Below are 56234 nucleotides of genomic sequence, written 5' to 3' on the forward strand. Positions count from 1 at the left end.
ACTACGCAGACCGTAATCGCGTGATCGGCGCGCTGGTACTGGCGCCGGGTCTGGAAGACCAGTTGCGCGCATCCCTGCGCCGCCAGGAGGCCCAGCGCGAATTGATCCCCGAAGACGTCAGCCGTGCCTTGCTCGCCCAGCTGCGCCAGGCCTGCGAGAACACGCGTGAGGTCAACAGTGCGGTGTTGCTGGTGCACCCGGAGCTGCGCCGCAGCCTGCGTCGGCTGGTGCTGCGCGGCGAATTGGAGCTGGCGGTGCTGTCGTTCCGCGAGCTGGCCACCGAATACAACCTGCAAGCGTTGGTGACCATCAGCCTTACTGATATTTCGAACCGCCGTGCGCCTGCCACGGCCTCCGTCACTTCCCTGGCGTCTGCCTCATGATGCGTTTTTGTGTGTTGTTGCTCGCTTTGATCTCGTGTGCCAGCCAGGCCCAGGAGATTGCCAATGGGGCCGGGGGCTCGATCAACCTGGCGTCCGGTGAGGGACGGATTTTGCATTTTGCCGCGCCGGTGGATTCGGTATTGGTGGCCGAGCCGAATGTGGCCGATCTGCAGGTGGTGTCGCCCGGTACGCTCTATATCTTCGGCAAGGCGCCGGGCAATACCAGCCTGATCGCCCTCGGCAACGACGGCAAACAATTGGCCAGCCTGACCTTGTCCGTCAGCAGCGGCACCCAGGCGGTGACCACGCCGATGCAGGAACTGCACCCCGGTAACGGCGCGCAGATTACGGGTGCCGGCAACCGCCTGATCGCCAAAGGCACCGTCGGTTCGGTGGCCGAAGCGACTGACCTTAACGCGCTGCTTAACCCTCAGGGCCAAGGCTTTCAGAGCGCGATCAACACCACCGAATACGCCGGCGCAGCCCAGGTGAACTTACGGGTGCGCTTTGCCGAAGTGTCCCGTTCCGAGCTGCTGCACTACGGCGTGAACTGGAACGCGATGTTCAATAACGGCACGTTTTCCTTTGGCCTGATCACCGGGGGGCCGTTGGCGGCGGCGACGGCAGGTGGTTTGGCGACCGCAGGCACCGGCTCGGGCAATGTGAATATCGACGGCATGCTCGACGCGCTGCAGGCCAACGGCATTTTGCAGATCCTCGCCGAACCGAACATCACCGCCATGACCGGCCAGACCGCCAGCTTCCTCGCCGGTGGCGAAGTGGCGATTCCGGTGCCGGTCAACCGGGACCTGGTGGGCATCGAGTACAAGTCATTCGGCGTGTCGCTGCTGTTCAACCCGACCTTGCTGCCCAACGGCCGCATCGCCCTGCAAGTGCGCCCGGAAGTCAGCAGTGTGGTCAGCGGCGGCACCGTGGATTTCGGCAACTTCCATGTGCCGTCCTTCAGCGTGCGCCGTGCCGATACGCGCGTGGAAGTCGGCAGCGGGCAGACCTTTGCCATTGCTGGGCTGTTCCAGCGTCAAAGCAGCCAGGACATCGAGAAACTGCCGCTGTTGGGTGACTTGCCGATCCTCGGCAACCTGTTCCGCTCCAAGCGCTTTCAGCGCAATGAAACCGAGTTGGTGATCCTGATTACCCCGTACCTGGTGGAGCCGGTGCGCAGCCGCACGCTCGCCACGCCCCTGGACGCACAATCGGCTACCGCAGCGGCCACCGGACCGCGCAGCGGCGGGGCGTTCGGTTTCTACATGAATTGATAAGGGGCCTGCCATGACTGCTTTGCGTATGTTTATGCTGTTGCCCCTGGCTCTGATGGGTTGCCAGACCCACTTGGCGCCGGTGTATTACTCACCGGAATACCGGGCGGATGGTTTGCCGAGTCAGTGCCAGCAACCGGCGGCCAAGGATGCGATCGGGCTGGATGAGGATTTCAAGCCGACCTTGCCGTTGGGCTGTGCGAACAATTTGAATTTGATGCAGATGGTCGAGCGCAAGCAGGACCTGAACCAGGGCCGCGCCACGGGACCTGCCATGGCCGCGCCTGTGGGGCGTGCGGCGCAGGTGTATATCGAAGGGTTTGATCGTGAGCAGTTGCAGCGGCGCAAGGATCAGCAGGAAGCCAAGGCCGGCGCTACCGGAGGTCAGCAATGATCGCGCGTACGCCGATGTCCTGTGGGAGCAGGCTTGCTCCCGAAAGCGGCCTCATCGCCGATCACTCTCCAACTGATGCACCGCGCTCCAACTGTGGGAGCTGGCTTGCCTGCGATAGCGGCCTCATCGCCGATCACTCTCCAACTGATGCACCGCGCTCCAACTGTGGGAGCTGGCTTGCCTGCGATAGCGGCCCCATCGCCGATCACTCTCCAACTGATGCACCGCGATCCAACTGTGGGAGCGGGCTTGCTCGCGAAAGCGATGTGTCGGGCGCCGGGGATCTTTGGTCGGCGTACATATCCATTGCTGCGGTAACGGCCGCCTGCGGCTCCGTCCTTACAGCGGGTCACTTTTGGAAAGCCCGGAAGCCGGCCCAGCCAAAAGTAACCAAAAGGTCTTCGCCCTACCACTCGGCACCTCGCCAGGGCTCGGTGTGCCCTCACGCAGGCTTGAATCCGTGGGCCGCCGCACTGGGCCATCCTTGGCACAGTGCGGCTAACCCGGCGTCCCGCCGGGCTAATCCTGCATCAACGCGGATCAACCAGCCCCAGTTCCTTGGCCTGCGCCATCGGATCACTGATTGCCTTGATGCGCTTGGCTTCGATCACCAATCGCGCGCGCTCGGCGGCGGGAATATCGTCCAACGGCAATCCGGCAACCTTTTGCTCATAGCCCGCCAGCACCATCACCAGCAGCTCATTACGCTGATGCCGGGGCAGGGCGCGGGGCGACTGAGTGACGGGGGCAATGGTGTCCAGCGCCTGTTGCGACTGCCCGCCGAGGGCATAGGCCAGGGCCAGGTTGCAGCGGCTGTCGAGGTCGTCGGGTTGCAGGCTGAGGCTTTTGGCGAAGGCGGTTTGTGCCGCAGTGGCCTGGCCGTTCAGGACTTGGGCGATGCCCAGGCGGGTGTAGGCGACGGGCAGGTGGCTGATGTCGGCAGCCTGGCCCAAGGCAGTCACGGCGCGTTGGGTTTTGCCCAACTGCAACTGCGCAGTGCCGAGACCGAGCAGGGCGTCGGCGTTGTGGGCGTCCAGGCCCAGCGCTTGCTGGTAGGCGCGCTCGGCGCCCAGCGCGTCCTTGGCATCGAGCCTGGCCTGGCCGAGCTTGAGCCACAACTCGATGCCGGCCCCCGGTTGCTGGGTGGCGCGCTCGTACAACGCAGCCGCGCTGGCGTAGTCGCCGCGCTTGCTCAGGTCGTCGGCCAGTTGCAGGGACTTGTCGGAATCGGTCGCAGGTTTGCTGGAACAGGCAGCCAGCAGCAGGGTACTGGCAAGCAGGAAATTCTTGGTCATCGTCACAACTCGTCGGGCGAAGGCGCAGGCCATGTAAGCATATTTTTGCTGGCGCTCCTATGTCTGTTCAGCGCTGGTTTTGCCCACGCTGGCGAAGAGCCCGAATGGTTTTCCAAACCCTACGCCTACGTGCTGGTCGATCAGGATGTGCGCAGTGCGCTGGAAGAATTCGGCCATAACCTCGACGTGCCCCTGGTGCTCTCGGAGAAGGTGCGCGGCAAGGCCCGCAGCACTATTCGCGCCGCCACCGCCGGTGAGTTTCTGCAAACCCTGTGCAGCACCAACGGCCTCACCTGGTACTTCGACGGCAACCTTCTGTACCTCAACAGCAGCGACGAGATCAGCACCAAATTGTTCAAGGCCAGTGCGCTGAACCTCGACCAGTTGCAGGGCTATCTCAATACCCTCGATGTATTCGGCCAGCAACTGTCGATGCGCAGCGGCCCCGAGGGCGATGAAGTATTCGTGACCGGCCCGCCGCCGTACCTGGCGCTGGTGCAACAGCATGTGGATCACCTGCAACCCACGGCCGTGGCCGCCCCGGTGGCGCGCGAGCGCGGTGTGCGAGTGTTCCGCGGCGCGCAAGTCAGTACCGAAACCCCAACCCAGTAAAGGAGCAGCACCATGTCCGTAACGGCCGTAGACACTAACCTCGCCCCCGGTGGCGTCAGCCCTGAAGCCAAGTTCAACGCCGCAGTGGATAACGCCAAGTCGGCGGATAAACCGGCAGATACCACGGACGCGGACGACGCCAAGTTCAACGATGCGTTGATCACCCAGGCCGTCACCATCGGCGGCCAGTTCATCATCATGCCGAAGATGCAGGAACTGCTGAACGACGCCATGTCCGATGACGACGAAGAGTAGGAAGCCCCTATGACTATCAGTCTCGCCGCTGGCGCCACGGCCTTGCCGCCGTCCGCCGGTGCGGGGCCCGCCGGGGCCTCGCAGAACCTGTTCGAGCACATGGCCAACACCGCCAAGGGCATGCCCGAGGGCGCGAGCCCGCACCAGATCGGCTCGGGCCTGATGGAACGCATGAACAGTTTCATCGACCGTACGCGGGCCTTTTCCGAGCGTGCCGACCTGCTCACCAACAACTCGTCGGCACCGCCGCCGGCCTCGGCTGAGATCCGCACCGCGAGTGCTTCACCGTCTGCTGAGCCTGGGAAAAAGGTCGGCGAGCAACAGGTCGATCAGATCGTCCATTCCCTGGGCAAGATGTTCGACTACTCCATCGAAACCCAGATGGTGGTGCGCGGTGCGACGCAGATTTCCGGTTCCGCCAACACGTTGCTCAAGGGTCAATAACACCATGCCAAGCCCAAACCGCGCACTGCGTCTGTTGCTGATCGGCCTGCTCGCCAGCCTGCTGCAAGCGTGCAACACCGACCTCTATACCAACCTCAGCGAACGCGATGCCAACGCCATGGTCGCGGTGCTGCTGCGCGGTGGGATCCCGGCGGAGCGCAAGACCCAGGACAACGGCCAGCTCAAAGTGGTGGTCGACGAGGAGCGCTTCGCCGAAGCCATGACGCTGCTCGACAACGCCGGTCTGCCGCAACAGAGCTTTTCCAATATGGGCGAGGTGTTCAAGGGCAATGGCCTGGTGTCCTCGCCGGTGCAGGAGCGGGCCCAGATGATTTACGCCCTGAGCGAAGAACTGTCGCACTCGGTGTCGCAGATCGACGGCATCGTCGCCGCCCGTGTGCACGTGGTGCTGCCGGACAACGACTTGCTCAAGCGCGTGATTTCACCGTCTTCGGCCTCGGTGCTGGTGCGCTACGACCCGGGCACCGACATCAACACGCTGATCCCGCAGATCAAGACGCTGGTCGCCAACGGTATTTCCGGCCTGAGCTACGAAGGCGTCTCGGTGACCGCGATCAAAGCCGCCGTCGCCATCAGTCAGAACCCGGCGCAACCACGGCTGGCCCGCTTTATGGGCTTGTGGCTGCTGGAAGACAACCTGCCCCAGGCCCGCTTTATGTTTGGCAGCCTGCTGCTGGTCGCCCTTGGCGCTCTCGGGGTACTCGCCCGCCAGCACTGGGCGCGGCGCCAGTCCCAGGCGTTGTATGTGCTCAAGGAGGGTGAATGAGCGTGGTGGAGCGCTGGCAAGGATTGATCGCCGAGCCTTTGCAGTTTGTGCGTGGCCCCAGCCTGGGCGCGTGCTTCGCGGCTGATTTGCCGGATGACGTGCTGCACGCCCTGCAGGGCCAGCCGCGTTTTCGTCAACGCCTGGAGCAGTTGCTGGTCAGCCATTACCAATTGGCGCCCCTCGCGCAGTTGGTCACCCCACAGGTGGCTGATCTGCCGGTATTGCTGCTGTCACCTGCGCAATTTGCTCGCTTGCCGAGGTTGTGCGGCGCCATCTGGCACGGCGCGACGTTGAGCCGGGAGATCCGACGCGACGTGGTCCAGGCGTTGCGTGAAGGCCTGGGCGCGGAGGTCTTCGTTCAGGCCCTGGCCTTGCGCCAACTCGGCGGTGCGGCGGATTTGCTGCGTGAGCCTGCCGAACTGATCGAGGCGATCGACCGTGACGGCCACGGCTGTGTTGCCGCGTGGCTGCACGCCCAGCACGCCGATTGGCGGGGTTGGCTGCGTTTGCGTTTCGACTTCCCCAAGGGCTACAGCGCGCGGTTGCCGCGTGACCTGGAGATCGTACAGGCCGCCGCCGCGTGCCTGCTGGCCGAGGACATCACCCCATGAGTGAATTACCGAGCCGCCCCACGGCGCGCATTTTGCGCGCTGAAGACGCCGCGCTGTGGAGCGATGGTTTTGCCTTTCTGCAGGCAGCCAAAGCGCAGGCCGAGCAAATCAAGGCCGACAGTGACCAGTGGCTGCAAGCCGCCCGCGCCGAAGGCTTTGAAAGCGCGCGGCAAGAGGGCGCCGAACACGTCGCGCAATTGCTGGTGCACACCCAGTCTCAAGTGCAGCAGTACTTGAGCAGCCTGGAGGCGTCGCTGGCCGACCTGGCGTTGGGCATCGTGCGCGAAGTGCTGGGCGACCTGGACAGCGCCGATCGTGTGGCGCGGTGTACGCGTCAGGCCTTGAGCGCGTTCCGCCAGGACCAGGCCTTGACCCTCTGGGTGCCGCCGGCCGAGGTCGATGCCCTGCGCCAACGCTTGACGCTTGAAGGCCTGGCGATTGCCGTGGCCGCGGATGAACAACTGGATGCCGGCCAGGCCCGCCTCAGCAGCCCGGCCGGCTCGGTTGAACTGGGCGTGGAAGCCCAATTGCAAACCCTGCGCCGCAGCCTGCTGCCCTTTGCCGAAGAAGGTGTGACATGAACCTGGAGCAGTTGCTGCCACGCCTGACTGAGCGCCTCACCCAGACACGCCTGCGGCCGATGCACGGCACTGTGTTGAGCATTCGTGGTGTGCTGTTGCGCGCCAGTGTCGCCGGGGCGAGCATCGGTGAATTGTGCCAATTGCGCGACCCGGTCAGTGGCCGCAGCTTGAGTGCCGAGGTGATCGGCTTTGAGGGTGACGAGGCGATTCTTTCGCCCATCGGTTCCATGGAGGGCCTGTCCACCCGCACACAAATCACCGCCACCGGCGAGACCCTGGGTGTGGCCGTCGGCGACGCGCAGCTCGGTCGAGTGATCAGCCCCATGGGCGACTTCCTCGACGGTGACGGCCTAACGCCGACCCTGGCCTTGCAACATTACCCGTTGCACGCTGAACCACCGGCACCGTTTTCCCGGCAATTGATCGTGCGCTCCATGGCCCTGGGCATTCGTTCTATCGACGGCTTGCTGACCCTGGCCCAGGGCCAGCGCATGGGCATCTTCGGCGAGCCAGGCGTGGGCAAGTCGTCGTTGCTCGCCAGCATCATCCGCAACAGCGAAGCCGATGTGATCGTGATTGGCTTGATCGGCGAAAGGGGCAGGGAAGTGCGCGAACTGCTCGACGTGCAACTGGATGCCCCGGCACGTGCGCGCACGGTAGCGGTGGTTGCCACCTCTGATCGCCCGGCGGCCGAGCGCGTGCGGGCTGCGTTTGTCGCTACCGCCCTGGCTGAATATCACCGCGACCAGGGCCGCAACGTGTTGCTGTTGATGGACAGCCTGACGCGTTTTGCCCGCGCCCAGCGCGAAATTGGTTTGGCCGTGGGCGAACCACCGACCCGTCGCGGGTACCCGCCGTCGTTTTTCTCGATCTTGCCGCGTCTGCTGGAACGCGCCGGCCCCGGCCCCACCGGCAGCATCACCGCGTTGTACACCGTGCTCACCGAAGGTGACGCCGCGAGTGATCCGGTGGCCGAGGAAGCCCGCTCGATCCTCGACGGGCACATCGCCCTCAGTGCCGAACTGGCCCAGCGTAACTACTTCCCGGCAGTCGACGTATTGCGCAGCCGTAGTCGCCTGATGGAGCAAGTCGCCGGTGAGGAACACAAGCGCCTGGCCCTGCGCATTCGTGAGCTGATGGCGCGCTACGGCGAGATCGAAATGTTGATTCGCGTGGGCGAGTACGCCGCCGGCAGCGACCCGTTGGCCGACGAAGCCATCGCTCGCCACGCCGCTATCGAAGCCTTCTTGCGCCAGAACGCGGATGAACCCAGCAACCTGGAACACACCTTGATCCGCATGCGCCAGGTATTGGCATGACACAGGAGCGAACCCCATGAAAACCGACCAACTGCGCACCCTGCAAACCTTGCGGGTACTGCGTGAACAACGGGCCGCCAGCCAGTTGGCTGCCCAGCAGCAGCGCTGCGAGCACACCCATGGCGTATTGACCGACGCCAAGGAGCAATTGCGCCGGCACCGTGAAGCCATCGCCGAGGAAGCCCGCCAGGTGTATGCGTCCCTCACCGAAGGCTTGTCGGTAGCCAGTTGGCAGGCGGCCCAGGAGCGTTTGCGCGGTCTGTCGGATGACCAGCAGCAGCTGGAAAACGACGTGACCCACGTGTCCACTACCTTGCAAAGCCAGGAGCGCGAGCGTGACCTGTTTCGCCAGGAACGCCTGAGCCGCCAGCGCCGATCCGACGCCTGGCAAAGCCTGCTCGACGGCCGTGAAAGCGATGAACGCCGTATCGGCGAGCTGCGTGACGAAGGCGTTGGCACATGATTGCAGCCCTTGCCGTTCCATTGACGCCGTGGCTGACGCACTACGACCCGGCCTTGCTCGCACTGCATAACCAACTGCACCGGCGCCGTCGGGCCTGGCAGGGCCGATGCGCCGGGCAAGACCTGCGGGTGAGCTGGGCCGCAGCCGCAGCCACTTTCAATAGCCCGTGCGAGGTGCCGCTCTTGCTCGGCCGCGCCCCGGTGCGCCTGCGCCTCTCGGCCGCTGCATTGGAGCAGGTGCTGGTGCCGCTGGCGCTGCAGTTCGATGTGCAGTTGCTGCCCTCGTTGCCGCGTGCGTTGTTGCTGGAATTGGCGGTGCTCGACTTGATCGAGCGCCTCGAGCCGCTGCTGGGTCATTCGGTGCAGCTGCTGGAGGCCACCGACGTGCCGCGAGATTACGCCGTGCACCTTTCGCTTGAGCTGACCTTTGGCAATCAGCCGGCCATGAGCGCGCACCTCGATCTGAGCGAAGGCGCCGCCGTGCTCATCGCACAGTTGCTCGACCAATATGGCCAGCTTGAACCGGACCCGTTGCCCGCCCTGCGCCAGACCCTGGCGCTGGTCGCCGGGCGGCAGTCGCTGACCCTGGGTGAACTGCGCAGTTTGCGCCCCGGCGATGTGCTGATGCTTGAACAAGGCTCGGGCTTGTTGCTCGACCTGGACGGGCGCCTGCAGGCCCGCTGCCAATACCAGGGTGAGGTCTTGCGTGTGCAGGAAGAATTGAAAACGCCCCTTTTGGACATGGAGAACACGATGACTGAGGTTGATGCTGCTGTGGCCCTGGATGACCTTCCGCTCAAGCTGGTGTGCCAGGTCGGCAGCCTGGAACTGACCCTGGCGCAATTGCGTGAGCTGGGGGCGGGCAGCCTGTTGCAGCTCAATACGCCCGACGTCGACAGCGTCGACCTGATGGTTAACGGGCGCCGCGTCGGCCAGGGGCAACTGGTGAAAATCGGTGACGGCCTGGGTGTGCGGCTGCTGAGTTTTGCCACTCCATGACCGGTTATCAGCCGAATCTGATCGAGATTATCCTGGTCGTTGCGACGATCGGGTTGATCCCGTTGGCGGTGGTGACGCTCACCGGTTTCATGAAGATCTCGGTGGTGTTGTTCCTGATCCGCAACGCCCTCGGGGTACAGCAGACCCCACCAAACCTGGTGTTGTACGGCATTGCGCTGATTCTGTCGGTGTACGTGACCACGCCCTTGATCGGCGATATGTACCGGCAGGTGGAGGGGCGCGATCTCAACATCGAACATGTGGAGCAACTCAAGGACTTGGGCGATGCGCTGCGCCCGCCGTTGCAGGCGCACCTGAAGCGCTTCGCGAATGAGTCCGAGCGTGGCTTTTTTGTGCAGGCCACGGAAACCATCTGGTCGCCCGAGGCCCGTGCCGACCTGCGCGATGACGACCTGGTGGTGCTGATCCCGGCGTTTGTCAGTTCGGAACTCACGCGCGCCTTCGAGATCGGTTTTTTGCTGTACATCCCGTTTTTGGTGGTGGACTTGCTGGTGTCCAACGTGCTGATGGCCATGGGCATGTCGATGGTCTCGCCGAATTTGATTTCGATCCCGTTGAAGATTTTTTTATTCGTGTCGCTGAGTGGCTGGTCGCGCTTGATGCACGGTTTGATTTTGAGCTACGGCTGAGGCACGACCCATGGGCCAGGATGTTTTCCTGTCATTGATGAAACAGGCGCTGATGACCGTGCTGATGCTCTCGGCACCGGCGCTGGGGGTGGCGATTATCGTGGGGTTGAGCGTGGGACTGTTCCAGGCGCTGACGCAGATCCAGGACCAGACCCTGCCGCAGGTGGTGAAGCTGGTGGCGGTCCTTTTGACCATCGTGTTCCTCGGCCCGGTCCTGGCCGGGCAAGTGGCGGAGTTGGGGAGCCAGGTGCTTGACAACTTCCCGCTGTGGACGCGCTGACTGCCTATGGATGCCAGCCTTACCGCGCAGTTCCTGGAAGTCGCCTACCCGGTGATCAGCGCCGCTTCGCTCGCCGCCTGCCGGGCCATGGGCGTGGTGGTGATCACCCCGGCCTTCAACCGTCTGGGCCTCACGGGGATGATTCGTGGTTGTGTGGCCGTGGCCATTTCCATCCCGATGTTCTTCCCAGTGTTCGAAGCACTGACCGCCATGCCCGAGCATGGCAGCGTGTTCATCGCCGGGTTGCTGATCAAGGAGTTTTTGATCGGCATTCTGATCGGCCTGTTGTTCGGCATTCCGTTCTGGGCGGCAGAGGTGGCGGGGGAGTTGATCGACCTGCAGCGCGGCTCGACCATGGCGCAGTTGGTGGACCCGCTTTCAACCGGGGAATCGAGTGTGATGTCGACCTTGTTGACGGTGATGCTGATCACGCTGTTTTTCATGTCCGGCGGTTTTATCCTGATGGTCGACGGTTATTACCACAGCTACCAGTTGTGGCCGGTGACGGCGTTTACCCCGGTATTTGCCAGCTCGGCGCTGCTGGCGGTGCTGTCGATCCTCGACCAGATCATGCGCGTTGGCGTGCTGATGGTTTCCCCGTTGCTGATCTCGCTGCTGATTACCGACTTGATGCTCGCCTACCTGTCGCGGATGGCGCCGAACCTGCACATTTTCGATTTGTCGTTGCCGGTGAAGAACCTGTTTTTCTCGATCCTGATGGTGATCTATATCGGCTTCCTGATCCCCTTGATGCTCGACCAGTTGGCGGAGTTTCGCGGCACCGTTGAACTGCTCAAAACCCTGGCAGGCATGGAGTAGCCCATGGCCGATACCAGCGAAGAGAAATCCCAGCCGGCCACGGACAAAAAGCTCAACGACGCCCGCAAGAAAGGCCAGGTCGCCAAGAGCCAGGACCTGGTGTCGGGCATGGTCATTCTGTTCTGTACCTTGTGCATCTCCATCCTTGCGCCCCGGGCCATGGCGCAGGTCACGGCGCTGATTGACCTGACCGCGCAAATCTATATCGAACCGTTCGCCACCGTGTGGCCCCGGGTGCTCGACCATGCCGAACAATTGATCATCGGGATCACGCTGCCGGTGATGGCGGTGACCACCGGTGTAGTGATCCTGACCAACCTCATCACCATGCGCGGCTTTGTGTTCTCGGTGGACCCGATCAAGCCCGAGTTCAAGCGCGTCAACCCGGCGGAGGGCATGAAGAAGATCTTCGCCCTGCGCAACCTGGTGGAGTTCATCAAGGGGCTGGTCAAGGTGCATGTATTGGCGATCGCGTTTTACGTGGTCGGCAAGCACGCGTTGCAGGCGCTGATGGAGTCGTCACGCTGTGGTGCCGAGTGCATGGAATCGACGTTTTTCCTGGTGCTCAAACCGCTGGTGTTCACGGTGCTGTGCGCGTTTCTCACGGTGGGCGCCGTGGATGTGCTGATGCAGCGCTGGTTGTTCGGGCGCGACATGAAGATGACCCGCAGCGAAACCAAGCGCGAGCGCAAAGACATCGACGGCGACCCGCTGATCAAGAGCGAACGGCGCCGCCAGCGCAATGAGATGCAGGCGCTGGCCACCAAGCTGGGCCTGGGCCGGGCGTCGATGATGATTGGCACCACCGATGGTTGGGTGATTGGCGTGCGCTATGTGCGCGGGGAAACGCCGGTGCCGGTGATTGTGTGTCGCGCATCACCGGAAGAGGCCTTGTTGATGTTGCAGGAAGCCTACGATCTGGGGATTCCCCATGCGCCGGACAAATCCCTGGCGGCGGCTATCGCCAAAAAAACCGTGCCCGGCGACCCCGTGCCGGATGCGTCGTTCCAGGCCGTGGCCGATTGGCTTGTCGCTGCGCGCCTGATCTGACCCAACCTAAATCAATCTGTGGAAGGGCTGTTGTGGTGAGCGGGCTTGCCCCGCTCATTCCAGCCAGTCCAAGTTCAGATACCTAGCGGTGCTGGAAGCGGGGCAGCGAGGCCACGCGCAATTTGGGCTCCTGCAGGCGTGCCAGGTCGGTTGCAATCTGCGCGCGCCAGAAGTGCGCACCCGCCAACTGTGCATCCACCCAGGCCTGGCGCAGCATGACCTTGGCCTTGTCCTCTGAACCGTAGTCGCCCTGGCGCAGGATCAGTTGCGCCTTGATCCGCAGCATCTGCGGCACAAACCAACGCTCATGGCGGCCGACAGCCAATTGCAGGGTGTCTTCCAGCACTTCCAGGGCGAGTTTCTCCAGGCCCAGCCGCGCCAGGCCCAGGGCGTATTCACAACGCAGCAGGCTGTAGAGCTGGGTGTCGCCCTGGCCTTGCAAATGGTGCAGTGCCTCGCCCAGTTGCGGCACGCCTTCTTCCGGCGAGCCTTGGCGGATCAGCAGGATGCTTTCGAAGCACCGTCGAAATTGCCGCCAGATATGCAGGTCCTGGCGGGTGGTGCTGTCTTGCAGCAGGCCAAGGTAGTAGTGCATTTTTGGCAGGTTGGAGGTGAGCAGTGCCAGTGGAATTGCGCCCAGGCACAGGGTGTACCAAAGGGTTGCCGGGTGGTCGAGTGAGACCGCTTCGTCGACGCAGGCGCCGATCAGGCGCAGTGCCGGGTCGACATCGCCTTCCAGCAATTGCACCTTGGCCTTGAGGCAACGGGCGGCGATGCGCTGGTCAAAATGCACGTCGATGATGTGCGAGCGCGGCGCCGACGGTGAGCCGAGCGCTTCGTCGATATTCTGTCGCGCGCCCTGCAGATCGCCCATATGAAACAGCGCCACGGCGCGCATGCGTTTGCCGAGCAATTGCTGGTTGCCGCTGCTGTTCAAGGCAATATAACGCTCGGCCAGTTCCAGGGCTTCGGCATATTGGTTGCAACCACAGCGGTCGGTCCACAGGCCCCACAAGGCGCGCATTTTGTGTTCGGCATCGCCGAGGTCGCGGGCGTCTTCACAAACTTGGCGCCAGGCTTCGCGCATCTCCCCACCGGTGCCGTAAGTCAGCATCAGCACACTGGCCAGGGCAGTGTGCAGCAGCATGCGCTGGCGCAGCGGCAAGGGGGAGATGGCGTTGCTCGCCAGGCCTTTGGCGACCCAGGTGCGGCATTCGCTGACCAGCGACAGGCGCAGCCACAGCGGCACGCTGACCAGGGTCAGTTCGATCGCGAGGGGCAGGTCGCCGTTGGGTGAATAGGCCCAGTCCAGTGCCGAGCGGATGGTGCTGTTCTCGGGGCCGTAGAGGGCAACCCAGGTTTCCGGCGACAGGCCATCCAGGGTCTGCCCGGCTTCCTGCAACATGCCGAGGGCATACCGCGCGTGACGCAAGCTGGTGGCATTGACTTCGCCATGTTCGGCCAGTTTTTCCAGGGCATAGGCGCGGGTGGTTTCCAGCAGGCGATAGCGCTTGAGCAACTGCGCTTCACCGGTGATCAGCAATGACTTGTCCATCAGGCTTTCGAGCAACGGCAGGGCGTTGCGTGGGTCCAGGCTGCTGCTGGTCGTCATGGCCTTGACCGCATCCAGCGTGAAGGAGCCTGTAAACACGGCCAGTTGGCGCAACATCGCCTGCTCGTCGCCAGTGAGCATCGAGTAGGTCCAGTCCAGTGTGGCGCTGAGGGACCGGTGACGGGCGAGGGCGGTGCGCCGGCCGGTCATTTGCAGCCGAAAGCTGCCGTCGAGCAGGCCGACCAGATCCTGAATACCAAAGGTGCGTACCCGTGCGGCGGCGATCTCGATCGCCAGCGCATTGCTGTCGAGTTTGCGACAGATGGCGCTGACCGCCGACACATCGGCGTCGTTGAACTCAAAGTCGGGGTCGAGGGCGCGCACGCGTTCTACAAACAGGCGCACGCCGGACCAGGCCAAGGCTTCGCTGGCGGACAGGTTGGCCTGTTCGTCGGGCACTTGCAGCGGCGCCAGGTCGTGCACCCGTTCGCCCTCGGCGCGCAACGGTTCGCGGCTGGTGGTCAGCACGTAGCATTGCGGGGCACTGCGCAGCAGGGTTTCCACGGCGTCGGCGGTGGCCGGCAACACGTGTTCGCAGTTATCCAACACCAGCAGCAAGCGGCGTTCGGCCAGGGTTGCGGTGATGCTGTGCAGCGGGTCATCGCTGATCGTCTGGATGCCCAGGGCGCTGGCGAGCATGCCGGCCACCCATTGCTCGCTGGTGGCGGGCGCCAGGTCGACGAAGCAGGTGTCCAGCTTGAACGCACTGGCCAACTGGTGGGCCACCGCCATGGCGACGGTGGTCTTGCCGATGCCACCGGGGCCGGTGAGGGTGACGAAACGCTGGCTGAGCACCTGGTCGGCGAGGCTTGTGATCAACGTGTCGCGGCCTATCACTTCGCAGGGCGGCCGCGGCAGCGTGGATTCCTCTGCCCGGGCATAGGGTACCGGCAGGGTTTCTTCACTGCAGGTTTGCACGGTAACCGGCGCCACAAAGCGATAGCCTCGGCCCGGCACGGTGACGATATAGCTGAAGTTGCCGTCGTCGCCCAGTGCCCGGCGCAGGGCGACGATCTGCGCGCGCAGGTTGCATTCCTCTACGACCACCTTGGGCCACGCGAAGGCGATCAGTTCGGCTTTTTCCAGTAATTCACCGGCGCGGGTCACCAGCGCAATCAACAGGTACAGCGCGCGGCTACCCAGCGTCACGGGTTCGCCGTTGCGCAGCAACACGTGCTGCCTTGCCAGTAACAGAAAGGGGCCAAAGCCGAGGACACTCTCGGCGGGTGCCAGGGTCGGGTGGTCTGCGTCCATACAGGACACTGCGTGGTTCTTGCTCGAGCTCATCAATTCGTCCTTTTTATAGTCGGGCGTGTGATTGGCGATCAGGCCATTCGCCCTCTTTGGGGTACAGATGTGCAGCAGCAGTCTTGGAAAGTTGATGTCGATCAAAAAGTCGGAAAGGCCGCCCTCCTTTGGGGCGTGGTCGTTGTTATGGGGGTGTCACGCGTCCTGTTTCAGAGGATGAGACTGTCTCAAACCTGAAACATTTTATTACCGGAAATAGGCATAAAGCAGAATGTATGCCAGTTGGCATGTAACAAAGATGACAACAACCGCATGAAATTTATGGTGATTTTTAGGGTCGTCGGCAACGTTGCGATGGCTTCGTTCGGAAACACGAATATTTCTAATTGTGTCGTTCGGGATGCCGACTAAAACGGTGAAGGTTTGGCGGTAATTGACCGGCATTGATTGTTGAGTTGAGGGTCAGTGAACACCTTCGTTGAACATGAAAATTCCGACAGCCAGGCAATTGGCCACTGAAAAAAATCCCCGCTGCCCGTAATCTAGAGGCCTTTGTCACCTGTGCGGATTGTTCATGTCCTCTGTTGCCGATGGGTTGCCCCTCAACAAACGCCTGCCCGCCGTGATCGCCATCTCCCTGGGGATCGGCATGGCGACCCTCGATACGGCCATCGTCAACACGGCGTTGCCGACCTTGGCCGAAGGCATCGGCACCGACTCGGCCTCAGTGATCTGGGTGGTCAACGCCTATCAGTTGGCGATTATTGCCACGGTGCTCCCGTTCGCGTCGTTGAGTGATGTGCTGGGGCACCGCCGCGTGTATCTCGGCGGGTTGCTGCTGTTTATTGTCTCGTCGCTGTTTTGCGGGCTGGCCGGGTCGCTGTTGACCCTGACGGCCGCGCGGGTGGCACAAGGGCTTGGCGCGGCGGCGGTCATGAGCGTGAACACGGCGTTGCTGCGGCATATCTACCCCTCAAAAATGCTCGGGCGCGGCTTGGGCTATAACTCGTTGGTCGTGGGGTTGGCGTTCACCCTCGGGCCCACTGCCGCGTCGGCGATTCTGTCGGTGGCGACCTGGCACTGGTTGTACCTGATCAACGTGCCGTTGGGTTTGTTGGCGTTGGGCCTGGGTCTGCGTTCATTGCCGACGCTGCCCATGACCGGGCATGCCTTCGACCGCGTTGCCGCGTTGCTGTGTGCCGGGTTGTTTGCCCTGTTGGTGCTCGGGCTGGGTACGGCAGTGCACGGTGCCCAAGGCGCGTTGACCCTCGGCCTGATCGCCGTGGCGCTGGTATGCGGCGCGTGGTTGTTGCGTCGGCAGGCTGGACACCCGGCGCCTATGCTGGCCCTGGACTTGTTCAAGCGGCCGGTGTTTGCGCTGTCTTCCCTCACGGCCATCTGTGCATTCAGCGCCCAGGGCCTGGCGTTTGTGTCGTTACCGTTCCTGTTGCAGGCAGTCCTTGGCCATAGCCAGGTGGAAACCGGTTTTCTGATGACGCCGTGGCCCGCCGTGGTTGCGGTCATGGCATTGGTGGCGGGGCGGCTGGCGGATCGGGTGTCTTTGGGCGTGTTGTGCGGTATTGGCCTGTTGATGCTCAGCGTGGGTATGGCTGCGCTGGCGACCTTGGGTAATGAGGCGTCAGCCTTTGACATCGGCTGGCGTATGGCCCTGTGCGGCGCCGGTTTCGGCTTCTTCCAATCGCCCAACCTCAAGGCGTTGATGACCAGCGCACCGCTCGCGCGCAGCGGCGGGGCCAGTGGCATCGTGGCGATTTCACGCCTGTTGGGGCAAACGCTGGGTGCGTCGTTAGTGGCGTTTTGTTTCCATCTGTCACTGACCAGCGGCCCGAAATATGCGTTATGGCTGGGTTGCGTGTTTGCGCTGGTGGGCAGTGTGGCCAGCGGTCTGCGTTTGCTGCCCTATGGGAAAAAAGCGTAACAGGTCGTTGTAAAAGCAGCGTCGGCAACGCTAACGTGGCGGCCTGAATGTTTCGGGATATTTCAGATTTATGTCCAGCCTGGCCCAACGCACTGCTGATAGCACGTCCCGACGCGCCGCACTGACCCTTGCGTTATGCCTGCCCAGTGACGTGTTGCTGTACCTGCTGCTGCCCATGGAGTCCCAGGCCTTCGGCATCACGTTGGCCCAGGCCGGGGTGTTGCTGGCGGCCAACCGCCTGGTGCGGATTTTCGGCTACCGACATGTCTTGAATTTCTATGCGCGTAACGGCGATCGCCTGACCTGCATGATCGCCGCCGGCGCGGCGACGGTGTGCGCTTTGGGCAATTCGATGTTGTCGGGTTTTGCCGCATTGTTGGGGTTGCGGCTGATCTGGGGCCTGTGTTTCGCCGCGTTGAACCTGTCGACGCAAGTGTTGGCGACTTCGGAACCTGCGGGCGCAGCGCGCAGGGCCGGGCGCTCACGGGCGGTGATTGCCCTGGGGCCGATGCTGGCGCTGCCGCTGGGCGGCTGGTTGACCTTATGGGCCGGGCCGCGTCCGATCTTCCTGATTCTCGCAGGCTGTTGCCTGATGGGCGTGTGGGCGGCGCGCGGTTTGCCCACCAGCGGGCATGATTTGCACAGCACGGGGCGCCGCTTCAAGTGGCCGGACAGCGTAGCGACCTGGTCATTTATCGAAGGCGTGGCGCTGGACGGGCTGTTTATCTTTGGCCTGTCGATCCAGGCCCAGAAGATGCTCGGCGGCGACGCGGTGCTGATCGCCGGTGGCTTGATGGCCCTGCGCTATGCCTCGGAAATGCTCCTGAGCCCACTGGGTGGCCGGGCGGCGCAACGCTTTGGCGCCACCTCGATGCTGCTGCTGTTCTCGTTTTTGAGTGCCTTGGCCCTGACCGCGTTCGGCAGTTATTGGGTGATCGTCGGCGCGGCGGCAGTGCTGGTGTTACGCGCGTTGCAACTGCCGCTGGTCACCACCTTGGTGGCCGAGCGCAACCCGGGCTCGATGCGCGTTTCGGCCCTGGCGTCCAATGCGGTGTGGCGCGATGTCGGCGCTGGCCTCGGGCCGCTGATGGCGGGCCTGTTGCTGCCGGTGGCGTCGGCGCCCTGGGTGTTTGGCCTGGCGGGTGCAGCGATTGCGGTGAGCGCGGTGTTCTGCTGGCGGGCAAAGGTCAGCGCCTGACTGAGGCGTGCGCGCTCAAGCGCTTTTAAAACGGTCCATCCATGCCGGGTCGAAGCGGGTTTGCTCGGTGTCGATCCCCAGCGCCTGCATCTTTGCCTTATGCGCGTCGATTTCACCGACCAGTTGCGCCTGGGCGCTGGAATTGGCATCCAGCTCATGCATCTGTGTTAGCCCCAGGTGGTAGAACCGCAGCACCTTGATCGCCGTCGGATCGTTGGCTTGCACGCGTTCAGTGACCTTGTGCATCACATTGGTCACGCTCATCAGGCTGCGTTTGAGCCGCCAGCCATATACCGCGGGTGCAAGCCAGGGTTGGGTCCAGAACGGTCCGCGGATCAGCGCGAGCGTGATCAATACCCCGGCAAACACGCCGCCGACATTGAAGCGAAAGTTATCACCGCCGGGTTCGCCGAACAGCATCACTGCCAGGCTCGACAACAGCATCGCCAGGGCGATGAACAGCACGGCCACGATAATCGTGCTGCGTCGCGTTTGTTGGCGGTAGGTAACAGGGTCGCAGGGTTTGAGCTCGAACATCCGGGTCAGGTCTCAAGAAGAAGCGGGGTGGCATCTTCGCATGCTTTGGGCAAACAAGTTGAACGATGGCGCCTGGCGCTTTCTCTAATTCCAGGTAGGCCACCAACCCCCGTGAGGTGAACCACCATGCCCGACTACAAACAACCACCGCCTGGTACGCCCAACCCTGACCGCACACCCGGTGAGGAGGAGCGCGACAACGATGCGTTGCGCCCCAACGACCCGGCGGAGCGTCAGGACGATGATGAGGAGCAGGTTGAGCAAGACCTGGAAAACCTGCATGACAAAGCGCGCCCGCTTTAACTAAGGAGGTTGTCGTGACTAATCCCCCAAAAGGCCCGCGATCCAGCGAGCACGCCAGCGGCAAGGATGAACTGGGCTTCGACCCGGATTCCCCCGACGTGGCCGACCCTCAGGTTGACCCGATTGGCCCGGCTATCGCGCCCTTGGACAAGGGCAAGAAAGAACCGGCCGAAAAAAAGCCGCCCTACGATCCGTTGGGCGACTTGAAGAAGTAAAGCCAGCCCCGCTGTTGCGGGGCGGGTGCTTGCGTGGACGTATTTACTTGGGTGCAACCCAGATGACGTCGGTAATGCCGAACTTCTCCGCCCAGGGGCGGGTGGTTTTTTTCACCTGTTCGTGACCCACGCGCCCAATGCGGCTGACATGCGCGATGTCGGCGTCGACCGCCGCCCAATGCCAGGCCTCGGCGTTATTCATTACCTCGGCGCGCACTACAAAGGACTTCGGTTGACCGTGCAGCTGATACTGGATGGTGTAGATTTTTGCGGTACTCATGTTGCCTCCCTGTCTTGTTATAGATGGATAGGCAAGCGTTCAAAAAGGTTCACTCAAAATGACAAGTCGCACACTGTCGCGGCATAGTGACGGCTTCGCCCTGCGCTAAAGGATCGCGCCATGCCCCGTCTGACTCACAGCCAGCTCTATCTGCAACGCCTGGGCTATGACTCGCCGCCAACGCCCACACTGCAAACCTTGCAGGCGCTGCAATTGCGCCATGTGTGCACCTTCGCGTTCGAGAGCCTGTCGACGTTGCTGCGCTCCCCGGTGCTGATTGATTTGCCCAGCATCGAGCAAAAAGTGCTGCTGGAGGGACGCGGCGGGTATTGCTTCGAGCTGAACCACCTGTTTCTGGCGCTGCTGCAGGAATTGGGCTTTGACGCGCGAGGCCTGACCGGCTGGGTCGTGATGGGCGGGCCGCCTGAGGCGCGCACCGGGCGTACCCATCGCCTGAGCCTGGTGACACTGGATGGCGTGCGTTACGTGACCGATGTGGGCTTTGGCGGCATGGTGCCGAGCAGCCCGTTGCAGCTGGACACTGAAGCGGTCCAGGCCACTGCTCATGAACCTTATCGCCTGACGTTCAACGGCGCCGACTACACCCTGTGGACCCAAGTGGGCGAGGAGTGGCGTGGTTTGTATGTGTTCGACCTGCAAGTGCAGGCGGACATGGACTACCTCATCGGCAACTGGTACGTGTCGACGCACCCGGCGTCAGTCTTTGTCGGGCAGTTGAAGGCCGCGCGCCTGGCACCGGGCAAACGGCATACGTTGAACAATGCCAACTATGCGCTTCACAGTCTCGACCAGCCGAGCGAGAAGCGCGCCATCGAGAGTGCCGAGGAGCTGATGACATTGCTGCATGAAACCTTCGGCATTCGCCTGCCGGCCCATCCGCAGCTTCGCGAGACGCTTGACGGCTTGGTGCTAGCAAACTCACAGGCGTCTTGAGATAGAGCCTTCGCTGAACCGTTTTACCTCCAGGCCGATGCACACAACCAAGTGACCTGAGCGCTGTTTTTGACAGCGCTCAGGTTTGCGCAGCGGTGAAGCGATCTAATACGCCGCAATCAATCCATCTTTGCGCGGATCGGTTCCCCCCACATAGCCATGCCGGGTGCGCTGGATGATCTGAGCGCCGCCAAATGCGAACACGCCGCTGGGGTCTTCGAAGTCGATGAGGTGGCCTTTGGCACGCAGAGCCTGCGCCAGCAGTTGATCGAACTCACGCTCCACGGATACCTGCAGGCCGGCTTCGATCCTCCAGCGGGGTGCATTGGCGGCGGCTTGCGGGTTCTGTTTGTAGCGCAGGATGCGCAGCATCATTTGCAAGTGCCCTTGTGCCTGCATCGGCCCGCCCATTAAGCCAAACGCCATCAGCGGCGTTCCATCGGCATTCATGACGAAGCCTGGGATGATCGTGTGAAACGGGCGCTTGCCCGGTGCGACGGCATTCACATGGCCTGGCTCAAGGGTGAAGGCTGCGCCGCGGTTCTGCAGGCTGATACCGGTGCCTGGCACCACAACGCCCGAGCCGAAGCCCATGTAGTTGGACTGTATGAACGACACCATCATGCCGTTTTCGTCTGCCGTCGATAAACACACCGTACCGCCCGCTTTGGGTGAGCCGTGGCCGGGGTTGGCGGCGTGTTCGCTGACTCGCGATGCTCGTTCCGCCAAATAGGTCGGGTCGAGTAATTGCGCAGGCTTGACCTGCATATGCTCGCTGTCGGTGACGTAATGCTGGAGATCGGCCAACGCCAATTTCATTGCTTCCAACACCGGGTGCAATGTCTCGACGCTGTCCACCGGATGCTTGCCGACACCCAGCGCTTCAAGCAGGGTCAGCCCCGCCAAGGTGGCGATGCCTTGTCCGTTGGGCGGCAATTCATGCACCACTGCGCCGGCGTAAGGCACCGACAGGGTCTCAACCCATTCGACGCGGTGAGTCGCCAGATCCTCCAGGCTCATGACACTGCCATTGGCGCGGGCATGGGCAATGATGGCGTGGGCCAGTTCGCCACGGTAAAACGATTCGCCCTGGGTGTCGGCGATGCTCTTCAGGGTGTTTGCATGATCCTTGAGCCGGACTTTCTCACCGGCTGCAGGTACTTTGCCGCCGGGTAAAAAGCACTCGGCAAAACCCGGCTGGTCCTTCAGTTGCTCGGCACCCAGGCGCCACAATTCGCTGATGATGGGTGTGACCTGATAACCGTCCTGCGCATAGGCAATCGCCGGTTCGGCCAGGGTGGCAAAGGGCAATTTACCGTAGCGTTCGGACAACGCGACCCAGGCTGACACCGCACCCGGTACGGTCACCGAGCCCCAGCCGCGCTGCGGCATTGCGGCGTGGCCAGCGAAATGCTCGGGTGTCCAGCCTGCCGGCGAGCGGCCGGAGGCGTTCAGGCCCTGCAGCTGTTGCCCGTCCCAGACGATGGCGAACGCGTCGCTGCCAATGCCGCAACCGGTGGGTTCAACCACGGTCAGCACCATGGCTGCGGCGATGGCTGCGTCGATGGCATTGCCGCCTTTGCGCAGCATCTCCAGGCCCGCCTGAGCGGCCAGGGGCTGGGAACAGGCGACCATGTTGTTGCCCATCACAGGTGAGCGCGCGGACGCGTAGGGTTGGCTGTAATCCAGATCATCAAACATGCATGGCCCTCTTTCGGCAGTGGTCAGTTGTTGCGGTCCGGGGTGTCACGTCAACCGTCCCCCAGCAGGTTGAAACACAGGATAGTTGCTCACCGCTGGCCCGGCTGGCAGCAACGCCGGCTCGCTGACTCAATACGGTGTTGCAGAATGCAAAACGGCGCCCGAAGGCGCCGTTTTGTTGACTAACGTCCCGCTAGGCGATCAAACGCCCAGCACCGCGTGCTGCACCAGGGTGAGCAACGGTTGTGGGTACACACCCAGGAAGAACGCGAGCAAGGCGATTGCCAGCAGCATCACGCCACCGGCTTTCTGTTCCCAGTGCAGCTCGGCGTCCACGCGGCGCAGGTTTGGCTCGATCAGGTACAGGGTGACCATCACGCGCAGGTAGTAGAACACGCCGATGGCGCTGCCCAGTACCAGGGAGGCAACCAACCACCACTCGTGCGCTTCAACGCCGGTAGCGACGATGTAGAACTTGCCGATAAAGCCCGCGGTCAGCGGGATGCCGGCCAGGGACAGCATCATCACGGTGAGTACGGCGGTCAGGTACGGACGGCGCCAGAACAGGCCGCGGTATTCGTACAGGGCGTCGGCGTCACGGCCTTTGTACGGCGAGGACATCAGCGTGATGACGCCGAATGCGCCGAGGCTGGTGATGACGTAGGTGACCAGGTACACGCCAATCGCTTCCACGGCCAGGCCTTTGCTCGCCACCAGGGCGATCAGCAGGTAGCCGAAGTGGGCGATGGAGGAGTAACCGAGCAGACGCTTGAGGTTGTTCTGGGTCAGGGCCAGCAGGTTACCGAACAGGATCGAGGCAATCGCGATCACGGTCAGCACGTTGCTCAGCACACCGGTGTTGGCGGCAGGGGAGATCTGGAACAGACGCACCATCACCGCAAACACTGCAACCTTCGATGCTGTGGCCAGGAACGCAGCCACTGGCGCCGGGGCGCCTTCGTACACGTCTGGGGTCCACAGGTGGAATGGCACCAGGGACAGCTTGAACGCCAGGCCGATCAACATCATGGCCAGGCCCAACTGGGCGATTGGCGCAGGCATGCTGGTAGTCGCCAGGGCGTGGCCGATACCGGTGAAGCTCAGGCTGCCGGCTTCTGCGTAGAGCAGGGCCATACCGAACAACAGGAACGCGGAACCGGCGGCCGACAGCACCATGTACTTGATGCCGGCTTCCAGGGAGCGCTTGTTGAAGAAGGCGTAGGCCACCAGGCCGTAAGTCGGGATCGACAGCAGTTCCAGGCCGATGAACAAGCCCGCCAGGTGCTGCGCGCTGACCAGCACGATGCCACCGGCCGCAGCCAGCAGGATCAGCAGGTACAGCTCTTCCTTGTTGCCCGGGTAGCCGGTGCCGCCTTCGCCGAGATAGGCATGCGCGAGGGTCACGCAGGCCAGGGTAGCGACGAGGATCAACGCGATATACAGCAGCGCGAAGTCATCGATCATCATCAGCGGGGTCACGGCCAGTGGCGCGACTTTAAGGGCCGGGATGATCGACAGCAGGGCCAGGTTCAAACCGGCACAGGACAGCAGGAACGTCTGCGAGTGATTGCGGCGCCAGGCGATCGCCAGCATCACCACAACAATGGTGAGGCTGGTGATCAGCAGCGGCGCAAGCGCGATAAAGTGTTGGATCGTGAATTCCATAGCGCTCTTACCGTGCCGAAGCGAGTTGAGTGAAGGCGGTGCTGAACCACTGCTGCACGCCATGCATCGTCGCGGCAGAAGTGTCCAGGAACGGTTGCGGGTACACGCCGATGTAGATCAGCAGTACCGCAAGGCCGAGCACCATGATCAGTTCGCGAGCATCCATCCCTTGCAGGACGGTGTCGGACTTGGCCGGGCCGAAATAGGCGCGGTGAATCATGATCAGCGAGTAAACCGACCCGAACACCAGGCCGGAAGTAGCAATGGCGCTGATCCACGGTGTGTGCACGAACGAACCCATCAGGATCAGGAACTCGCCGATGAAGTTGCCGGTGCCCGGCAAGCCCAGGGATGCGGCAGCAAAGAACAGGCTGATCGCCGGCAGGTAAGCGATGCGTGACCACACGCCACCCATTTCACGCATGTCGCGGGTGTGCAGACGCTCGTACAACTGGCCACTGAGGATAAACAGCGCGGCGGCCGAAACACCGTGGGCCAACATCTGGATCACTGCGCCTTGCAACGCCAGTTGGCTGCCGGAGTAGATGCCGATCAGTACGAAACCCATGTGGGAAACGGACGAGAAGGCGATCAGACGCTTGATATCGGTTTGGGCGAAGGCCAGGAACGCACCGTAGAAGATCCCGATCAGACCCAGGGTCATGGCGATCGGCGCAAACTCGGCCGAGGCATTCGGGAACAGCGGCAGGGCGAAACGCAGCAGGCCGTAGGCCGCAGTTTTCAGCAGGATACCGGCCAGGTCCACAGAACCTGCGGTCGGCGCCTGGGCGTGAGCATCCGGCAGCCAGGAGTGGAACGGCACCACCGGCAGCTTCACCGCGAAGGCGATGAAGAAGCCCAGCATCAGGATGTACTCGGTGGTCAGCGACATCTTGGTTTTCAACAGGTCGGCGTAGTTGAAGGTAATCACGCCAGTGGTGTTGAAGTTGACCAGTACCAGACCCAGGATCGCCACCAACATGATCAGGCCGGAAGCCTGGGTGAAGATGAAGAACTTGGTCGCCGCGTAGATCCGGGTTTTCTTGCCGTCCGAAGAACTGTGACCCCAGAGCGCGATGAGGAAGTACATCGGCACCAGCATCATTTCCCAGAAGAAGAAGAACATGAACAGGTCCAGCGCAAGGAACACGCCGACAACGCCGCCCAGGATCCACATCAGGTTCAGGTGGAAGAAGCCCACGTGACGCTGAATTTCTTTCCAGGAGCAGAGTACCGAGAGGATACCCAGCAAGCCGGTCAGCAAAATCATCAACAGCGACAGACCGTCGAGGGCCAGGTGCACGTTGATGCCGAAGCGCTGGATCCACACGTGCTTGAATTCAAGCGCGAAGGTTGGATCGACACCCGGTGCCGGAGCGAATGAATAGTCACCGTGGGCCCACAGCCATAGGCCGAGCGCGAGTTCCAGGGACATGGTCAGCAACGCAATCCAGCGGGGGAGGGTGGCGCCGAAGCGTTCACCCATCCAGCAGAGCAGGCCGCCGATAAAGGGGATCAGGATTAGCCAGGGCAGAATCATGACGGGCTCGTTTCCTTTTGCAAGTTCGCAAAGTACGCAATGTTCATAGTCATACCGCTACCACCACGATGGCGCCGATCACCAGCACGGCACCGACGGCCATGGAAGCGGCATACCAACGCAATTGGCCCGTTTCGCTGCGGCTCAGGGCGGTGTGACCGGCCTTGGCGGCACGCGGGATCAAACCGATGGTCTGGTCGAGCGGGTCTCTGCGCAGTACATGGCTGATCGCAAGGTAAGGCTTGACGAACAGTTTGTCGTAGATCCAGTCGAAGCCCCAGGCGGCGAACCACCAGGCCGAAAGGAAGCGGCCGATGCCACTGTTGGCGACGGCGGTGACGAAGCGGCGCTTGCCGAGGAACAGCAGGGCCGCCAGCAGGATACCGGCGATGGCGATGGCGCCGGAGGCGATCTCCAGGCTGTGCTTGGCAGCGCCGCCGGCATGGCCAGCGCTTTCAGGCAATACACCGGCCAGTGGCGGGGTGATCATGGCGCCGATGAAGGTCGACAGGATGATCAGCACCGACAGTGGCAGCCAGTGGGAGATGCCGTGGCCTGCGTGTGCTTCGGTCTTGGCTTCACCGTGGAAGGTGATGAAGATCAGGCGGAAGGTGTACAGCGAGGTCATGAACGCACCCACCAGGCCTGCGTACAGCAGGTTCTGGTTACCGCTGGCAAAGGCTTCCCAGAGGATTTCGTCTTTGGAGTAGAAACCGGCGGTCACCAACGGCAGGGCGGCCAGCGCGGCACCCCCGACGATGAAGCTGGCGTAGGCCAACGGCAGTTTCTTCCACAGGCCGCCCATCTTGAAGATGTTCTGCTCGTGGTGGCAGGCAACGATGACTGCACCCGAAGCAAGGAACAGCAGGGCCTTGAAGAAGGCGTGGGTCATCAGGTGGAAGATCGCCGCGTCCCAGGCGCCGACGCCCAGGGCCAGGAACATGTAGCCGATCTGGCTCATGGTCGAGTAGGCGAGGATACGCTTGATGTCGGTCTGCACCAGCGCGGCGAAGCCGGCCAGTACCAGGGTCACGCCGCCAACCAGGCCCACCAGGTGCAGGATTTCCGGCGCCAGGGTGAACAGGCCGTGGGTACGGGCGATCAGGTAGACACCGGCGGTCACCATGGTGGCGGCGTGAATCAGTGCCGAAACCGGAGTCGGACCGGCCATCGCATCCGCCAGCCAGGTTTGCAGCGGCAACTGTGCGGATTTACCGACAGCGCCACCCAGCAGCATCAGGGTCGCCAGGGTGATCCAGAAGTCACCGACCTGGAACTTCTGCGGTGCCAGCACCAGCAGTTCCTGGATGTTCAGCGTGCCCACCTGTTGGAACAGGATGAACAGGCCGATAGCCATGAACACGTCGCCGATACGGGTGACGATAAAGGCCTTGAGTGCCGCGTTACCGTTGTTGCGGTTGCTGTAGTAGAAACCAATCAACAGGTACGAGCACAGGCCCACGCCTTCCCAGCCGAAGTACAGGAACAACAGGTTATCGCCCAGCACCAGGAACAGCATGCTGGCGATAAACAGGTTGGTGTAGGCGAAGAAGCGCGAGTAACCGGCTTCACCGCGCATGTACCAGGACGCGAACAGGTGGATCAGGAAGCCTACACCCACGACCACGCCGAGCATGGTGATCGACAGGCCGTCGACGTAGAGGGCGAAGTTGGGCTTGAAGCCCTCCACCGACATCCACTGCCACAGCACCAGGGTGTAGTGGCCGCCTTCCGGCGGCGCCACGTTGAATTGCCAGATGACATAGGCGGCAACAATCGCCGACAGGCCAATGGAACCCACACCCACCAGGGCAGAAAGGTTTTCCGACCAGCGTCCACGGGAGAACGACAGCAGCAGGAAACCGATCAGGGGAAATACGAAAGTCAGAAAGATCATGTTCATCCGCGCATCTCACTGGCAGCGTCGATATCAAGCGTGTGGAAGCGACGATACAGTTGCAGCAGGATCGCCAGGCCAATACTGGCCTCGGCGGCTGCCAGGCTGATCACCAGGATGAACATGACTTGTCCATCCGGCTGGCCCCAACGTGCACCCGCAACGATGAAGGCCAGTGCTGCGGCGTTCATCATGATTTCCAGGCTCATCAACACGAACAGAATGTTACGGCGGACCATCAGGCCGACCAGGCCAAGGCAGAACAGGATGCCGGCGACCGCCAGACCATGCTCCAAAGGGATAGCAGGCATCGTCATTGCTCCTTGGCTTCGTTGCGGCCCAAGTGGAAGGCGGTGATGGCTGCCGCGAGCAGCAGCATCGAAGCCAGTTCGACCACCAGCAGGTACGGGCCGAACAGGCTGATGCCCACGGCCTTCGCGTCTACGGTGGTGTGGCCGATGGCCTGGCCGCTCTGGTGAGCGAACAGCACATACAGCAGTTCACCCAGCAGCAGGGCTGCCAGGACAACCGGGCCAAGCCAGATGCCGGGTTTGAGCCAGACGCGTTCCTGGGCGACCGAAGCCGGCCCCAGGTTGAGCATCATCACCACAAACACGAACAGCACCATGATGGCGCCAGCGTAGGCAATCACTTCCAGGACACCGGCGAACGGTGCGCCGAGGCTGAAGAAGGTCATGGCCACGGCGATCAGCGAAATGATCAGGTAGAGCAGGGCGTGCACGGGGTTGGTGTTGGTGATCACGCGAAGCGTGGACACCACTGCAATACCCGACGCGAAATAGAAAGCGAATTCCATCTTTCTTCCTTAAGGCAGCAAGCTCTTCACGTTGATCGGCTCGGCTTCGTTTTGTGCGGCGCCTTTCGGCTTACCGGCAACGGCCATACCTGCAACACGATAGAAGTTGTAATCAGGGTTTTTACCGGGACCAGAGATCAACAGATCTTCTTTCTCGTACACCAGGTCCTGACGTTTGAACTCGGCCATCTCGAAATCCGGTGTCAGCTGGATCGCGGTGGTCGGGCAAGCTTCCTCGCAGAGGCCGCAGAAAATGCAGCGCGAGAAGTTGATGCGGAAGAAGTCCGGGTACCAGCGACCGTCTTCGGTTTCAGCTTTCTGCAGGGAGATGCAACCCACCGGGCACGCCACGGCGCACAGGTTGCAGGCTACACAACGCTCTTCGCCATCGGGGTCGCGGGTCAGCACGATACGGCCGCGATAGCGCGGCGGCAGGTACACCGCTTCTTCCGGGTATTGCAGGGTGTCGCGTTTGCGGAAGCCGTGACCGAACACCATCACCAGGCTTCGCAACTGGGTACCAGTACCCTTAACGATGTCGCCAATATATTTGAACATGGGTCAAATCCTCACTGAACCGCGCCGGCTGGCGTGTTCAACAACACAACAGCAGCCGTCACCAGCAAATTGATCAGGGTCAGCGGCAGGCAGAATCTCCAGCTGAAATCCATCACCTGGTCATAGCGTGGGCGCGGGATAGAAGCGCGCAGCAGGATGAACAGCATGATGAAGAACGCCGTCTTCAAGAAAAACCAGAAGAACGCCAGTTGCGGCAGGATGTTGAACGGACCGTGCCAGCCGCCGAAGAACAGCGTGACCAGCAGGGCCGAGATCAAGATGATGCCGATGTATTCGCCAACGAAGAACATGCCCCATTTCATGCCGGCGTATTCAATGTGGTAACCGTCGGCCAGTTCCTGTTCCGCTTCCGGCTGGTCGAACGGGTGACGGTGAGTCACGGCGACGCCAGCGATGAAGAAGGTGCAGAAGCCGAAGAACTGCGGAATGATGAACCACAGGTTCTGCGCCTGGTACTCGACGATGTCGCGCATGTTGAACGAGCCGACCTGCACCACGATGCCCATCAGCGCGAGGCCCATGAACACTTCGTAGGACACGGTCTGGGCCGAAGCCCGCAAGCTGCCCAGCAGGGCGAACTTGTTGTTACTCGACCAACCCGCGAACAGCACCGCGTAGACCGACAGACCGGCCATGGCGAAGAAGAACAGCAAGCCGATGTTCAGGTCCGCCACGCCCCAGGTCGGGGTGATCGGGATGACGGCGAAGGCAATCAGCAAGGCGCTCATGGCCACGACCGGTGCCAGGGTGAAGATCACCTTGTCGGCAAACGGCGGGGTCCAGTCTTCCTTGAAGAACATTTTCAGCATGTCGGCGGCGATCTGGAACATACCAAACGGGCCAACGCGGTTCGGACCGTAACGGTCCTGCCACCAGCCCAGCAGGCGACGTTCGACGAAGCTGAGCAGGGCGCCCGCGACGACCACGGCCAACAGGATCACGATGGCCTTGACGACCGAGATGATCACGTCGATCACTTCAGGGGTGAACCAGGTCATTGCGCTGCCTCCTGCAGACCGTCAACGGTTTGGCCAAAGATCGCAGGCGGGATACCGGCGAGGCCTTTCGGCAGTGCAACCAGGCCGGCACCCAACTCGTCGTTGATGCGCAGCGGCAGACGCAGGGTCTTGCCACCGACGTTCAAGCTGAGCAGGGCACCGTCGTTGACGCCCAGGCGGTCGGCTTCGGACTTGGCTACGGACACGTAGGCGGCCGGAATGCGCTCTTGTACCGGCGCGGCTTTGGAAGAGGTTTCTTCGCTGCCGAACAGGTGGAAGAACGGCACAACCTGCCAGGTGCCCTGGGCCGGGTTGAACGGACGCGGTACGGCGGCGAACCAGTTCAGCGAATCACCGGTGCTTTCGATCAGGCGGGTGCCCGGGTCGCCAGCGCGGATATGACCACCGACTTCGTCCTGAAACTTGTTCCAAGCCTGCGGCGAGTTCCAGCCCGGCGACCAGGCAAATGGCACCTGTTGACGCGGCTCGACCGAACCCGAGTAACCTTCCATGGAGAAGGCGAACGCGGTGTCGTTGTCCTGCGGCGTACGCGGTTCGTGCACGCTGATATCAGCACGCATGGCGGTACGGCCGGAGTAACGCAGCGGTTCACGGGCCAGTTTCATGCCCTTGATGCGGAACGCGGCGGACGGTGCAGCGTCGACGATGCGCGCCAGTTGCGGGGCGCTTGCGGCGGCGGCTGCGGTGACGTGGTCGAGCTGGGTCCAGTCGAGCGGCTGGTTCAGCAGGGTCGAGCGCAGGGCATGCAGCCAGCGCCAGCCTTCGTGAACCAGGATGCTGGCGTCCATGTACTTCGGATCGAACACCTGGAAGAAGCGCTGGGCGCGGCCTTCCTGGCTGACCAGGGTACCGTCGCCTTCGGCGAAGGTGGCGGCTGGCAGCACCAGGTCGGCACGCTCGCTGGTCGCGGTCTTCTGGTGGTCGGCAACGATCAGCACTTTGGCGGCGTCCAGCGCGGCGTCGACCTTGGCCGAATCCGTGCGGGTGTACAGGTCGTTTTCCAGTACCACGATGGCGTCGGCTTTGCCGTCAGTGACGGCTTGCAGCGCGGCGTCCAGTGACTCGCCACCGAGCATGGCCAGGCCAAGGCTGTTGGCTTCCGGCACGACCAGGCTGATGGAACCGTTCTTGTCGCGCAGCTTCAGGGCTTTAGCGATGTTGGCAGCCGCTTCGATCAGCGCTTTGGAACCCAACGAGGTGCCAGCAATGATCAGCGGGCGCTTGGCCGCCAGCAGGGCGTCGGCGATGCGCTGGGCCAGTTCAACGGCTTCAGTGTCCAGACCTTCGACGGCAGGTGCGCCGGCGTCCAGGGCGTGGGCCACGGCGAAACCGATGCGCGCCAGGTCGTCAGGCGCTGCGTGGACGCACTCTTCGGCGATGTCGTCGAGCTTGGTCTCAGCCAGGCTTGCGATAAACAGCGGGTTCAGCGCGTGCTGGCCGATGTTTTTCACCGCGGCGTCGAGCCAGGGCTGTACGCGCATAGCCTCGGCCATGTCTTCGGCTTTGCCTTTGACCGACTGGCGCAGGGACAATGCGATACGCGCGGCGGTCTGGGTCAGGTCTTCACCGAGGACAAAGATCGCGTCGTGGTCTTCGATGTCGCGCATGTTCGGCACCGGCAGCGGGCTGTCGTTCAGCACTTGCAGGACCAGGCGAATGCGCTCCAGCTCAGCGGCTTCGATACCGGAGTAGAAGTGCTCGGCGCCGACCAGTTCGCGCAACGCGAAGTTGCTTTCGAGGCTGGCGCGTGGCGAACCGATACCAACGATATTGCGGCCGCGCAACAGATCGGCGGCTTTATCCAGTGCTTCGTCGGTGCTCAGCTTGGCACCACCGGCCAACAGCGGCTGGCGTGGGCGGTCCTCGCGGTTGACGTAGCCATAGCCGAAACGGCCACGGTCGCACAGGAAGTACTGGTTGACCGAACCGTTGAAGCGGTTTTCGATCCGACGCAATTCGCCGTAGCGCTCGCCCGGGGAAATGTTGCAACCGCTGGAGCAGCCATGGCAGATGCTCGGCGCGAACTGCATGTCCCACTTACGGTTGTAGCGCTCGGAGTGCGTCTTGTCGGTGAACACACCGGTCGGGCAGACCTCGGTGAGGTTGCCGGAGAACTCGCTTTCGAGCACGCCGTCTTCAACGCGACCGAAGTACACGTTGTCGTGGGCGCCGAATACGCCCAGGTCGGTGCCGCCGGCGTAGTCTTTATAGAAACGCACGCAACGGTAGCAGGCGATGCAGCGGTTCATTTCGTGGGAAATGAACGGGCCGAGGTCCTGGTTCTGGTGGGTACGCTTGGTGAAGCGATAACGGCGCTCGTTGTGGCCGGTCATCACCGTCATGTCTTGCAGGTGGCAGTGACCGCCCTCCTCACAGACCGGGCAGTCGTGGGGGTGGTTGGTCATCAGCCATTCGACAACGCTGGCGCGGAACGCCTTGGATTCTTCATCTTCGATGGAGATCCAGGTGTTGTCGGTGGCGGGCGTCATGCAGGACATGACGATACGACCACGGGTGTCGTTCTCGTCGGTGTACTGCTTGACCGCACACTGGCGACAGGCACCGACGCTACCAAGGGCTGGGTGCCAGCAGAAATAAGGGATGTCGAGGCCTAGTGAGAGACATGCCTGTAACAGGTTGTCTGCCCCATCGACTTCGAGCGCTTTGCCGTCTACGTGGATAGTGGCCATGGTTCAAAGTTCTTCGTTGGCCCGTTGTCAGCGGGCGTGGCTAATGGAATCTTGTTATTCATGTGCATCTACACAGCCATAAAGGCGTCAGCACATGAGCAGTTGAAGGGCACGGACCCTTCGCCTGGTTAAGCGTTACGCGCCGACTACGATCGGCCTCGCCAGAGGCGGGACAGCGGCGCTGGTAGGCGCGATGCCGGCTTCGAACTCCGAGCGGAAGTATTTGATTGCGCTGCCCAATGGCTCCACGGCGCCCGGTGCGTGAGCACAGAAGGTCTTGCCTGGGCCGAGGAAACCGACCAGACCCAGCAGGGTCTCGATGTCGCCTGGCTGGCCTTCGCCTTTCTCGATCGCCATCAAGAGCTTCACGCTCCATGGCAAACCGTCACGGCACGGGGTGCAGAAACCGCAGGATTCGCGGGAGAAGAACTGCTCCATGTTGCGCAGCAACGACACCATGTTCACGGTGTTGTCCACGGCCATCGCCAAGCCAGTACCCATACGGGTGCCGACCTTGCCGATGCCGCCGGCATACATTTGTGCGTCGAGGTGCTCGGGCAGCAGGAAGCCGGTGCCGGCGCCGCCTGGCTGCCAGGCCTTGAGGGTGTAGCCGTCGCGCATGCCGCCGGCGTAGTCCTCGAACAGCTCGCGTGCAGTTACGCCAAATGGCAGTTCCCACAGGCCAGGGTTCTTGACCTTGCCGGAGAAGCCCATGAGCTTGGTGCCCATGTCTTCGCTGCCTTCGCGGGCCAACGATTTGTACCACTCCACGCCGTCGCCGATGATTGCCGGCACGTTGCACAGGGTCTCGACGTTGTTCACGCATGTCGGCTTGCCCCACACGCCCACGGCGGCAGGGAAGGGCGGCTTGGAGCGCGGGTTGGCGCGGCGGCCTTCGAGGGAGTTGATCAGTGCGGTTTCTTCACCGCAGATGTAACGCCCGGCGCCGGTGTGCACGAACAGTTCGAAGTCAAAGCCCGAACCGAGGATGTTCTTGCCCAGCAGGCCGGCTGCCTTGGCTTCTTCCACGGCACGGGTGAGGTGCTTGGCGGCGGTGGTGTATTCGCCACGCAGGAAGATGTAGCCACGGTAGGTTTTCAGCGCGCGGGCACTGATCAGCATGCCTTCGATCAGCAGATGGGGCAGTTGCTCCATCAGCATGCGGTCTTTCCAGGTGTTCGGCTCCATTTCATCCGCGTTGCACAGCAGGTAGCGGATGTTGATGGATTCGTCTTTGGGCATCAGGCCCCACTTAACACCCGTGGGGAAGCCTGCACCGCCGCGACCTTTAAGGCCGGCGTCTTTCACGGTCTGGACGATATCGTCCTGGGCCATGTCGGCGAAGGCTTTGCGCGCAGCCGCGTAACCGTTCTTGGCCTGGTACTCGTCGAGCCATACCGCCTCGCCGTCGTCACGCAGGCGCCAGGTCAGCGGGTGAGTCTCGGCCGAACGCTTGATCAGGTTGGCCGGGCCGAAAGAAGTCAGGGTCATGGGTAGCCCTCGAGCAATTGGGTGACGCCAGCAGGCTGCACGTCACCGAATGTGTCGTCGTCGATCATCAACGCCGGCGCCTTGTCGCAGTTACCCAGGCAGCACACCGGCAGCAGCGTAAAGCGGCCGTCCGGCGTGGTCTGACCCAGGCCGATGCCCAGCTTGTTCTGAATCTCACTGACCACGGACTCGTGGCCACCGATGTAGCAGACCATGCTGTCGCACACGCGAATGATGTGGCGACCCACCGGCTGACGGAAGATCTGGCTGTAGAACGTGGCCACACCTTCAACGTCGCTGGCAGGGATGCCGAGGATTTCGCCGATGGCGTAGAGGGCGCCGTCCGGCACCCAGCCACGTTCCTTCTGGACGATCTTCAAGGCTTCGATAGACGCCGCACGCGGGTCTTCGTAGTGATGCAGCTCGTGCTCGATGGCCGAGCGCTCGGTGTCACTCAAGGTGAAACGGTCTGTCTGGATAAGCGTGCTATTCATGCTTAGCGGTCCACGTCGGCCATAACGAAATCGATACTACCCAGGTACGCAATCAAGTCCGCGACCATTTCACCTTTGATCACCGAAGGGATCTGCTGCAGGTGCGGGAAGCTTGGAGTACGAATCCGGGTGCGGTAGCTCATGGTGCCGCCATCGCTCGTCAGGTAATAACTGTTGATACCCTTGGTCGCTTCGATCATCTGGAAGGATTCGTTGGCCGGCATGACCGGGCCCCACGAAACCTGCAGGAAGTGCGTGATCAGGGTTTCGATGTGTTGCAGCGTGCGCTCTTTCGGCGGCGGCGTGGTCAGCGGGTGATCCGCCTTGTACGGGCCGGCCGGCATGTTGCGCATGCACTGCTCGATGATCTTCAGGCTCTGGCGCATTTCTTCGACGCGCACGATGCAACGGTCGTAGGCATCGCCATTGGCCGCCAACGGCACTTCGAATTCGAAGTTCTCGTAGCCGGAGTACGGGCGCGCTTTACGCAGGTCGAAATCGCAACCGGTGGAACGCAGGCCAGCACCGGTGACGCCCCATTCCAGGGCTTCTTTGGTGTTGTACGCCGCGACGCCGATGGTCCGGCCCTTGAGGATGCTGTTGTCCAGGGCGGCTTTCTGGTACTCGTCCAGACGCTTGGGCATCCAGTCGATGAACTCTTTTACCAGGCGTTCCCAGCCATTTGGCAGGTCGTGCGCGACACCGCCGATGCGGTACCAGGCCGGGTGCAGGCGGAAACCGGTGATGGCTTCGATGACCTTGTAGGCGCGCTGACGGTCGGTGAACGTGAAGAACACCGGGGTCATGGCACCGACGTCCTGGATGTAAGTCCCCAGGAACAGCAGGTGGCTGGTGATCCGGAAGAACTCGGCCATCATGATGCGGATGGTGTCGACGCGGTCCGGTACCTTGATACCGGCCAGCTTCTCGACCGAGAGCACGTACGGCAGGTTGTTCATCACGCCGCCGAGGTAGTCGATACGGTCGGTGTACGGGATGAAACTGTGCCAGGACTGGCGCTCGGCCATCTTCTCGGCACCACGGTGGTGGTAGCCGACGTCAGGCACGCAGTCGACGATTTCTTCGCCGTCCAGTTGCAGGATGATGCGGAAGGCACCGTGAGCCGAAGGGTGGTTCGGGCCCAGGTTGAGGAACATGTAGTCCTCGTTGGTGCCGGAGCGCTTCATGCCCCAGTCTTCCGGACGGAAACGTGCAGCCTCTTCTTCAAGCTGTTGCTTGGCGAGCGTCAGGCTGAACGGATCGAATTCGGTGGCGCGCGCAGGGTAGTCCTTGCGCAGCGGGTGACCTTCCCAGGTTGGCGGCATCATGATGCGCGTCAGGTGCGGGTGGCCGGGGAAGTCGATACCGAACATGTCCCAGACTTCACGCTCGTACCAGCTGGCGTTCGGCCAGATACCGGTCACGGTCGGCACGCTCAGGTCGCTTTCGGAGAGGGCGACCTTGATCATCACGTCGCTGTTACGTTCGATCGACAGCAGGTGATAGAACACGGTGAAATCGGCGCCGCTCGGCAGCCCCTGGCGCTTGGTGCGCAGCCGCTCGTCCACGCCATGCAGGTCATAAAGCATGACGTACGGCTTGGGCAGGTTGCGCAGGAACGTCAGGACTTCGACGAGCTTGGCACGCGCCACCCACAGCACCGGCATACCGGTACGTGTGGCCTGGGCGGTGAAGGCGTCAGGGCCAAAACGGTTATTGAGTTCGACGACCACATCCTGGTCGTCTGCCTTATAAGGCGGGATGTACAGAGCACTGCCTGTAGTCATGGTTTTTTATCGCTTTCGGTCAACGTAAAGAATGAAGCCAGGTTTTCGTTCTATAAAAGAAGCGGTGCTGGATCAGACTTCGTCGGGGCTGCGCAGGTTGGTGACTGCGATTCGCTGTTCGCGGCGCTGTTCCTTTTGCGAAGGCATCTCGGCGCGGTAAACGCCTTGATCGCCGACAACCCAGGAAAGTGGACGACGCTCCTTGCCAATCGATTCCTGCAACAGCATCAAGCCTTGCAGAAATGCTTCAGGTCGGGGCGGGCAGCCAGGCACGTAGACGTCCACGGGCAGGAACTTGTCCACCCCTTGAACGACGGAGTAGATGTCGTACATGCCACCGGAGTTGGCGCACGAACCCATGGAGATAACCCACTTTGGCTCGAGCATTTGCTCGTAGAGACGCTGAATGATCGGCGCCATCTTGATAAAGCAGGTTCCGGCGATAACCATGAAATCCGCCTGACGCGGTGATGCCCGGATAACTTCGGCGCCAAAGCGCGCGATGTCGTGGGGCGCCGTGAAGGCGGTGGTCATTTCCACGTAGCAGCAGGACAGACCGAAGTTGTACGGCCACAGGGAGTTCTTACGTCCCCAGTTGACCGCGCCACTCAGCACGTCTTCCAGCTTGCCCATGTAGATGTTTTTGTGGACTTGATCTTCTAACGGATCGGAAACGGTTTCCCGTTCGCCGATTGGGTACTGATCGTTAGGAGCATCCGGGTCGATCCTGGTGAGATTGTATTGCATCGCCAAAGCCTCATTGTTTCAGCTTCGCTTGCCGCTTACGACGAGCTTCCGGAGCCCAGTCAAGGGCGCCCACTCGAAATAGGTAGACAAGGCCTGCCAACAGAATTGCTATGAAAACGAGGGCTTCGACGAATCCGGTCCAGCCGCTTTCGCGGACGGACACAGACCAGGCAAAGAGAAAGAGGGCTTCGATATCGAAGATCACGAACAGCATCGCGACCAGATAGAATTTGGCTGAGAGCCGCAAGCGGGCGCCACCTGTAGGTAGCATGCCGGACTCGAACGGTTCGTTTTTGCTGCGGCCCCAGGCTTTTGACCCGAGGAGGCTGGAGACACCAAGCATGAAGGCACAAAGGCCGACAACACCGAGGAGGAAAATGGCAAAGCCCCAGTTGTGGGCCATGAGTCCTGTCGCTTCGGTCATGCTGGAAATCCTTAACAGAGAGCAAAGGTCTCTGAGCTCGAAAAAGTAACGATGCAGTGACGATATGTCGCACTGCAATCAATCGCGGTGATTTTATGGCTAAACACCGGGCAAGTAAAATTCCGATAGCGAAATTATTCGATGGAATAAGCACATAGTGCACCTTTGTGGGGCTGCAGCCCTTGCGGGGCGGGCATTAGCGGGCTTTTTATCAAATATGTTTTGTTTAAGCTGTAAAGAAGTTTTCATGCGCTAAATGATAATGACTATTGTTTGGGCGGGTTTTAAGTGGGTGCGTGTGATGCAGCGGGGGAAGTTGCTGTTACTTGCTAGATTGCCGCTAGTTGCTGGCGTGGATTTTTTAACCGATTTTATCCAGGCAAATACCGCTCTGGATCAATGTTTTGCGCAAAACCTACAGGCGGCATACATACCCCTTGTGGGAGCGGGCTTGCTCGCGAATGCGGTCTGTCGGTCAAATCTGTGCTAACTGACCCACCGCTTTCGCGAGCAAGCCCGCTCCCACATTCGGCCCGCAGTGCATCAGTAGGATTTGTGCGGCCAAAAAAAACGCCCCGAACCAGTCGGGGCGTGATTATTGTGCGGCATTGCGGTTAGGTCTTCCGTGATGCCGCAATGGCCGTGTACTCGGTTGATCAGTGGAACTGTTCTTCTTCGGTCGAACCGGTCAGCGCGGTCACGGACGAGCTGCCGCCCTGGATCACGGTGGTCATGTCGTCGAAGTAGCCGGTGCCCACTTCCTGCTGGTGCGCCACAAAGGTGTAGCCTTTGGAGGCGTCAGCGAACTCCTGCTCTTGCAGCTTCACGTAGGCCGTCATGTCGTTGCGGGCGTAGTCGTGCGCCAGGTTGAACATGCTGTGCCACATGTTGTGGATGCCGGCCAGGGTGATGAACTGGTGCTTGTAGCCCATGGCGGACAGTTCGCGCTGGAATTTGGCGATGGTCGCGTCGTCCAGGTTCTTCTTCCAGTTGAAAGAAGGCGAGCAGTTGTAGGACAGCAGTTGGTCCGGGTATTCCTTCTTGATCGCTTCGGCGAAGCGACGTGCTTCGTCCAGGTCCGGCTTGGCGGTTTCGCACCAGATCAGGTCGGCGTACGGCGCGTAGGCCAGGCCGCGAGCGATGGCCTGGTCGAGGCCGGCGCGTACTTTATAGAAGCCTTCCTGAGTACGCTCGCCGGTTACGAATGGCTTGTCGTACGGGTCGCAATCGGAAGTCAGCAGGTCGGCGGCGTTCGCGTCGGTACGTGCCAGGATGATGGTCGGGGTGCCAGCCACGTCAGCGGCCAGGCGCGCAGCGGTCAGCTTCTGTACGGCTTCCTGGGTAGGCACCAGTACCTTGCCGCCCATGTGCCCGCATTTCTTCACCGAAGCCAGTTGGTCTTCGAAGTGAACGCCGGCGGCGCCAGCCTCGATCATGCTTTTCATCAGTTCGTAGGCGTTCAGCACGCCGCCGAAACCGGCTTCAGCATCCGCCACGATCGGTGCGAAGTAGTCGATGTAGCCTTCGTCGCCCGGGCCTTTACCGGCTTTCCACTGGATCTGGTCGGCACGACGGAACGAGTTGTTGATGCGCTTGACCACGGTTGGCACCGAGTCCACCGGGTACAGCGACTGGTCGGGGTACATGGATTCAGCGGAGTTGTTGTCTGCTGCCACTTGCCAGCCGGACAGGTAGATCGCCTGGATACCGGCTTTCACCTGCTGGACTGCCTGGCCGCCGGTCAGGGCGCCCATGCAGTTGACGAAATCTTTGTCAGGACGGAAGGAAGGCTTGGCACCTTGGGTGACCAGGTTCCACAGCTTCTCGGCGCCGAGTTTTGCAAAGGTGTGCTCAGGTTGAACCGAGCCACGCAGGCGGACGACGTCAGCAGCGGAATAAGCGCGGGTCACGCCTTTCCAGCGTGGGTTTTCAGCCCAGTCTTTTTCAAGGGCTGCAATTTGCTGTTCGCGTGTCAGTGCCATGGGAAAAACCTCGTCGCGTCTTCGTGTGGAAAAACAGTGTGGAAAAATCCGTTTTACAGCCCTGCATTCAATGCACAGGCGTGGCGCTCGCTGACCAGAAGCTTAGGCGGTCAAGTCAGGTTCGGCGGGGAAGGCGACGGGATGAACGAGTAGCGAGAGGGGGTTGAGCAGGTAAGGGCGAACTGCGAACGGTCTTCGGGCGTCGTGGGCCTTGGTACGATCCATCAGTGTGTAGCCGGGTTACCTGGTTAGCTTCCGTCCCTCGGGACAACTTCGTTCCAGTCGCAACCTCGTCAAACACACCTTGTGGGCGGTACAGACACGAATCGGCTCAGAGGGGTAGCTTAGAGCAACGATCCGAAGGCCCTTGCCAGGGCCCCTGATTAGCGGGAGCGAGGCCATCATGCCCATGCTTTTTTGGATCGTCAAACGTTTTGTAGTGCTTTTTTTATAGCACTACATCTTTAGTCTAATACGACTTGCCAGTCAGTTTTTGGTGCTTCAGTTCAGGGTGTCGACCTTGACCCGCAAAGTCAGGTCATCACGCCCCTGAGTAGAGTAGCTGCGGGTTGTAGAAGATTTGTCGGTCTGAGTCTCACGATTGATGCCTGCCAGCGAGATCCATTCACCCAGGCGCCCGCTGACACTTGTGTCGGTACTCTGTACGTTCACTACATCGGGACGTTCCTGGCTCATGCGGTCACGGTTGGTACTGATTGCCAGGTGTACGGTCTCGCCGGTTACGCTGGCAGTGACGTAAAAGCCTTGGGTCACGTTGCGATACTGGGTCTGGTTTTGCGGGCGGCCATAGGCGTCTGGCTGGGTGGTCGTCAGTGGCACGCTCTGGCCCACCTGGATCAGCGCGGGCACCCCTTCGCTGGCCTGGATCTGCTGGATGCCACCGTCGCGGCTGGCGGTGCCGTAGCTGATGATGCGCGTCTGGCTGTCGCCGGTGTTCTGCTGATTGTTTTCGTTGGTGTCGACGGTGATCAGCAGGCGCTTGGCGGGTGTGTCCAGTTGGGCGAGCAATGCGCGCAAGTCCTGGATCTTGCCAGGGTCGGCTTTGACAATAAGCTGGTTGCCGTAGGCGCTGACGGTGCCGTCCTTGCCGATGAAATTCTGCGCCACGGGCAGTAAATCAGCGCTGGTGCGATTGCTCAGGTTGACGACTTCGGTGTCAGCCATTGCTGAGACGCTGGCGGTCAGGAGGAGGGCGGTGAGCAGGGTGCGTAGGGACATGTCCGTTATCTCTGCGAGTCATTTAGGCTTGATAGTGCCAGTTTGTCGGCCTGGTGGGTCGCAAGTTGAATCGTAGACGGCAAAATGCCCTGGCATGGCAGGGCATTTTTGGGTGTTGCTGATGGCGCTATCGCAGGCGAGCCAGCTCCCACATTTGGAATGCATTCCCTGTGGGAGCTGGCTTGCCTGCGATAAGGGCGACTCGGTCTCGAATTAGCCCTCGCGCACCATATCGACATGCGGAATTCCGACTTCAAGGAATTCATCGCTGACAATCTTGAAGCCCAGTCGCTCATAAAACGGCGCCGCATATACCTGCGCACTGAGAAACTGCTTGGTCTGGCCACGTTGCTCGGCCATGCCAATCACGGCTTCCATCAGCTTGTCGCCGACTTTCAGCCCGCGCCAGTCCTTAAGCACCGATACGCGGCCGATTTCGCCGCTGGGCAGCAGGCGCGCGGTGCCAATCGGAAAGTCACCTTCAAACGCGAGAAAATGCACGGCGTCAGCGTCGTCTGCGTCCCACTCGAGCTCGGGTGGAACCGATTGTTCAGCGATAAATACCGCTTCACGAATGCGCCGAATCTCAGCGATATCCTTTTGCCAGTCCGCGACACTTACGTGAATCTTATTCATCGGCAAATCCCAGGCTTCCTTGCTTGACCAATTCGCACAGCAGGTCGCGACCGTCTTCGTCTGCGAGCCATGTGCCGAGATTTTCGCTGTGCAGGGCGTCGGCCGAGCAAATCAGTTTCAACAGCTCGCGCAGTTTGCCGGGCAGGTAACGGCTCTGGCCGCTGGCGAACAGCAACACGTCGTCGTCCACTTCCGACCACGCCATGCGGGCGCTTGGGTTGCGGACCAAAATCGCGCCGTCTTCCAGGCTGCTGATAAAGTCTTCTTCGGCCAACTCTTCGCCTGCCACCATTTCCGGGTAGCGCGGCTCGGTCATGAACTGGCCGAACCAGGTCAGCAGCATGCGCTCGTCACTCATGTGCTCGGCCAGCAGGCCTTTCAGGCGGTCAAGGGCATCGCCTTGAATCTGGTGCGGGTCGCTGACCGGTTGGGCGTCGGCGTCGGTGTAACGCTCTTCGTCCGTCAGGTATTGGCTGAGGAAGTCGGTGAAGTGGGTCAATACTTCAGCGGCGCTCGGTGCGCGGAAGCCGACCGAGTAGGTCATGCAGTCATCTTCAGCGATGCCGAAGTGCGCCAGGCGCGGCGGCAGGTAGAGCATGTCGCCGGGCTCCAGCACCCATTCTTCACTTTGCTCGAATTCGGCGAGGATGCGCAGGTCGGCGTGCTGCAGCAACGGGCTCTCGGAGTTGCACATCTGGCCGATTTTCCAGTTGCGCTTGCCTTGGGCCTGCAGCAGGAACACGTCGTAGTTATCGAAGTGCGGGCCAACGCTGCCGCCAGGTGCGGCAAAGCTGATCATCACGTCGTCGATGCGCCAGCTTGGCAGGAAGCGGAAGTGCTCCAGCAGCTCGGCCACTTCCGGCACGAACTGGTCGACAGCCTGCACCAGCAGCGTCCACTCACGCTCAGGCAGGGTGCTGAAGGCATCTTCGGCGAAGGGGCCGCGACGCAGTTCCCATGGGCGCTCGCCGTGCTCGATCACCAGACGCGATTCGACTTCTTCTTCCAGGGCCAGGCCGGCCAGTTCGTCGGCATCGATCGGGCTTTCGAAATCAGGGATGGCCTGACGAATCAGCAGCGGTTTTTTCTGCCAGTAGTCGCGCAGGAATTCGCGTGCCGTGATGCCGCCCAGAAGTTGAAGAGGAATATCAGGATTCATGTGTAACCTATTGAAAAAAAGCACTTTTAAGACAGGAATAAAAACGCCCGGCGCGGCCGGGCGTCTCAAGAGGGCTTGCGCTAAATCAGATGCGCTTGGCTTGCGCCACCGCGTTGCCGATGTAGTTGGCCGGGGTGAGCAATTTCAGCTCGGCCTTGGCGGCGGCAGGCATATCCAGGCCGTCGATGAAAGTTTGCAGCGCGTCGGAGGTGATGCCCTTGCCGCGCGTCAATTCTTTCAGCTTTTCGTAAGGGTTTTCGATGTTGTAGCGGCGCATCACGGTCTGGATCGGCTCGGCCAATACTTCCCAGCACGCATCCAGGTCGGCGGCGATTTTCTGCGCGTTGAGTTCCAGTTTGCTGATGCCTTTGAGGCTGGCTTCGTACGCGATCACGCTGTGGGCGAAGCCTACGCCGAGGTTGCGCAGTACGGTGGAGTCGGTCAGGTCGCGCTGCCAGCGGGAAATCGGCAACTTGCTGGCCAAGTGCTGGAACAGCGCGTTGGCGATACCGAGGTTGCCTTCGGAGTTTTCGAAGTCGATCGGGTTGACCTTGTGCGGCATGGTCGAGGAACCGATTTCACCGGCAATGGTGCGCTGCTTGAAGTAGCCCAGGGAAATGTAGCCCCAGATATCGCGATCGAAGTCGATCAGGATGGTGTTGAAGCGCGCAATGGCGTCGAACAGCTCGGCGATGTAGTCGTGCGGTTCGATCTGAGTGGTGTACGGGTTGAAACCCAGGCCCAGCTCGTCTTCGATGAAGGCGCGGGCGTTTTCTTCCCAGTCGATCTCGGGGTAGGCCGACAGGTGCGCGTTGTAGTTACCTACGGCACCGTTGATCTTGCCCAGCAGCGGCACGGCGGCGACTTGGGCGATCTGGCGCTCCAGGCGGTACACCACGTTCGCCAGCTCTTTACCCAGGGTGGTCGGCGAGGCCGGCTGACCGTGGGTGCGCGACAGCATTGGCACGTCGGCGAAACGGATGGCCAGTTCGCGGATAGCGTTGGCGGTCTGGCGCATCAGCGGCAGCATTACGTCATCACGGCCTTCGCGCAGCATCAGGGCGTGGGACAGGTTGTTGATGTCCTCGCTGGTGCAGGCAAAGTGGATGAACTCGCTGACCTGGGCCAGTTCCGGCAGCTTGGCCGCTTGCTCTTTGAGCAGGTACTCAATGGCTTTGACGTCGTGGTTGGTGGTGCGCTCGATCTCTTTCACACGCTCGGCGTGCTCCAGGGAGAAGTTTTCCGCCAGGGTGTTCAGTACAGCGTTGGCTTCGGCGGAAAACGCCGGCACTTCGCTGATGGCGGGGTGAGCGGCCAGGCGCTGGAGCCAGCGCACTTCAACCAGAACACGAGCACGGATCAAACCGTATTCGCTGAAAATAGGGCGCAGGGCCTGGGTTTTGCCGGCGTAGCGGCCGTCAACAGGGGAAACCGCAGTGAGCGAAGAGAGCTGCATGGGGTGTTCTCGGACAGTCGGGCAACGAAATGGGGCGCGTATCATACATGAAAAAATTCGCCGGTCCGTTGCCAACTGACCGGCGTATTACGCGTAACGGCTTGAAAATGGCCTGTCGGTGCGACTTATTCGTTGCGCATCAACGGGTAAAGCTCTTTGAGCAATTTGCGACGACTGATCACCAGTTGCCAACGATGGCCGCCCAATTGCCGCCACAACCGTGCCGAGCGAATACCGGCCAGGAGCAGGGCGCGGATTTTCGAGGCGTTATTGGGTTGCTGCAGGTTGCGCATGTCGCCGTGGACCTGGATTCGCTGGCGCAAGGTGCTCAAGGTGTCCTGGTACAGCGCGCCGCAGGCGGCGATCACGTTTTCGTGGGCCGGGCCGAAGTGTTCCACCTGGGACTGAATCTGCGGCAGGCGTTTGCCGATGGTTTCGAGCATGTCCTCGCGTTTGGCCAGTTGGCGCTCAAGGCCGAGCATGGACAGCGCGTAGCGCAATGGCTCGCGCTGCAAGGTGCTCGGGTCGCGCTCGAGGGCGCCGATCAGCGCGCGATAACCTTCGCGCAGCGCCAAATCGTCACCGCCATAGACTTCCAGGGTGTCCTTGGGGTCGCGGATCAGCAAGCTGCCGAGCATGCAGGTCAGGCCGGCTTCGGTGACCTGGCCGGTCTTGGCGATCTTGTCGACCAGTACGGCAGCGAGGAAAACCCCGCCGAGTGCCGTCAATTGCTCCTGGGTCGGGCTCATGCCGGGTTGCTCCAGGGCTCGGCGACTTCAATCACGCCACCGCCCAGGCAAATTTCGCCGTCATAGAACACCACGGACTGGCCAGGAGTGACCGCGCGTTGCGGGTCATCAAAGGTGGCGCGATAGCCGGTGGCGGTTTTTTCCAGGGTGCAGGGCTGATCACTCTGGCGATAGCGCACTTTGGCGGTCAGGCGGCGCGGAGTGCTCAAGTCGACAGGGTTGACCCAGTAGATCTCCGAAGCGAGCAGGGCGCCGGAGAACAGCAGTGGGTGTTCATTGCCCTGGCCGACGATCAGCACGTTGTGCTCCAGATCCTTGATCAGCACGTACCACGGCTCTTCGCCGGCGTCTTTCAAACCGCCGATACCCAGGCCCTGGCGCTGACCGATGGTGTGGTACATCAGGCCATGGTGACGGCCGATGACTTCACCTTCGGTGGTTTTGATCTCGCCCGGTTGCGCCGGCAGGTACTGCTTGAGAAAGTCGCTGAAACGGCGCTCACCGATAAAGCAGATCCCGGTGGAATCCTTTTTCTTGGCGGTGGCCAGGCCGTGTTTCTCGGCAATCTTGCGCACCTCGGGCTTTTCCAGCTCGCCTACCGGGAACAGGGTCTTGGCGATCTGTTCGCCGCCGACGGCATGCAGGAAGTAGCTCTGGTCCTTGTTCGGGTCCAGGCCTTTAAGCAGTTCGGTGCGACCCTCGATGTCGCGACGGCGCACATAGTGGCCAGTGGCGATCAGGTCGGCGCCGAGGATCATGGCGTAGTCGAGGAACGCCTTGAACTTGATTTCGCGGTTACACAGGATGTCCGGGTTCGGCGTGCGGCCTGCCTTGTATTCGGCCAGGAAGTGCTCGAACACGTTGTCCCAGTACTCCGCGGCGAAGTTGGCGGTGTGCAGCTTGATGCCGATCTTGTCGCACACGGCCTGGGCGTCCGCCAGGTCGTCCATGGCGGTGCAGTATTCCGTTCCATCGTCTTCTTCCCAGTTCTTCATGAACAGGCCTTCCACCTCATAACCCTGCTCCATGAGCAGAACGGCGGAAACGGAAGAATCCACGCCGCCGGACATGCCGACGATGACGCGCTTCTTTTGTGTGTCAGAAGGGGCTGGATCACGCATAGGGTTTCAACGGGTGTCTTGAAAAAGGACGCGATTCTATCAGGCCCAAGCCCTCAAGGCTAAAGAGAAGGGCGGATCAATTCGAGACTGTGGCGCTGGCCGGCCAAATAATCATCGATACAGCGGATGATCAGCTCGCTGCGCCAGTCGTCGCGCAAGGCCATCAGCTCGTCACGGGTGAGCCAGCGGGCGCGGATGATGCCCTCGTCCAGTTGATACTCCGGGTGGTGTCTGAGGGCCTTGGCGGTGAAACACACGCGCTGGTAGGTCACACCATTGCTGGGCGCGGTGTACAGGTAAATCCCGACAATGCCGGTGGCTTCGACGTCCCAGCCGGTTTCTTCGAGGGTCTCGCGCACGGCGGCTTCGGTCAGGGTTTCGTTCGGGTCCAGGTGGCCGGCGGGCTGGTTGAGCACGGCGCGCCCGCCCTTGAGTTCTTCGACCATCAGGAAGCGGCCGTTGTCTTCGACGAGGGTGGCGACGGTGATGTGGGGTTGCCAGGTCATTCAAAACCTCGATTCATGGTGCGGTGCGGTCTTTGGGCAGGATTGCAGTCAGTGTGGGAGCGGGCTTGCTCGCGAATGCAATGCGTCAGATATGCATCGGGCGACTGGCACACCGCATTCGCGAGCAAGCCCGCTCCCACATTTTGATCCGGTTTCTTCAGCAAAAAGCGCAGTGGGCAGAAACAGAAACCCCGGCACGGGGCCGGGGCTTCTTTGCATCCTTACAACCTTACTTCAACTTGGCAATGGCCGCGTTGAGGGTGTTGCTTGGGCGCATGGCTTTGCTGGTCAGCTCCGGGTTCGGCGCGTAGTAGCCACCGATGTCCACTGGCTTGCCCTGTACGGCGTTCAGCTCGGCAACGATGGTCGCCTCGTGTTCGCTCAGGGTTTTAGCCAGCTCGCCGAACTGCGCTTGCAGTGCCGTGTCTTCGGTCTGGGCGGCCAGGGCTTGAGCCCAGTACAGCGCCAGGTAGAAGTGGCTGCCGCGGTTGTCGATATTGCCGACTTTGCGCGATGGCGACTTGTTGTTGTCGAGGAACTGGCCGGTGGCCTGGTCCAGGGTCTTGGACAGCACCAGGGCTTTCGGGTTGTTGTAAGTCACACCCAAATGCTCAAGGGAAGCGGCCAGGGCCAGGAACTCGCCCAGGGAATCCCAGCGCAGGAAGTTCTCTTCAACCAGCTGTTGCACGTGCTTGGGAGCCGAACCGCCGGCGCCGGTTTCGAACAGGCCACCGCCGTTCATCAGCGGTACGATCGACAGCATCTTGGCGCTGGTGCCCAGTTCCATGATCGGGAACAGGTCGGTCAGGTAGTCGCGCAGTACGTTGCCGGTCACCGAGATGGTGTCCTGGCCCTTGCGGGTACGCTCCAGGGTGAACTTCATCGCGTCGACCGGCGACATGATGCGGATGTCCAGGCCTTCGGTGTTGTGGTCTTTCAGGTAAGCCTGAACTTTCTCAACCACGACGCCGTCGTGAGCGCGCTGTGGGTCCAGCCAGAAAATCGCTGGGGTGTTGCTGGCGCGGGCACGGTTGACGGCCAGTTTGACCCAGTCCTGGATCGGTGCGTCTTTGGTCTGGCACATGCGGAAGATGTCGCCGGCTTCAACAGCCTGTTCCATCAGCAGGGTGCCCTTACTGTCGGTGACGCGCACGACGCCGTCAGCCTTGATCTGGAAGGTCTTGTCGTGGGAGCCGTACTCTTCGGCTTTCTTCGCCATCAGGCCAACGTTTGGCACGCTGCCCATGGTGGTTGGGTCGAAAGCGCCATGCGCCTTGCAGTCTTCAATGACGGCTTGGTAGATGGTGGCGTAGCAGCGATCCGGGATCACCGCCTTGGTGTCGTGCAACTGGCCGTCGGTGCCCCACATTTTGCCGGAGTCACGGATCATTGCCGGCATCGAGGCGTCGACGATCACGTCGCTCGGCACGTGCAGGTTGGTGATGCCTTTGTCGGAGTTGACCATCGCCAGGGAAGGGCGAGCGGCGTAGACCGCCTGAATGTCAGCTTCGATCTGTGCTTGCTGGTCGGCAGGCAGTGCCTTGATGCGAGCGTACAGGTCGCCGATGCCGTTGTTCAGGTTGAAGCCGATCTGCTCCAGCACGACAGCGTGCTTGGCCAGGGCATCTTTATAGAACTCGGCAACGATCTGGCCGAACATGATCGGGTCGGAGACCTTCATCATGGTGGCTTTCAGGTGAACCGACAGCAGCACGCCTTGTTTCTTGGCGTCTTCGATTTCAGTGGCGATGAAGCTGCGCAGGGCTTTCTTGCTCAGCACGGCCGTGTCGATGATCTCGCCGGCTTGTACCGAGGTCTTTTCTTTCAGTACGGTCGCGGTGCCGTCTTTGGCGATCAGCTCGATCTTCACAGCGTCAGCGGCTTCGATCTGTACGGCTTTTTCGCTGCCGTAGAAGTCGCCGTTGCTCATGTGAGCGATGTGCGATTTGGAGTCCGCAGCCCAAGCGCCCATTTTGTGCGGGTGCTTGCGGGCGTAGTTCTTGACCGACAGCGGTGCGCGGCGGTCGGAGTTGCCTTCGCGCAGGACCGGGTTCACGGCGCTGCCCTTGACCTTGTCGTAACGTGCACGGGTTTCTTTTTCCGCGTCGGTGGTTACGGTTTCCGGGTAGTCCGGCAGGGCGTAGCCCTGGGCCTGCAGTTCCTTGATCGCAGCTTGCAACTGCGGGGTCGAGGCGCTGATGTTAGGCAGCTTGATGATGTTGGCTTCAGGCGTAACGGCCAGGTCGCCCAGTTCGGCGAGGTGGTCCGGGACAGCCTGGGTACCCAGTTGCTCGGGGAAGCTTGCGAGGATGCGCGCGGCCAGGGAGATGTCGCGGGTTTCCACGGCAATATCAGCGGAAGCGGTAAAGGCCTCTACGATAGGCAGCAGTGAATAGGTGGCGAGGGCTGGTGCTTCGTCGGTGAAGGTGTAGATGATCTTCGAGCGGGTGGGCATATTCGGATTAACTCTCTTCTTTGCTGAAAGCGTGCGCAGAAACTCGAGATGCGCCGGGTGGAGCGCGTTCGTTCAAAGTCATCCATGAGCGAAATGTCGAGGTTTCTTCGCGGTGATGTTGGGTTGCATCAGTCGAGCGTCAAGCGGGTGGACTATTGTAATAGTCCTGCTTTCTGGCTGAGGGCTACTGTCTAGAGCGGTCAGCTGTCGTGACTCTTGGGTCAGCGGCGGCATTATACATAGGTCGCTATGCTTACGCCGAGCCTTCATACAAAAGGTGAGTCGTCCATTGGTCTAAAGGTCGCAGGGCCCGGACTGCGACCAAAGTCGCACGATGTGCTCAAGATTGGCGATTTTGCCTTTGCTTTCAAGCTTGTAGACGACCAAATATGCTGTTTTCGATGCAAATGAGCCTGGCGCGAGGTTTCGGTCGCCATTTATCTGGAGTAGGCTCGAACGCAGCCAGATGTTCAATCCATAGATGGAGTTCAGCATGGGATACAAGAAGATTCAGGTTCCGGCAGTCGGCGACAAAATCACCGTCAATGCAGACCATTCTCTCAATGTTCCTGACCAACCGATCATCCCTTATATAGAAGGCGACGGTATTGGCGTCGACATCAGCCCTGTGATGATCAAGGTGGTCGATGCAGCTGTTGAAAAGGCTTACGGCGGCAAGCGCAAAATCTCGTGGATGGAGGTTTATGCGGGCGAGAAGGCGACTCAAGTTTACGACCAGGACACCTGGCTGCCCCAGGAAACCCTGGATGCGGTCAAGGATTACGTGGTTTCCATCAAGGGCCCGCTGACCACGCCGGTTGGCGGCGGCATTCGTTCGTTGAACGTGGCCCTGCGTCAACAGCTCGACCTGTATGTGTGTCTGCGCCCGGTGCGTTGGTTCGAAGGCGTGCCCAGCCCGGTCAAGAAGCCTGGCGATGTCGATATGACCATTTTTCGCGAGAACTCCGAGGATATTTACGCCGGTATCGAGTGGAAGGCCGGTTCGCCGGAAGCGATCAAGGTGATCAAGTTCCTGAAAGAAGAGATGGGTGTCACCAAGATTCGCTTCGATCAGGACTGCGGCATCGGGATCAAGCCAGTGTCCCTGGAAGGTACCAAGCGCCTGGTGCGCAAAGCCCTGCAGTATGTCGTGGATAATGACCGCGACTCGCTGACGATCGTGCACAAAGGCAACATCATGAAGTTCACCGAAGGTGCCTTCAAGGAGTGGGCCTACGAAGTGGCGGCTGAAGAGTTCGGTGCGACACTGCTCGACGGTGGCCCGTGGATGCAGTTCAAAAATCCGAAAACCGGCAAGAATGTGGTGGTCAAGGACGCTATTGCCGATGCGATGCTCCAGCAGATCCTGTTGCGTCCGGCCGAATACGATGTGATCGCGACCCTCAACCTGAACGGTGACTACCTCTCCGATGCCTTGGCGGCGGAAGTGGGCGGTATCGGTATTGCCCCGGGGGCCAACCTGTCGGATACCGTGGCAATGTTCGAAGCCACCCATGGCACCGCACCGAAATACGCAGGCAAAGACCAGGTAAACCCCGGTTCATTGATTCTGTCGGCAGAAATGATGCTGCGGCACATGGGGTGGACGGAGGCGGCTGACTTGATCATCAAGGGCACCAATGGTGCTATTTCGGCCAAGACCGTGACCTATGACTTCGAGCGCCTGATGGAGGGCGCCAAGCTGGTGTCGTCTTCGGGCTTTGGTGATGCGCTGATTTCGCACATGTAAACAGCAGGCAAGAAAAAACCGGCCGTCTCAAGTGGATTGAGGTGGCCGGTTTTTTTATTGCAATCTGCAGGCTCAGTGGCGGATCAGGCCATTACTGTCTTTTCTTTGTGAGCCGCTGGGATTGCGGGGTTTTCGTGTACTTCGGTTTTTACTACCTCGATCTTCACTGCGTGCAGTCCTTTCGGTCCCTGAATGGTTTCAAAGCTCACCGCTTGACCTGCTTTCAGTGTCTTGTAGCCGTCCATGGTAATTGCCGAGTAATGCGCAAAAAGATCTTCTTCGGGTTTTCCTTCCGCGTTAACGAACCCGAACCCTTTGGCATTATTGAACCATTTGACCTTGCCATTGATCTTGACGCCAGACATACCATATCCCTCTGCACCAGACTCCATCACTGGAGTATCATCCAGTTTATCCGTCCTAACCCGAATAAATAAGGTTGACTGCGCGGACCTTTTTTACCCACTGTGGGTTCTATTGGTTGTAACACCGATTCGCCGATAGTCAAGGCGACCGTATAGTCAGAGTTGAAATTCCGGCAGGTCGCCCCCATCACCGTATTTGAACCACTGACGAACCTTTCTTTCCATGCATGCAATCAGCCAGATTCGACTAACATTCAATCAGGATCGCCCGGATCAGGAACACGATGACGACGGTTCTGCAGGCATTGCTGTTCAGGAGGCTAAGCCTGCTCTACAGGCGCCGCCGATGTACAAGGTGGTTTTGTTCAATGATGACTACACACCGATGGATTTCGTGGTCGAAGTGCTCGAGGTGTTTTTTAACCTGAACCGCGAGTTGGCGACCAAGGTAATGCTGGCCGTTCACACAGAAGGACGGGCAGTATGTGGAGTGTTTACCCGCGACATCGCCGAGACAAAGGCCATGCAGGTCAACCAGTACGCCAGGGAAAGCCAGCATCCGCTACTCTGTGAAATCGAGAAGGACGGTTAACGCCGACCACTTGGGTATGAGGTGAAGCTATGTTAAACCGCGAGCTCGAAGTCACTCTCAATCTTGCCTTCAAGGAGGCTCGTTCGAAGCGTCATGAATTCATGACCGTCGAACACCTGCTGCTGGCACTTTTGGATAACGAAGCTGCCGCCACCGTTCTGCGTGCGTGCGGCGCCAACCTCGACAAACTCAAGCATGACCTGCAGGAGTTTATCGACTCCACCACGCCACTGATCCCCGTGCATGACGAGGACCGTGAGACCCAGCCGACGCTGGGCTTTCAGCGGGTATTGCAGCGTGCTGTGTTCCACGTACAGAGCTCCGGTAAGCGTGAAGTCACAGGTGCCAACGTGCTTGTGGCGATTTTCAGCGAACAGGAAAGCCAGGCAGTGTTCCTGCTGAAACAGCAGAGCGTTGCCCGTATTGATGTCGTCAACTACATCGCCCACGGTATCTCCAAGGTGCCTGGGCACGGCGATCATTCCGAGGGTGAGCAGGATATGCAGGACGACGAGGGCGGTGAGTCTTCTTCTTCGGGCAATCCACTGGATGCCTATGCCAGTAACCTCAATGAACTGGCGCGCCAGGGGCGGATCGATCCGCTGGTGGGGCGTGAGCTTGAGGTTGAGCGTGTAGCGCAGATCCTCGCGCGTCGTCGCAAGAACAATCCGTTGCTGGTGGGTGAGGCGGGCGTGGGTAAAACCGCGATCGCCGAAGGCCTGGCCAAGCGCATTGTTGATAACCAGGTGCCTGACTTGCTGGCCAACAGCGTCGTCTACTCCCTTGATCTCGGTGCGTTGCTCGCCGGGACCAAGTACCGCGGCGATTTCGAGAAGCGCTTCAAGGCGCTGCTCGGCGAGCTGAAAAAACGCCCGCAAGCGATCCTGTTTATCGATGAGATCCACACCATCATTGGTGCCGGTGCGGCATCCGGTGGGGTGATGGACGCCTCCAACCTGCTCAAGCCATTGTTGTCGTCGGGTGATATCCGCTGCATTGGCTCGACCACGTTCCAGGAGTTTCGCGGGATTTTCGAAAAAGACCGCGCCCTGGCGCGTCGCTTCCAGAAAGTCGACGTGTCCGAGCCTTCGGTTGAAGACACCATCAGCATCCTGCGCGGGCTCAAGGGGCGTTTTGAAGCGCACCATGGCATCGAGTACACCGATGAGGCGTTGCGAGCGGCTGCTGAGCTGGCGTCGCGCTACATCAATGATCGCCACATGCCGGACAAGGCGATCGACGTGATCGACGAAGCAGGGGCCTACCAGCGCCTGCAGCCGGTCGAGAAACGCGTGAAACGCATCGACGTGCCTCAAGTCGAGGACATCGTGGCGAAGATCGCGCGGATTCCGCCAAAACACGTCAACAGTTCCGACAAAGAGCTGCTGCGTAATCTGGAGCGCGACCTCAAGTTGACCGTGTTCGGTCAGGATGCGGCCATCGACGCGCTGTCCACAGCGATCAAGTTGTCGCGTGCGGGCCTCAAGTCGCCGGACAAACCGGTCGGTTCGTTCCTGTTTGCAGGCCCTACCGGCGTCGGCAAGACCGAAGCGGCGCGGCAGTTGGCCAAGGCCATGGGTATCGAGCTGGTGCGTTTCGACATGTCCGAATACATGGAGCGCCACACCGTGTCGCGCCTGATCGGTGCGCCTCCAGGTTATGTGGGGTTCGATCAGGGCGGTCTGTTGACCGAGGCGATCACCAAGCAGCCGCATTGTGTATTGCTGCTCGATGAAATCGAGAAGGCCCACCCGGAAGTCTTCAACCTGCTGCTGCAGGTCATGGACCACGGGACCCTGACCGACAACAACGGGCGCAAGGCGGACTTCCGCAATGTCATCGTGATCATGACCACCAATGCGGGTGCTGAAACCGCTGCGCGAGCCTCTATCGGCTTTACGCATCAGGATCACTCCTCTGATGCGATGGAAGTGATCAAGAAGAGCTTCACGCCGGAGTTCCGCAACCGTCTGGACACCATTATCCAGTTTGGTCGCCTCAGCCATGAGGTCATCAAAAGCGTGGTGGACAAGTTCCTTACCGAGCTTCAAGCGCAGTTGGAAGACAAGCGCGTGCAGCTGGACGTGACGGATGCGGCGCGCAATTGGCTGGCACAGGGTGGCTACGATTCGGCAATGGGCGCTCGCCCAATGGCGCGTCTGATCCAGGACAAGATCAAGCGGCCACTAGCCGAAGAGATCCTGTTTGGCGAGCTTTCCGATCATGGCGGTGTGGTACACATCGACTTGAAGGACGGCGAGTTGACCTTCGAGTTCGAAACCACGGCCGAAATGGCCTGATAGCTGACTGCAACACAGCAAAAAGGCGCCGAAAGGCGCCTTTTTGCTGTCTGTTCCAACCACTGAAAATCAAATGTGGGAGGGGGCTTGCTCCCGATGACGGTGTGTCAGTCGCTGAATATATTGACTGGCCCGCCGCTATCGAGAGCAAGCCTCCCCTCCCGCAGGGTTTGCAGTGTCAGGCAAATAGCTCACACACAAAAACGCCCGGCATAACCGGGCGTCTTGTATTGACTTGATTAACGAGCGCGGTAAGTGATGCGCCCTTTGCTCAAGTCATAGGGCGTCAGCTCGACGCGCACTTTGTCGCCGGTAAGAATACGAATGTAATTCTTGCGCATCTTGCCGGAGATATGCGCGGTTACGACGTGCCCATTTTCCAACTCCACACGAAACATGGTGTTGGGCAGGGTGTCGACGACAGTGCCTTCCATTTCGAAGCTGTCTTCTTTCGACATGCAGTAAAGCCCTCGGTATCCAGTGAATGGCCCGGTGCAACTGCGCCAGGCAAAAGCGGCGTGCATTGTGCCCGAAAAAGGGTGTTCAAGCCAAGGGGTTCTAGTTAAGCGTTACCCATCTTTGATTAATCAGTAGCTCAATGGGCCGATATTGGGTCTTGTAGTTCATCTTTTTGCAGTTCTTGATCCAGTATCCGAGGTACACCGCTTCCAGTTCCAGACGCAGGGCTTCACCGACTTGCCAGAGAATGGCGAAACGCCCGAGACTGCGACGTTCTTCCATGGGTTCATAGAAGGTGTACACCGCCGACAGGCCGTTGGGCAGCAGGTCGGTTACGGCGACCGCCAGCAGGCGCCCGTCCAGGCGGAACTCGTAGAAGCGGCAGAAGGGCAAGTCGCGCACCAGAAATGTCGAAAACTGATCGCGGCTGGGCGGAAACATGTCGCCGTCGGCATGACGCTGCTCGATGTAGCGTTGGTAAAGATCGAAATATTCTTCGCTGAAGTGCGGTTTGGTGGCGGTGACTGTCAGGTCGGCATTGCGCTTGAGGATGCGTTTCTGGTTGCGGTCCGGCAAAAACTGCGCGACCGGGATGCGTGCCGGCACGCAGGCATTGCAGTTCTGGCAATGCGGACGGTACAGGTGATCACCGCTGCGCCGAAAACCCATCTCTGAAAGGTCGGCATACACATGCACATCCATGGGCTGGCTGGGGTCGAGGAACAGCGTGGTGGCCTGCTCGTCGGGCAGATAGCTGCAGGAGTGGGCTTGAGTGGCATAAAACTTCAAGCGCGCCAGCTCGGTCATGATCAACCCTCGGGATAAGCTTTGAAATAAGTGTAAGCCAGGTGCAAGGAAGTCGCCTAGGAAACCCACGGTCCAGAGCTGCTTTGGTCCAAATGGTTGCGCAGGAACTCAGCGAAATCACTGCGCGGTATGGCGCGGGCGCCAAGGCTGTGCAAGTGATCATTGGGCATTTGGCAGTCGATCAGCACAAAGCCCCAGGCCTGTAGCTGACGGGTCAGTGTGGCAAAGCCGAACTTGGAGGCATTGTCGGCGCGGCTGAACATGGATTCGCCAAAAAATAATTGGCCCATCGCCAGGCCGTAAAGGCCGCCGACCAACTGCCCTTCATCCCACACTTCCACCGAGTGCGCGTAGCCGCGCTGGTGCAGCTCCAGGTAGGCGTTCTGGATGCCCTCGGTGATCCACGTGCCGTCCGCATAGCTGCGCGGCGCGGCGCACGCCTGGATGACGGCGGCGAAGTCCTGGTCGAATGTCACGGTATACCGCTGCTGGCGCAATAATTTGCCGAGGCTGCGCGAAACATGCAATTCGTCGGGGAATATCACCGTGCGCGGGTCTGGAGACCACCAGAGAATGGGCTGGCCTTCAGAGAACCACGGAAAGCAGCCATGGCGATAGGCCTGGACCAGTCGTTCGGCCGACAGGTCGCCACCGGCGGCCAGTAAGCCATTGGGTTCGCGCATGGCCTTGGCCAGTGGCGGAAAAGTCAGGGAATCGCGTTGCAACCAGGTCAGCATGGCATCCAGGCTTACGGAAGGTGAGGGGAGTGGCAGGTGAGTCGTCTGCCGCAAGAGCGCTGATTATTGTCGACATAGCGCTGTGGGGCCAGCCCGAATAGGGCATTGAACGGTATTAGCGTGAGCGGGTGTTTCTGCAACTCTACGCCTGAGGCGCGGTCGTAATCGGGTCTGTGCCGTGGAGGCCAATGGCCAAGCTTGCCTGGTTTGCTAAATACAGCTCATAAGCCTTTGTCAGCAAAGGCAATGCATGCTCAAATTGAACAGGCTGTGACGCTTCAATTGTCTAGGCTGCCGGGTGAAGGGCAAGTACGTGGCATCGCCGACGCAAACCCGTACAATGTGGCCATTATGGCGTGATCGTCATTTCATCGATCCATCATCCGGTGTTAAAAAGTAGATTCAACGACGCTCGTTCATTTTTCAGCTGCTCGGATTGGGCAGTATTTGCAGTCATTCAACAGATGGACGCGCTAAAGGCGCAGGAAAAGACCCGTTTTGAAGAAATCCGCCGCAACACCTAAAGCAGCAGTCGTGCCGGCCTGGCGTCAGCACCTGCACTACCG

At 60.8% G+C, this 56234-nt stretch carries 57 protein-coding genes (2 of these 57 cut by a window edge); 26 read left to right on the forward strand and 31 right to left on the reverse strand.

Translation table 11 applies throughout. The features are described from left to right. The 3 genes in view from sctV to ACLBW8_RS15530 are tightly spaced (at most 13 nt apart) and all read left to right on the forward strand, a layout consistent with a single transcriptional unit that may run on beyond the window. Positions 1-383, forward strand: partial view of a type III secretion system export apparatus subunit SctV gene (gene sctV, locus ACLBW8_RS15520; RefSeq protein ID WP_447805754.1) — the 3' portion only. 1756 nt of this gene lie to the left of the window's left edge; 383 of the gene's 2139 nt are visible here — the last part of the coding sequence; the start codon falls outside the window, past its left edge; its stop codon occupies positions 381-383. Continuing rightward, positions 380-1660, forward strand: a complete 1281-nt coding sequence (locus tag ACLBW8_RS15525; protein WP_447805755.1) for a type II and III secretion system protein family protein — start codon at positions 380-382, stop codon at positions 1658-1660. Before sctV ends, ACLBW8_RS15525 begins: the two co-directional genes overlap by 4 nt. 13 nt (positions 1661-1673) lie before the next feature. Then, positions 1674-2054 (forward strand): hypothetical protein, encoded by a 381-nt coding sequence (locus tag ACLBW8_RS15530; RefSeq protein ID WP_447805756.1) that lies wholly within the window; start codon positions 1674-1676, stop codon positions 2052-2054. Between the two features lie 530 nt (positions 2055-2584). On the opposite strand, the gene ACLBW8_RS15535 is transcribed toward ACLBW8_RS15530, so the two are convergent. After that, a complete protein-coding gene (locus ACLBW8_RS15535; RefSeq protein WP_447805757.1) occupies positions 2585-3349 on the reverse strand; it encodes a tetratricopeptide repeat protein in 765 nt (254 codons plus the stop codon). A 48-nt stretch (positions 3350-3397) separates the two neighbouring features. Here ACLBW8_RS15535 and ACLBW8_RS15540 point away from each other — a divergent pair, with 48 nt between their 5' ends. The 13 genes from ACLBW8_RS15540 to ACLBW8_RS15600 are packed head-to-tail and all read left to right on the forward strand — an operon-like array spanning position 3398 to position 12218. Beyond that, complete coding sequence (locus tag ACLBW8_RS15540) at positions 3398-3961, forward strand: type III secretion protein (protein WP_221296109.1); 564 nt, start codon at positions 3398-3400, stop codon at positions 3959-3961. A 12-nt stretch (positions 3962-3973) separates the two neighbouring features. Then, entirely contained in the window at positions 3974-4216 is a 243-nt protein-coding gene (locus ACLBW8_RS15545; protein ID WP_064452923.1) for a hypothetical protein, read from the forward strand. A 9-nt stretch (positions 4217-4225) separates the two neighbouring features. After that, the gene (locus tag ACLBW8_RS15550) at positions 4226-4660 is read left to right on the forward strand and encodes a hypothetical protein (RefSeq protein WP_447805758.1); all 435 of its coding nucleotides are present in this window, start codon (positions 4226-4228) and stop codon (positions 4658-4660) included. Positions 4661-4664: 4 nt separating this feature from the next. Next, on the forward strand, positions 4665-5447 hold the full coding sequence (sctJ, locus tag ACLBW8_RS15555; RefSeq protein WP_259762370.1) for a type III secretion system inner membrane ring lipoprotein SctJ: 783 nt from the start codon (positions 4665-4667) through the stop codon (positions 5445-5447). After that, positions 5444-6058, forward strand: a complete 615-nt coding sequence (locus tag ACLBW8_RS15560; protein WP_447805759.1) for a type III secretion protein — start codon at positions 5444-5446, stop codon at positions 6056-6058. Before sctJ ends, ACLBW8_RS15560 begins: the two co-directional genes overlap by 4 nt. Continuing rightward, a complete protein-coding gene (sctL, locus tag ACLBW8_RS15565) occupies positions 6055-6639 on the forward strand; it encodes a type III secretion system stator protein SctL (protein ID WP_447805760.1) in 585 nt (194 codons plus the stop codon). The genes ACLBW8_RS15560 and sctL overlap by 4 nt, the downstream gene beginning before the upstream one ends. After that, positions 6636-7958 carry a FliI/YscN family ATPase gene (locus ACLBW8_RS15570; protein ID WP_447805761.1) on the forward strand — a complete coding sequence of 441 codons (1323 nt, stop codon included), beginning with the start codon at positions 6636-6638 and terminating at the stop codon, positions 7956-7958. Before sctL ends, ACLBW8_RS15570 begins: the two co-directional genes overlap by 4 nt. Positions 7959-7974: 16 nt before the next feature. Further along, positions 7975-8421, forward strand: coding sequence for a hypothetical protein (locus ACLBW8_RS15575; RefSeq protein ID WP_447805762.1), 447 nt, complete (start codon positions 7975-7977; stop codon positions 8419-8421). Then, complete coding sequence (gene sctQ / locus ACLBW8_RS15580) at positions 8418-9419, forward strand: type III secretion system cytoplasmic ring protein SctQ (RefSeq protein WP_447805763.1); 1002 nt, start codon at positions 8418-8420, stop codon at positions 9417-9419. The genes ACLBW8_RS15575 and sctQ overlap by 4 nt, the downstream gene beginning before the upstream one ends. Then, positions 9416-10069, forward strand: a complete 654-nt coding sequence (gene sctR, locus ACLBW8_RS15585; RefSeq protein WP_017137580.1) for a type III secretion system export apparatus subunit SctR — start codon at positions 9416-9418, stop codon at positions 10067-10069. The genes sctQ and sctR overlap by 4 nt, the downstream gene beginning before the upstream one ends. Positions 10070-10079: 10 nt before the next feature. Next, on the forward strand, positions 10080-10349 hold the full coding sequence (gene sctS, locus ACLBW8_RS15590; protein ID WP_003208314.1) for a type III secretion system export apparatus subunit SctS: 270 nt from the start codon (positions 10080-10082) through the stop codon (positions 10347-10349). A gap of 6 nt (positions 10350-10355) precedes the next feature. Continuing rightward, complete coding sequence (sctT, locus tag ACLBW8_RS15595; protein ID WP_064452915.1) at positions 10356-11168, forward strand: type III secretion system export apparatus subunit SctT; 813 nt, start codon at positions 10356-10358, stop codon at positions 11166-11168. A 3-nt stretch (positions 11169-11171) separates the two neighbouring features. Next, positions 11172-12218 (forward strand): EscU/YscU/HrcU family type III secretion system export apparatus switch protein, encoded by a 1047-nt coding sequence (locus tag ACLBW8_RS15600; RefSeq protein WP_447805764.1) that lies wholly within the window; start codon positions 11172-11174, stop codon positions 12216-12218. Positions 12219-12300: 82 nt separating this feature from the next. Here the strand turns inward: ACLBW8_RS15600 and ACLBW8_RS15605 are convergent, their stop codons facing one another. Beyond that, positions 12301-15117, reverse strand: coding sequence for an ATP-binding protein (locus ACLBW8_RS15605; RefSeq protein WP_447805765.1), 2817 nt, complete (start codon positions 15115-15117; stop codon positions 12301-12303). 535 nt (positions 15118-15652) lie between these two features. Between ACLBW8_RS15605 and ACLBW8_RS15610 the strand changes: the two genes are divergently transcribed. Beyond that, positions 15653-17017 (forward strand): MFS transporter, encoded by a 1365-nt coding sequence (locus ACLBW8_RS15610; RefSeq protein WP_262665234.1) that lies wholly within the window; start codon positions 15653-15655, stop codon positions 17015-17017. Between the two features lie 70 nt (positions 17018-17087). Further along, the gene (locus ACLBW8_RS15615) at positions 17088-18215 is read left to right on the forward strand and encodes an MFS transporter (protein WP_447805766.1); all 1128 of its coding nucleotides are present in this window, start codon (positions 17088-17090) and stop codon (positions 18213-18215) included. Between the two features lie 15 nt (positions 18216-18230). Here ACLBW8_RS15615 and ACLBW8_RS15620 read toward each other — a convergent pair whose 3' ends face one another. Next, positions 18231-18752: a DUF3087 domain-containing protein gene (locus ACLBW8_RS15620; RefSeq protein ID WP_447805767.1), complete on the reverse strand. Its 522-nt coding sequence runs from the start codon at positions 18750-18752 to the stop codon at positions 18231-18233. A gap of 126 nt (positions 18753-18878) precedes the next feature. Here ACLBW8_RS15620 and ACLBW8_RS15625 point away from each other — a divergent pair, with 126 nt between their 5' ends. Further along, positions 18879-19055: a hypothetical protein gene (locus tag ACLBW8_RS15625; RefSeq protein ID WP_167353705.1), complete on the forward strand. Its 177-nt coding sequence runs from the start codon at positions 18879-18881 to the stop codon at positions 19053-19055. Positions 19056-19069: 14 nt separating this feature from the next. Further along, positions 19070-19270 (forward strand): DUF6021 family protein, encoded by a 201-nt coding sequence (locus ACLBW8_RS15630; protein WP_128587971.1) that lies wholly within the window; start codon positions 19070-19072, stop codon positions 19268-19270. Positions 19271-19313: 43 nt separating this feature from the next. Here ACLBW8_RS15630 and ACLBW8_RS15635 read toward each other — a convergent pair whose 3' ends face one another. Then, the gene (locus tag ACLBW8_RS15635; RefSeq protein WP_064452909.1) at positions 19314-19550 is read right to left on the reverse strand and encodes a DUF6555 family protein; all 237 of its coding nucleotides are present in this window, start codon (positions 19548-19550) and stop codon (positions 19314-19316) included. A 120-nt stretch (positions 19551-19670) separates the two neighbouring features. On the opposite strand from ACLBW8_RS15635, the gene ACLBW8_RS15640 reads away from it, so the two are divergent. Further along, complete coding sequence (locus ACLBW8_RS15640; protein ID WP_447805768.1) at positions 19671-20504, forward strand: arylamine N-acetyltransferase family protein; 834 nt, start codon at positions 19671-19673, stop codon at positions 20502-20504. 105 nt (positions 20505-20609) lie between these two features. Here ACLBW8_RS15640 and ACLBW8_RS15645 read toward each other — a convergent pair whose 3' ends face one another. The 23 genes from ACLBW8_RS15645 to ACLBW8_RS15755 all read right to left on the reverse strand — a co-directional run bounded on the left by ACLBW8_RS15645 (position 20610) and on the right by ACLBW8_RS15755 (position 48658). After that, entirely contained in the window at positions 20610-22205 is a 1596-nt protein-coding gene (locus tag ACLBW8_RS15645; protein WP_447805769.1) for a gamma-glutamyltransferase family protein, read from the reverse strand. 201 nt (positions 22206-22406) lie between these two features. Next, entirely contained in the window at positions 22407-23870 is a 1464-nt protein-coding gene (gene nuoN, locus ACLBW8_RS15650; RefSeq protein WP_053256846.1) for an NADH-quinone oxidoreductase subunit NuoN, read from the reverse strand. Between the two features lie 7 nt (positions 23871-23877). Continuing rightward, positions 23878-25410: an NADH-quinone oxidoreductase subunit M gene (nuoM, locus tag ACLBW8_RS15655; protein WP_447805770.1), complete on the reverse strand. Its 1533-nt coding sequence runs from the start codon at positions 25408-25410 to the stop codon at positions 23878-23880. A gap of 49 nt (positions 25411-25459) precedes the next feature. Further along, positions 25460-27313, reverse strand: a complete 1854-nt coding sequence (nuoL, locus tag ACLBW8_RS15660) for an NADH-quinone oxidoreductase subunit L (protein WP_064452905.1) — start codon at positions 27311-27313, stop codon at positions 25460-25462. Continuing rightward, a complete protein-coding gene (gene nuoK, locus ACLBW8_RS15665; protein ID WP_003174727.1) occupies positions 27310-27618 on the reverse strand; it encodes an NADH-quinone oxidoreductase subunit NuoK in 309 nt (102 codons plus the stop codon). The genes nuoL and nuoK overlap by 4 nt, the downstream gene beginning before the upstream one ends. A 2-nt stretch (positions 27619-27620) precedes the next feature. Next, positions 27621-28124: an NADH-quinone oxidoreductase subunit J gene (gene nuoJ / locus ACLBW8_RS15670; RefSeq protein ID WP_003174726.1), complete on the reverse strand. Its 504-nt coding sequence runs from the start codon at positions 28122-28124 to the stop codon at positions 27621-27623. Positions 28125-28133: 9 nt separating this feature from the next. Beyond that, positions 28134-28682 carry an NADH-quinone oxidoreductase subunit NuoI gene (gene nuoI / locus ACLBW8_RS15675; RefSeq protein WP_003174725.1) on the reverse strand — a complete coding sequence of 183 codons (549 nt, stop codon included), beginning with the start codon at positions 28680-28682 and terminating at the stop codon, positions 28134-28136. 11 nt (positions 28683-28693) lie between these two features. Beyond that, on the reverse strand, positions 28694-29701 hold the full coding sequence (nuoH, locus tag ACLBW8_RS15680; RefSeq protein WP_053256843.1) for an NADH-quinone oxidoreductase subunit NuoH: 1008 nt from the start codon (positions 29699-29701) through the stop codon (positions 28694-28696). Beyond that, complete coding sequence (gene nuoG, locus ACLBW8_RS15685; protein ID WP_447805771.1) at positions 29698-32412, reverse strand: NADH-quinone oxidoreductase subunit NuoG; 2715 nt, start codon at positions 32410-32412, stop codon at positions 29698-29700. Before nuoG ends, nuoH begins: the two co-directional genes overlap by 4 nt. 135 nt (positions 32413-32547) lie before the next feature. Continuing rightward, positions 32548-33903 carry an NADH-quinone oxidoreductase subunit NuoF gene (gene nuoF, locus ACLBW8_RS15690; RefSeq protein WP_064452903.1) on the reverse strand — a complete coding sequence of 452 codons (1356 nt, stop codon included), beginning with the start codon at positions 33901-33903 and terminating at the stop codon, positions 32548-32550. Then, positions 33900-34397, reverse strand: coding sequence for an NADH-quinone oxidoreductase subunit NuoE (gene nuoE / locus ACLBW8_RS15695; RefSeq protein ID WP_447805772.1), 498 nt, complete (start codon positions 34395-34397; stop codon positions 33900-33902). Before nuoE ends, nuoF begins: the two co-directional genes overlap by 4 nt. Positions 34398-34399: 2 nt before the next feature. Then, the gene (gene nuoC, locus ACLBW8_RS15700; protein ID WP_064452902.1) at positions 34400-36184 is read right to left on the reverse strand and encodes an NADH-quinone oxidoreductase subunit C/D; all 1785 of its coding nucleotides are present in this window, start codon (positions 36182-36184) and stop codon (positions 34400-34402) included. A gap of 72 nt (positions 36185-36256) precedes the next feature. After that, complete coding sequence (locus tag ACLBW8_RS15705; protein WP_012724951.1) at positions 36257-36931, reverse strand: NuoB/complex I 20 kDa subunit family protein; 675 nt, start codon at positions 36929-36931, stop codon at positions 36257-36259. A 10-nt stretch (positions 36932-36941) separates the two neighbouring features. Beyond that, complete coding sequence (locus ACLBW8_RS15710) at positions 36942-37355, reverse strand: NADH-quinone oxidoreductase subunit A (protein WP_003219575.1); 414 nt, start codon at positions 37353-37355, stop codon at positions 36942-36944. A gap of 656 nt (positions 37356-38011) precedes the next feature. After that, positions 38012-39337: an isocitrate lyase gene (gene aceA, locus ACLBW8_RS15715; RefSeq protein WP_064452901.1), complete on the reverse strand. Its 1326-nt coding sequence runs from the start codon at positions 39335-39337 to the stop codon at positions 38012-38014. Between the two features lie 501 nt (positions 39338-39838). Continuing rightward, positions 39839-40576 carry a secretin N-terminal domain-containing protein gene (locus tag ACLBW8_RS15720; RefSeq protein ID WP_447805773.1) on the reverse strand — a complete coding sequence of 246 codons (738 nt, stop codon included), beginning with the start codon at positions 40574-40576 and terminating at the stop codon, positions 39839-39841. Between the two features lie 213 nt (positions 40577-40789). Continuing rightward, the gene (locus tag ACLBW8_RS15725; RefSeq protein WP_053256837.1) at positions 40790-41212 is read right to left on the reverse strand and encodes a GNAT family N-acetyltransferase; all 423 of its coding nucleotides are present in this window, start codon (positions 41210-41212) and stop codon (positions 40790-40792) included. After that, positions 41205-42371 carry a ribosomal protein uL16 3-hydroxylase gene (locus ACLBW8_RS15730; protein ID WP_447805774.1) on the reverse strand — a complete coding sequence of 389 codons (1167 nt, stop codon included), beginning with the start codon at positions 42369-42371 and terminating at the stop codon, positions 41205-41207. The genes ACLBW8_RS15725 and ACLBW8_RS15730 overlap by 8 nt, the downstream gene beginning before the upstream one ends. Positions 42372-42456: 85 nt before the next feature. Next, the gene (gene purB, locus ACLBW8_RS15735; protein WP_064452898.1) at positions 42457-43827 is read right to left on the reverse strand and encodes an adenylosuccinate lyase; all 1371 of its coding nucleotides are present in this window, start codon (positions 43825-43827) and stop codon (positions 42457-42459) included. Between the two features lie 125 nt (positions 43828-43952). After that, entirely contained in the window at positions 43953-44576 is a 624-nt protein-coding gene (hflD, locus tag ACLBW8_RS15740; protein WP_016969254.1) for a high frequency lysogenization protein HflD, read from the reverse strand. Beyond that, positions 44573-45697, reverse strand: coding sequence for a tRNA 2-thiouridine(34) synthase MnmA (gene mnmA, locus ACLBW8_RS15745; RefSeq protein WP_447805775.1), 1125 nt, complete (start codon positions 45695-45697; stop codon positions 44573-44575). Before mnmA ends, hflD begins: the two co-directional genes overlap by 4 nt. Before the next feature lie 59 nt (positions 45698-45756). Then, positions 45757-46203 carry an NUDIX hydrolase gene (locus tag ACLBW8_RS15750; protein ID WP_447805776.1) on the reverse strand — a complete coding sequence of 149 codons (447 nt, stop codon included), beginning with the start codon at positions 46201-46203 and terminating at the stop codon, positions 45757-45759. A gap of 229 nt (positions 46204-46432) precedes the next feature. Beyond that, positions 46433-48658, reverse strand: coding sequence for an NADP-dependent isocitrate dehydrogenase (locus ACLBW8_RS15755; RefSeq protein WP_447805777.1), 2226 nt, complete (start codon positions 48656-48658; stop codon positions 46433-46435). Positions 48659-49151: 493 nt separating this feature from the next. Between ACLBW8_RS15755 and icd the strand changes: the two genes are divergently transcribed. Beyond that, positions 49152-50408: an NADP-dependent isocitrate dehydrogenase gene (gene icd / locus ACLBW8_RS15760; RefSeq protein ID WP_064452894.1), complete on the forward strand. Its 1257-nt coding sequence runs from the start codon at positions 49152-49154 to the stop codon at positions 50406-50408. 83 nt (positions 50409-50491) lie between these two features. On the opposite strand, the gene cspD is transcribed toward icd, so the two are convergent. Next, positions 50492-50773, reverse strand: coding sequence for a cold shock domain-containing protein CspD (cspD, locus tag ACLBW8_RS15765; protein WP_447805778.1), 282 nt, complete (start codon positions 50771-50773; stop codon positions 50492-50494). 223 nt (positions 50774-50996) lie between these two features. Between cspD and clpS the strand changes: the two genes are divergently transcribed. Then, positions 50997-51365 carry an ATP-dependent Clp protease adapter ClpS gene (clpS, locus tag ACLBW8_RS15770; protein WP_053256829.1) on the forward strand — a complete coding sequence of 123 codons (369 nt, stop codon included), beginning with the start codon at positions 50997-50999 and terminating at the stop codon, positions 51363-51365. Between the two features lie 29 nt (positions 51366-51394). After that, positions 51395-53665 carry an ATP-dependent Clp protease ATP-binding subunit ClpA gene (gene clpA, locus ACLBW8_RS15775; RefSeq protein ID WP_064452892.1) on the forward strand — a complete coding sequence of 757 codons (2271 nt, stop codon included), beginning with the start codon at positions 51395-51397 and terminating at the stop codon, positions 53663-53665. 239 nt (positions 53666-53904) lie between these two features. On the opposite strand, the gene infA is transcribed toward clpA, so the two are convergent. From infA to aat, 3 genes are all read right to left on the reverse strand, one after another. Beyond that, entirely contained in the window at positions 53905-54123 is a 219-nt protein-coding gene (infA, locus tag ACLBW8_RS15780; protein WP_002553999.1) for a translation initiation factor IF-1, read from the reverse strand. Between the two features lie 100 nt (positions 54124-54223). Continuing rightward, the gene (locus ACLBW8_RS15785) at positions 54224-54931 is read right to left on the reverse strand and encodes an arginyltransferase (protein ID WP_221295072.1); all 708 of its coding nucleotides are present in this window, start codon (positions 54929-54931) and stop codon (positions 54224-54226) included. Between the two features lie 56 nt (positions 54932-54987). Continuing rightward, positions 54988-55668 carry a leucyl/phenylalanyl-tRNA--protein transferase gene (aat, locus tag ACLBW8_RS15790; protein ID WP_064452891.1) on the reverse strand — a complete coding sequence of 227 codons (681 nt, stop codon included), beginning with the start codon at positions 55666-55668 and terminating at the stop codon, positions 54988-54990. 356 nt (positions 55669-56024) lie between these two features. Here aat and ACLBW8_RS15795 point away from each other — a divergent pair, with 356 nt between their 5' ends. Both ACLBW8_RS15795 and ACLBW8_RS15800 read left to right on the forward strand, forming a co-directional pair. Further along, positions 56025-56192, forward strand: a complete 168-nt coding sequence (locus tag ACLBW8_RS15795; protein WP_447805909.1) for a hypothetical protein — start codon at positions 56025-56027, stop codon at positions 56190-56192. Beyond that, positions 56167-56234 carry the 5' end (the start) of a DNA translocase FtsK gene (locus ACLBW8_RS15800; RefSeq protein ID WP_447805779.1) on the forward strand. The gene runs 2338 nt beyond the window's last position, so the window shows 68 of its 2406 coding nt (coding positions 1-68); the start codon lies at positions 56167-56169; the stop codon falls past the right edge of the window. The genes ACLBW8_RS15795 and ACLBW8_RS15800 overlap by 26 nt, the downstream gene beginning before the upstream one ends.

It is taken from the genome of Pseudomonas sp. M5A4_2d (assembly GCF_053345295.1).

Coding starts and splice junctions, on each gene's coding strand:
- cspD (WP_447805778.1), bottom strand. CDS start 50,773: ATGTCTGGCGTCAAGATCAATGGCAAGGTCAAATGGTTCAATAATGCC.
- ACLBW8_RS15605 (WP_447805765.1), bottom strand. CDS start 15,117: ATGAGCTCGAGCAAGAACCACGCAGTGTCCTGTATGGACGCAGACCAC.
- sctS (WP_003208314.1), top strand. CDS start 10,080: ATGGGCCAGGATGTTTTCCTGTCATTGATGAAACAGGCGCTGATGACC.
- purB (WP_064452898.1), bottom strand. CDS start 43,827: ATGCAGCTCTCTTCGCTCACTGCGGTTTCCCCTGTTGACGGCCGCTAC.
- aceA (WP_064452901.1), bottom strand. CDS start 39,337: ATGGCACTGACACGCGAACAGCAAATTGCAGCCCTTGAAAAAGACTGG.
- ACLBW8_RS15730 (WP_447805774.1), bottom strand. CDS start 42,371: ATGAATCCTGATATTCCTCTTCAACTTCTGGGCGGCATCACGGCACGC.
- nuoN (WP_053256846.1), bottom strand. CDS start 23,870: ATGGAATTCACGATCCAACACTTTATCGCGCTTGCGCCGCTGCTGATC.
- ACLBW8_RS15600 (WP_447805764.1), top strand. CDS start 11,172: ATGGCCGATACCAGCGAAGAGAAATCCCAGCCGGCCACGGACAAAAAG.
- ACLBW8_RS15720 (WP_447805773.1), bottom strand. CDS start 40,576: ATGTCCCTACGCACCCTGCTCACCGCCCTCCTCCTGACCGCCAGCGTC.
- infA (WP_002553999.1), bottom strand. CDS start 54,123: ATGTCGAAAGAAGACAGCTTCGAAATGGAAGGCACTGTCGTCGACACC.
- ACLBW8_RS15705 (WP_012724951.1), bottom strand. CDS start 36,931: ATGCAATACAATCTCACCAGGATCGACCCGGATGCTCCTAACGATCAG.
- ACLBW8_RS15545 (WP_064452923.1), top strand. CDS start 3,974: ATGTCCGTAACGGCCGTAGACACTAACCTCGCCCCCGGTGGCGTCAGC.
- ACLBW8_RS15750 (WP_447805776.1), bottom strand. CDS start 46,203: ATGACCTGGCAACCCCACATCACCGTCGCCACCCTCGTCGAAGACAAC.
- nuoG (WP_447805771.1), bottom strand. CDS start 32,412: ATGGCCACTATCCACGTAGACGGCAAAGCGCTCGAAGTCGATGGGGCA.
- ACLBW8_RS15550 (WP_447805758.1), top strand. CDS start 4,226: ATGACTATCAGTCTCGCCGCTGGCGCCACGGCCTTGCCGCCGTCCGCC.
- ACLBW8_RS15755 (WP_447805777.1), bottom strand. CDS start 48,658: ATGCCCACCCGCTCGAAGATCATCTACACCTTCACCGACGAAGCACCA.
- sctR (WP_017137580.1), top strand. CDS start 9,416: ATGACCGGTTATCAGCCGAATCTGATCGAGATTATCCTGGTCGTTGCG.
- nuoI (WP_003174725.1), bottom strand. CDS start 28,682: ATGTTCAAATATATTGGCGACATCGTTAAGGGTACTGGTACCCAGTTG.
- sctQ (WP_447805763.1), top strand. CDS start 8,418: ATGATTGCAGCCCTTGCCGTTCCATTGACGCCGTGGCTGACGCACTAC.
- clpA (WP_064452892.1), top strand. CDS start 51,395: ATGTTAAACCGCGAGCTCGAAGTCACTCTCAATCTTGCCTTCAAGGAG.
- aat (WP_064452891.1), bottom strand. CDS start 55,668: ATGCTGACCTGGTTGCAACGCGATTCCCTGACTTTTCCGCCACTGGCC.
- mnmA (WP_447805775.1), bottom strand. CDS start 45,697: ATGCGTGATCCAGCCCCTTCTGACACACAAAAGAAGCGCGTCATCGTC.
- nuoH (WP_053256843.1), bottom strand. CDS start 29,701: ATGACCTGGTTCACCCCTGAAGTGATCGACGTGATCATCTCGGTCGTC.
- ACLBW8_RS15615 (WP_447805766.1), top strand. CDS start 17,088: ATGTCCAGCCTGGCCCAACGCACTGCTGATAGCACGTCCCGACGCGCC.
- ACLBW8_RS15785 (WP_221295072.1), bottom strand. CDS start 54,931: ATGACCGAGCTGGCGCGCTTGAAGTTTTATGCCACTCAAGCCCACTCC.
- sctL (WP_447805760.1), top strand. CDS start 6,055: ATGAGTGAATTACCGAGCCGCCCCACGGCGCGCATTTTGCGCGCTGAA.
- ACLBW8_RS15640 (WP_447805768.1), top strand. CDS start 19,671: ATGCCCCGTCTGACTCACAGCCAGCTCTATCTGCAACGCCTGGGCTAT.
- sctT (WP_064452915.1), top strand. CDS start 10,356: ATGGATGCCAGCCTTACCGCGCAGTTCCTGGAAGTCGCCTACCCGGTG.
- ACLBW8_RS15625 (WP_167353705.1), top strand. CDS start 18,879: ATGCCCGACTACAAACAACCACCGCCTGGTACGCCCAACCCTGACCGC.
- clpS (WP_053256829.1), top strand. CDS start 50,997: ATGCATGCAATCAGCCAGATTCGACTAACATTCAATCAGGATCGCCCG.
- ACLBW8_RS15535 (WP_447805757.1), bottom strand. CDS start 3,349: ATGACCAAGAATTTCCTGCTTGCCAGTACCCTGCTGCTGGCTGCCTGT.
- nuoF (WP_064452903.1), bottom strand. CDS start 33,903: ATGACCCTGACTTCTTTCGGCCCGGCCAACCTGATCAAGCGTTCGGCC.
- ACLBW8_RS15725 (WP_053256837.1), bottom strand. CDS start 41,212: ATGAATAAGATTCACGTAAGTGTCGCGGACTGGCAAAAGGATATCGCT.
- nuoK (WP_003174727.1), bottom strand. CDS start 27,618: ATGCCTGCTATCCCTTTGGAGCATGGTCTGGCGGTCGCCGGCATCCTG.
- ACLBW8_RS15575 (WP_447805762.1), top strand. CDS start 7,975: ATGAAAACCGACCAACTGCGCACCCTGCAAACCTTGCGGGTACTGCGT.
- ACLBW8_RS15610 (WP_262665234.1), top strand. CDS start 15,653: ATGTCCTCTGTTGCCGATGGGTTGCCCCTCAACAAACGCCTGCCCGCC.
- nuoJ (WP_003174726.1), bottom strand. CDS start 28,124: ATGGAATTCGCTTTCTATTTCGCGTCGGGTATTGCAGTGGTGTCCACG.
- ACLBW8_RS15560 (WP_447805759.1), top strand. CDS start 5,444: ATGAGCGTGGTGGAGCGCTGGCAAGGATTGATCGCCGAGCCTTTGCAG.
- nuoL (WP_064452905.1), bottom strand. CDS start 27,313: ATGAACATGATCTTTCTGACTTTCGTATTTCCCCTGATCGGTTTCCTG.
- sctJ (WP_259762370.1), top strand. CDS start 4,665: ATGCCAAGCCCAAACCGCGCACTGCGTCTGTTGCTGATCGGCCTGCTC.
- ACLBW8_RS15525 (WP_447805755.1), top strand. CDS start 380: ATGATGCGTTTTTGTGTGTTGTTGCTCGCTTTGATCTCGTGTGCCAGC.
- nuoM (WP_447805770.1), bottom strand. CDS start 25,410: ATGATTCTGCCCTGGCTAATCCTGATCCCCTTTATCGGCGGCCTGCTC.
- nuoE (WP_447805772.1), bottom strand. CDS start 34,397: ATGAATAGCACGCTTATCCAGACAGACCGTTTCACCTTGAGTGACACC.
- ACLBW8_RS15530 (WP_447805756.1), top strand. CDS start 1,674: ATGACTGCTTTGCGTATGTTTATGCTGTTGCCCCTGGCTCTGATGGGT.
- hflD (WP_016969254.1), bottom strand. CDS start 44,576: ATGAGCCCGACCCAGGAGCAATTGACGGCACTCGGCGGGGTTTTCCTC.
- nuoC (WP_064452902.1), bottom strand. CDS start 36,184: ATGACTACAGGCAGTGCTCTGTACATCCCGCCTTATAAGGCAGACGAC.
- icd (WP_064452894.1), top strand. CDS start 49,152: ATGGGATACAAGAAGATTCAGGTTCCGGCAGTCGGCGACAAAATCACC.
- ACLBW8_RS15635 (WP_064452909.1), bottom strand. CDS start 19,550: ATGAGTACCGCAAAAATCTACACCATCCAGTATCAGCTGCACGGTCAA.
- ACLBW8_RS15710 (WP_003219575.1), bottom strand. CDS start 37,355: ATGACCGAAGCGACAGGACTCATGGCCCACAACTGGGGCTTTGCCATT.
- ACLBW8_RS15570 (WP_447805761.1), top strand. CDS start 6,636: ATGAACCTGGAGCAGTTGCTGCCACGCCTGACTGAGCGCCTCACCCAG.
- ACLBW8_RS15645 (WP_447805769.1), bottom strand. CDS start 22,205: ATGTTTGATGATCTGGATTACAGCCAACCCTACGCGTCCGCGCGCTCA.
- ACLBW8_RS15620 (WP_447805767.1), bottom strand. CDS start 18,752: ATGTTCGAGCTCAAACCCTGCGACCCTGTTACCTACCGCCAACAAACG.